Origin of the sequence: Pseudomonas sp. B20 (assembly GCF_020515755.1) — a bacterium.
Classification (GTDB): domain Bacteria; phylum Pseudomonadota; class Gammaproteobacteria; order Pseudomonadales; family Pseudomonadaceae; genus Aquipseudomonas; species Aquipseudomonas syringae.
Map to the genome: position 1 here is coordinate 230686 of NZ_JAHPJG010000003.1, position 56454 is coordinate 287139.

At 59.2% G+C, this 56454-nt stretch carries 57 protein-coding genes (2 of these 57 cut by a window edge); 30 read left to right on the top strand and 27 right to left on the bottom strand.

The features are described 5' to 3' along the window. The 3 genes from LIX91_RS04805 to LIX91_RS04815 form a co-directional block, all read left to right on the top strand. Window positions 1-218: the final stretch of an AAA family ATPase gene (locus tag LIX91_RS04805; protein ID WP_003415349.1), read on the top strand. 268 nt of this gene lie to the left of the window's left edge; only the last 218 of its 486 coding nucleotides appear in the window; its start codon lies off the left edge, out of view; the stop codon is at window positions 216-218. A 204-nt stretch (window positions 219-422) separates the two neighbouring features. Further along, on the top strand, window positions 423-2168 hold the full coding sequence (locus LIX91_RS04810; RefSeq protein WP_226488041.1) for an OPT family oligopeptide transporter: 1746 nt from the start codon (window positions 423-425) through the stop codon (window positions 2166-2168). Window positions 2169-2231: 63 nt separating this feature from the next. Beyond that, the gene (locus LIX91_RS04815; RefSeq protein WP_080052484.1) at window positions 2232-2393 is read left to right on the top strand and encodes a DUF2986 domain-containing protein; all 162 of its coding nucleotides are present in this window, start codon (window positions 2232-2234) and stop codon (window positions 2391-2393) included. A 96-nt stretch (window positions 2394-2489) separates the two neighbouring features. On the opposite strand, the gene LIX91_RS04820 is transcribed toward LIX91_RS04815, so the two are convergent. Both LIX91_RS04820 and LIX91_RS04825 read right to left on the bottom strand, forming a co-directional pair. Continuing rightward, on the bottom strand, window positions 2490-3116 hold the full coding sequence (locus LIX91_RS04820) for a glutathione S-transferase family protein (RefSeq protein ID WP_003339874.1): 627 nt from the start codon (window positions 3114-3116) through the stop codon (window positions 2490-2492). A 96-nt stretch (window positions 3117-3212) separates the two neighbouring features. Beyond that, window positions 3213-3629, bottom strand: coding sequence for an ester cyclase (locus tag LIX91_RS04825; protein WP_103695973.1), 417 nt, complete (start codon window positions 3627-3629; stop codon window positions 3213-3215). A 377-nt stretch (window positions 3630-4006) separates the two neighbouring features. Between LIX91_RS04825 and LIX91_RS04830 the strand changes: the two genes are divergently transcribed. Further along, on the top strand, window positions 4007-5428 hold the full coding sequence (locus LIX91_RS04830; RefSeq protein ID WP_032702650.1) for a sugar porter family MFS transporter: 1422 nt from the start codon (window positions 4007-4009) through the stop codon (window positions 5426-5428). Between the two features lie 48 nt (window positions 5429-5476). On the opposite strand, the gene LIX91_RS04835 is transcribed toward LIX91_RS04830, so the two are convergent. Beyond that, complete coding sequence (locus LIX91_RS04835; protein ID WP_003409025.1) at window positions 5477-6097, bottom strand: LysE family translocator; 621 nt, start codon at window positions 6095-6097, stop codon at window positions 5477-5479. Window positions 6098-6269: 172 nt separating this feature from the next. Here LIX91_RS04835 and LIX91_RS04840 point away from each other — a divergent pair, with 172 nt between their 5' ends. The 12 genes from LIX91_RS04840 (at window position 6270) to LIX91_RS04895 (ending at window position 17398) form a co-directional block, all read left to right on the top strand. Continuing rightward, window positions 6270-6749 (top strand): Lrp/AsnC family transcriptional regulator, encoded by a 480-nt coding sequence (locus tag LIX91_RS04840; protein ID WP_003339885.1) that lies wholly within the window; start codon window positions 6270-6272, stop codon window positions 6747-6749. 61 nt (window positions 6750-6810) lie between these two features. Next, window positions 6811-7191, top strand: a complete 381-nt coding sequence (locus LIX91_RS04845) for a glyoxalase superfamily protein (protein ID WP_226488042.1) — start codon at window positions 6811-6813, stop codon at window positions 7189-7191. A 221-nt stretch (window positions 7192-7412) separates the two neighbouring features. After that, a complete protein-coding gene (atzF, locus tag LIX91_RS04850; RefSeq protein WP_226488043.1) occupies window positions 7413-9218 on the top strand; it encodes an allophanate hydrolase in 1806 nt (601 codons plus the stop codon). Between the two features lie 15 nt (window positions 9219-9233). Next, window positions 9234-10343, top strand: a complete 1110-nt coding sequence (locus LIX91_RS04855; RefSeq protein WP_003409022.1) for a BMP family ABC transporter substrate-binding protein — start codon at window positions 9234-9236, stop codon at window positions 10341-10343. Between the two features lie 9 nt (window positions 10344-10352). Continuing rightward, the gene (locus tag LIX91_RS04860; RefSeq protein WP_003341921.1) at window positions 10353-11462 is read left to right on the top strand and encodes an ABC transporter permease; all 1110 of its coding nucleotides are present in this window, start codon (window positions 10353-10355) and stop codon (window positions 11460-11462) included. Continuing rightward, complete coding sequence (locus LIX91_RS04865) at window positions 11455-12375, top strand: ABC transporter permease (RefSeq protein WP_024639183.1); 921 nt, start codon at window positions 11455-11457, stop codon at window positions 12373-12375. The genes LIX91_RS04860 and LIX91_RS04865 overlap by 8 nt, the downstream gene beginning before the upstream one ends. Before the next feature lie 25 nt (window positions 12376-12400). Beyond that, entirely contained in the window at window positions 12401-13417 is a 1017-nt protein-coding gene (locus tag LIX91_RS04870) for a formamidase (protein ID WP_103695970.1), read from the top strand. 4 nt (window positions 13418-13421) lie between these two features. Beyond that, window positions 13422-14108 (top strand): cysteine hydrolase family protein, encoded by a 687-nt coding sequence (locus LIX91_RS04875; protein WP_003365215.1) that lies wholly within the window; start codon window positions 13422-13424, stop codon window positions 14106-14108. Further along, window positions 14105-15646, top strand: a complete 1542-nt coding sequence (locus tag LIX91_RS04880; protein WP_003415324.1) for an ABC transporter ATP-binding protein — start codon at window positions 14105-14107, stop codon at window positions 15644-15646. Before LIX91_RS04875 ends, LIX91_RS04880 begins: the two co-directional genes overlap by 4 nt. Continuing rightward, entirely contained in the window at window positions 15643-16320 is a 678-nt protein-coding gene (locus tag LIX91_RS04885; protein ID WP_226488044.1) for a cysteine hydrolase family protein, read from the top strand. Before LIX91_RS04880 ends, LIX91_RS04885 begins: the two co-directional genes overlap by 4 nt. Then, window positions 16320-16715, top strand: coding sequence for an oxalurate catabolism protein HpxZ (gene hpxZ / locus LIX91_RS04890; protein ID WP_003314099.1), 396 nt, complete (start codon window positions 16320-16322; stop codon window positions 16713-16715). The genes LIX91_RS04885 and hpxZ overlap by 1 nt, the downstream gene beginning before the upstream one ends. Further along, the gene (locus tag LIX91_RS04895; protein WP_003341908.1) at window positions 16712-17398 is read left to right on the top strand and encodes a GntR family transcriptional regulator; all 687 of its coding nucleotides are present in this window, start codon (window positions 16712-16714) and stop codon (window positions 17396-17398) included. Before hpxZ ends, LIX91_RS04895 begins: the two co-directional genes overlap by 4 nt. Window positions 17399-17455: 57 nt before the next feature. On the opposite strand, the gene LIX91_RS04900 is transcribed toward LIX91_RS04895, so the two are convergent. Both LIX91_RS04900 and LIX91_RS04905 read right to left on the bottom strand, forming a co-directional pair. Continuing rightward, on the bottom strand, window positions 17456-18202 hold the full coding sequence (locus LIX91_RS04900) for a zeta toxin family protein (RefSeq protein ID WP_003341906.1): 747 nt from the start codon (window positions 18200-18202) through the stop codon (window positions 17456-17458). Beyond that, window positions 18189-18458 carry a hypothetical protein gene (locus tag LIX91_RS04905; RefSeq protein ID WP_003341904.1) on the bottom strand — a complete coding sequence of 90 codons (270 nt, stop codon included), beginning with the start codon at window positions 18456-18458 and terminating at the stop codon, window positions 18189-18191. Before LIX91_RS04905 ends, LIX91_RS04900 begins: the two co-directional genes overlap by 14 nt. A gap of 552 nt (window positions 18459-19010) precedes the next feature. On the opposite strand from LIX91_RS04905, the gene LIX91_RS04910 reads away from it, so the two are divergent. From LIX91_RS04910 to LIX91_RS04920, 3 genes are all read left to right on the top strand, one after another. Next, window positions 19011-21254: a putative bifunctional diguanylate cyclase/phosphodiesterase gene (locus LIX91_RS04910; RefSeq protein ID WP_003409015.1), complete on the top strand. Its 2244-nt coding sequence runs from the start codon at window positions 19011-19013 to the stop codon at window positions 21252-21254. Window positions 21255-21572: 318 nt separating this feature from the next. Further along, complete coding sequence (locus LIX91_RS04915; RefSeq protein ID WP_226488045.1) at window positions 21573-22829, top strand: sensor domain-containing diguanylate cyclase; 1257 nt, start codon at window positions 21573-21575, stop codon at window positions 22827-22829. Between the two features lie 259 nt (window positions 22830-23088). Further along, window positions 23089-24051, top strand: a complete 963-nt coding sequence (locus tag LIX91_RS04920) for a DUF6508 domain-containing protein (protein WP_103695966.1) — start codon at window positions 23089-23091, stop codon at window positions 24049-24051. Between the two features lie 55 nt (window positions 24052-24106). Here the strand turns inward: LIX91_RS04920 and LIX91_RS04925 are convergent, their stop codons facing one another. Then, window positions 24107-24544, bottom strand: coding sequence for a GNAT family N-acetyltransferase (locus LIX91_RS04925; RefSeq protein ID WP_100072241.1), 438 nt, complete (start codon window positions 24542-24544; stop codon window positions 24107-24109). A 152-nt stretch (window positions 24545-24696) separates the two neighbouring features. Between LIX91_RS04925 and LIX91_RS04930 the strand changes: the two genes are divergently transcribed. After that, entirely contained in the window at window positions 24697-24906 is a 210-nt protein-coding gene (locus LIX91_RS04930) for a DUF2945 domain-containing protein (RefSeq protein ID WP_003320186.1), read from the top strand. A 109-nt stretch (window positions 24907-25015) separates the two neighbouring features. On the opposite strand, the gene sodC is transcribed toward LIX91_RS04930, so the two are convergent. From sodC to LIX91_RS04945, 3 genes are all read right to left on the bottom strand, one after another. Beyond that, window positions 25016-25534 (bottom strand): superoxide dismutase family protein, encoded by a 519-nt coding sequence (sodC, locus tag LIX91_RS04935; protein WP_100072242.1) that lies wholly within the window; start codon window positions 25532-25534, stop codon window positions 25016-25018. A 243-nt stretch (window positions 25535-25777) separates the two neighbouring features. Beyond that, a complete protein-coding gene (locus tag LIX91_RS04940) occupies window positions 25778-26788 on the bottom strand; it encodes a zinc-dependent alcohol dehydrogenase family protein (protein WP_003365244.1) in 1011 nt (336 codons plus the stop codon). A gap of 63 nt (window positions 26789-26851) precedes the next feature. Further along, window positions 26852-27160 carry an ArsR/SmtB family transcription factor gene (locus LIX91_RS04945; RefSeq protein ID WP_017277782.1) on the bottom strand — a complete coding sequence of 103 codons (309 nt, stop codon included), beginning with the start codon at window positions 27158-27160 and terminating at the stop codon, window positions 26852-26854. A gap of 146 nt (window positions 27161-27306) precedes the next feature. On the opposite strand from LIX91_RS04945, the gene LIX91_RS04950 reads away from it, so the two are divergent. Then, on the top strand, window positions 27307-28095 hold the full coding sequence (locus LIX91_RS04950; protein WP_003409012.1) for a transporter substrate-binding domain-containing protein: 789 nt from the start codon (window positions 27307-27309) through the stop codon (window positions 28093-28095). A gap of 117 nt (window positions 28096-28212) precedes the next feature. Continuing rightward, the gene (locus LIX91_RS04955; RefSeq protein WP_003415307.1) at window positions 28213-29211 is read left to right on the top strand and encodes a hypothetical protein; all 999 of its coding nucleotides are present in this window, start codon (window positions 28213-28215) and stop codon (window positions 29209-29211) included. Between the two features lie 56 nt (window positions 29212-29267). On the opposite strand, the gene LIX91_RS04960 is transcribed toward LIX91_RS04955, so the two are convergent. The 10 genes from LIX91_RS04960 to LIX91_RS05005 all read right to left on the bottom strand — a co-directional run bounded on the left by LIX91_RS04960 (window position 29268) and on the right by LIX91_RS05005 (window position 38055). Continuing rightward, window positions 29268-30287: a branched-chain amino acid aminotransferase gene (locus tag LIX91_RS04960; protein ID WP_003314085.1), complete on the bottom strand. Its 1020-nt coding sequence runs from the start codon at window positions 30285-30287 to the stop codon at window positions 29268-29270. Window positions 30288-30436: 149 nt separating this feature from the next. After that, complete coding sequence (locus LIX91_RS04965; RefSeq protein ID WP_004402969.1) at window positions 30437-31078, bottom strand: CatB-related O-acetyltransferase; 642 nt, start codon at window positions 31076-31078, stop codon at window positions 30437-30439. A 39-nt stretch (window positions 31079-31117) separates the two neighbouring features. Further along, window positions 31118-32002: a glycosyltransferase family 2 protein gene (locus LIX91_RS04970; protein WP_032702646.1), complete on the bottom strand. Its 885-nt coding sequence runs from the start codon at window positions 32000-32002 to the stop codon at window positions 31118-31120. Window positions 32003-32258: 256 nt separating this feature from the next. Next, on the bottom strand, window positions 32259-33146 hold the full coding sequence (gene cyoE / locus LIX91_RS04975) for a heme o synthase (protein WP_003314082.1): 888 nt from the start codon (window positions 33144-33146) through the stop codon (window positions 32259-32261). Window positions 33147-33156: 10 nt separating this feature from the next. Then, the gene (gene cyoD / locus LIX91_RS04980) at window positions 33157-33489 is read right to left on the bottom strand and encodes a cytochrome o ubiquinol oxidase subunit IV (RefSeq protein WP_003409003.1); all 333 of its coding nucleotides are present in this window, start codon (window positions 33487-33489) and stop codon (window positions 33157-33159) included. Then, window positions 33489-34121, bottom strand: coding sequence for a cytochrome o ubiquinol oxidase subunit III (locus LIX91_RS04985; protein ID WP_003409001.1), 633 nt, complete (start codon window positions 34119-34121; stop codon window positions 33489-33491). Before LIX91_RS04985 ends, cyoD begins: the two co-directional genes overlap by 1 nt. 3 nt (window positions 34122-34124) lie before the next feature. Next, on the bottom strand, window positions 34125-36137 hold the full coding sequence (gene cyoB / locus LIX91_RS04990; protein ID WP_003408998.1) for a cytochrome o ubiquinol oxidase subunit I: 2013 nt from the start codon (window positions 36135-36137) through the stop codon (window positions 34125-34127). Between the two features lie 3 nt (window positions 36138-36140). Then, window positions 36141-37082, bottom strand: a complete 942-nt coding sequence (gene cyoA / locus LIX91_RS04995; RefSeq protein ID WP_025990861.1) for a ubiquinol oxidase subunit II — start codon at window positions 37080-37082, stop codon at window positions 36141-36143. 10 nt (window positions 37083-37092) lie between these two features. Further along, a complete protein-coding gene (locus tag LIX91_RS05000) occupies window positions 37093-37293 on the bottom strand; it encodes a hypothetical protein (RefSeq protein WP_003314077.1) in 201 nt (66 codons plus the stop codon). A 252-nt stretch (window positions 37294-37545) separates the two neighbouring features. Then, entirely contained in the window at window positions 37546-38055 is a 510-nt protein-coding gene (locus LIX91_RS05005; protein ID WP_003415299.1) for a disulfide bond formation protein B, read from the bottom strand. A gap of 612 nt (window positions 38056-38667) precedes the next feature. Between LIX91_RS05005 and LIX91_RS05010 the strand changes: the two genes are divergently transcribed. The 3 genes from LIX91_RS05010 (at window position 38668) to LIX91_RS05020 (ending at window position 40964) form a co-directional block, all read left to right on the top strand. Beyond that, window positions 38668-39564, top strand: a complete 897-nt coding sequence (locus LIX91_RS05010) for a chemotaxis protein (RefSeq protein ID WP_003408993.1) — start codon at window positions 38668-38670, stop codon at window positions 39562-39564. A 65-nt stretch (window positions 39565-39629) separates the two neighbouring features. Continuing rightward, a complete protein-coding gene (locus LIX91_RS05015) occupies window positions 39630-40091 on the top strand; it encodes a GNAT family N-acetyltransferase (RefSeq protein ID WP_032702658.1) in 462 nt (153 codons plus the stop codon). 117 nt (window positions 40092-40208) lie between these two features. Continuing rightward, on the top strand, window positions 40209-40964 hold the full coding sequence (locus LIX91_RS05020) for a YkgJ family cysteine cluster protein (RefSeq protein ID WP_003415294.1): 756 nt from the start codon (window positions 40209-40211) through the stop codon (window positions 40962-40964). Window positions 40965-40982: 18 nt separating this feature from the next. Here LIX91_RS05020 and LIX91_RS05025 read toward each other — a convergent pair whose 3' ends face one another. From LIX91_RS05025 to LIX91_RS05055, 7 genes are all read right to left on the bottom strand, one after another. Beyond that, window positions 40983-41207, bottom strand: a complete 225-nt coding sequence (locus LIX91_RS05025; protein WP_003415292.1) for a hypothetical protein — start codon at window positions 41205-41207, stop codon at window positions 40983-40985. A 93-nt stretch (window positions 41208-41300) separates the two neighbouring features. Further along, a complete protein-coding gene (locus tag LIX91_RS05030; RefSeq protein WP_003415291.1) occupies window positions 41301-42299 on the bottom strand; it encodes a fimbrial protein in 999 nt (332 codons plus the stop codon). Window position 42300: 1 nt separating this feature from the next. After that, window positions 42301-43086 (bottom strand): molecular chaperone, encoded by a 786-nt coding sequence (locus LIX91_RS05035; protein ID WP_226488046.1) that lies wholly within the window; start codon window positions 43084-43086, stop codon window positions 42301-42303. Beyond that, on the bottom strand, window positions 43083-45545 hold the full coding sequence (locus LIX91_RS05040; RefSeq protein ID WP_226488062.1) for a fimbria/pilus outer membrane usher protein: 2463 nt from the start codon (window positions 45543-45545) through the stop codon (window positions 43083-43085). Before LIX91_RS05040 ends, LIX91_RS05035 begins: the two co-directional genes overlap by 4 nt. A gap of 203 nt (window positions 45546-45748) precedes the next feature. After that, window positions 45749-46501: a molecular chaperone gene (locus LIX91_RS05045; protein ID WP_180301214.1), complete on the bottom strand. Its 753-nt coding sequence runs from the start codon at window positions 46499-46501 to the stop codon at window positions 45749-45751. A gap of 63 nt (window positions 46502-46564) precedes the next feature. Continuing rightward, window positions 46565-47149, bottom strand: coding sequence for a fimbrial protein (locus tag LIX91_RS05050; RefSeq protein ID WP_003314067.1), 585 nt, complete (start codon window positions 47147-47149; stop codon window positions 46565-46567). A 330-nt stretch (window positions 47150-47479) separates the two neighbouring features. Beyond that, window positions 47480-47872: a hypothetical protein gene (locus LIX91_RS05055; protein WP_226488047.1), complete on the bottom strand. Its 393-nt coding sequence runs from the start codon at window positions 47870-47872 to the stop codon at window positions 47480-47482. A 280-nt stretch (window positions 47873-48152) separates the two neighbouring features. On the opposite strand from LIX91_RS05055, the gene LIX91_RS05060 reads away from it, so the two are divergent. The 5 genes from LIX91_RS05060 to LIX91_RS05080 all read left to right on the top strand — a co-directional run bounded on the left by LIX91_RS05060 (window position 48153) and on the right by LIX91_RS05080 (window position 56197). Then, the gene (locus tag LIX91_RS05060) at window positions 48153-49319 is read left to right on the top strand and encodes an efflux RND transporter periplasmic adaptor subunit (RefSeq protein ID WP_226488048.1); all 1167 of its coding nucleotides are present in this window, start codon (window positions 48153-48155) and stop codon (window positions 49317-49319) included. Further along, entirely contained in the window at window positions 49316-52420 is a 3105-nt protein-coding gene (locus LIX91_RS05065; RefSeq protein ID WP_226488049.1) for a multidrug efflux RND transporter permease subunit, read from the top strand. Before LIX91_RS05060 ends, LIX91_RS05065 begins: the two co-directional genes overlap by 4 nt. Before the next feature lie 10 nt (window positions 52421-52430). Further along, on the top strand, window positions 52431-53108 hold the full coding sequence (locus LIX91_RS05070) for a heavy metal response regulator transcription factor (protein ID WP_003314062.1): 678 nt from the start codon (window positions 52431-52433) through the stop codon (window positions 53106-53108). After that, window positions 53098-54462: a heavy metal sensor histidine kinase gene (locus LIX91_RS05075; protein WP_226488050.1), complete on the top strand. Its 1365-nt coding sequence runs from the start codon at window positions 53098-53100 to the stop codon at window positions 54460-54462. Before LIX91_RS05070 ends, LIX91_RS05075 begins: the two co-directional genes overlap by 11 nt. 205 nt (window positions 54463-54667) lie before the next feature. After that, on the top strand, window positions 54668-56197 hold the full coding sequence (locus LIX91_RS05080) for a sensor domain-containing diguanylate cyclase (RefSeq protein WP_063313482.1): 1530 nt from the start codon (window positions 54668-54670) through the stop codon (window positions 56195-56197). Between the two features lie 70 nt (window positions 56198-56267). On the opposite strand, the gene LIX91_RS05085 is transcribed toward LIX91_RS05080, so the two are convergent. After that, window positions 56268-56454, bottom strand: partial view of a PA2169 family four-helix-bundle protein gene (locus LIX91_RS05085; protein ID WP_226488051.1) — the final stretch only. It continues 284 nt past the right edge of the window; 187 of the gene's 471 nt are visible here — the last part of the coding sequence; its start codon lies beyond the right edge, outside the window — the gene reads right to left on this strand; it ends in the stop codon at window positions 56268-56270.

The following is a 56454-nucleotide window of genomic DNA, read 5'->3' on the forward strand; positions in this document are numbered from 1 at the left end:
GCCAGTGGCTTCGCAGCCTGGCTGAAGACGCGCAGGTTAAGCATCGACTGCACTATCTCGATGTGGAAGATGATATTTGCCTTGCCAGACTGCATGCCCGCAACGAAAGAGCCGAGCATGACTTTGCGGCCACAGATGCGGAGTTCAGGCTCATCACCCGCTACTTCCAGACTCCCCACACTGATGAGGGGCTGGATATTCTTGTTCACCGCCTGTGATTCATCAGAGGGCGCGTGACGACGTCCTTTCAACAGCCTGATTTCTGATGTTCCTGCAACAGGCACCCTGCGTAACCGGTCGGCGAAAACCGGAGCAAACGGATGCCTTAACGCCACTACACAACGATGCCTGCCATATGAACCTTCGGCCGATATGGCGCTCACTTTATAGGTTGCCTTGTCTCATTGCCGAAAGGAATTCGCATGCTTTCGACCTCACCATCGCCCCCTCTTGCCAGCCCTGTCGAGCGTGAGCTCAGTCTACGCGCGGTGATTACCGGGGTTGTGCTCGGTATCCTGTTGACGCCTTCCAATGTGTACGCCGGGTTGAAGATCGGCTGGTCGTTCAACATGTCGATCATTGCGCTATTGATCGGTTATGCGATCTGGCAAGGGCTTTCGAAGCGTTCCTCAGGGCAGCTGCCGTGGACGCTGCATGAGAGCAACATCAATCAGACGGTCGCCTCGGCCGCTGCGTCGATCATTTCCGGCGGGCTGGTCGCGCCGATTCCGGCTTATACCTTGCTGACGGGCCAGCAACTGGATGCCATCCCGATGATCGCGTGGGTCTTTTCGGTGAGCTTTCTGGGGATCTGGATCGCCTGGTATTTGCGGCCGTCGCTGCTCAATGACGCATCGCTGAAGTTTCCCGAAGGCATGGCCACTCTGGAAACCCTCCTGCACATCTACAATCATGGCCGTGAAGCCGCGACGCGTCTCAAGGTGCTGCTCAGTACCGCGTTGCTGTCGGCACTGGCCAAGTGGGTCGACACGTTCGTATGGGCGTTCCCGCGCTGGTCGCCAAGCGCTCAGTTGGAGCGCCTGACCTTTACCGCGGACCCTTCGCTGCTGCTGGTGGGGTTCGGGGCGATTATCGGTATTCGCGTCGGCTTGACCCTGCTGATCGGTGCCTTGCTGGCCTGGGGTGGCCTGGCGCCGTGGCTGCTGGAACAGGGGCTGGTGACGCTACCGGCCGACAGCAGCGGCCCGCAGTTCGCCGCGTTGGTGGAATGGTTGCTATGGCCGGGCGTGAGCCTGATGGTCTGTTCGACGCTGGCCTCACTGGCCATCCGCCTGTGGACACTGCACGCGTCTACCAAAGCCAGCGGCGCAACCCCCTGGTCAATGCCCAAGCCCGGGCCGGCTGCCGGTTTTGCGCTGGCGATCCTGCTGGTCGTCAGCCTGCAGGCGATGTTATTCGGTATCAACCTGTGGATGGCCTTGCTGACCATTCCTCTGGCGATCTGCCTGGCGGCCGTCGCGGCGCGCGTGGTCGGTGCCACGGGTATTCCGCCCATCGGCGCAATCGGGCAGTTATCGCAACTGAGCTTCGGCATCGTCGCGCCCGGTCAGGTGCCGATCAACCTGATGAGCGCCAACACGGCCGGCGGTTCAGCCGGGCAATGCACCGATTTGATGAACGACTTCAAGGTAGGCCGGGCGATTGGCGCCACGCCGCGCAAACAATTGATTGCCCAGACCCTGGGCATTTTCGTCGGCAGTATCGTCGGGGTCCTGGCCTATATGGCGCTGATCCCGGACCCGCAATCGATGCTGCTCACCGAAGAGTGGCCAGCCCCGGCAGTGGCGACCTGGAAGGCTGTGGCGCAGACGCTGACGCACGGTCTGGACTCGCTGTCGGCGAGCATCCGCTGGGCGATTTTCATCGGCGGGCTGGCTGGCTTGCTGCTGGGCATCCTCGACAGCACACTGCCCGCGCACCGCGCCCGGTACCTGCCCAGCGCCGCAGCACTGGGCCTGGCCTTCGTGCTGCCCGCCTCGGTGTCGTTGATGATGGCGCTCGGTGCAGTGCTCACCTGGCTGGTGAACTGTCGCTGGCCGTCACTTACCGAACGCTTCGCCATCACCGCAGCGGCTGGCCTGATTGCCGGCGAGAGCATTACCGGCGTCGGTGCGTCGTTGTGGCAGATGGTTCAGAACGGTGGGTAGCCGCATGCATGGCGGGACAGGCAAACTGCTATGATTCGCACCTGTGCAAGCGAGTTAAAGAACATGAATCGTCGCAAGAAAATCCAGCAGTTGCTGAAAGCCCATGCCAAAAAGGCCAGCGCCAAACTGGCCCCGCAGAGCAAGGAAAAATACATCAGCAAGGCCGACCGCGTGAAGCTGGCGGCCGAAGCAGACCAGGACTCGACCAGCCCGTCCGAAGGCTGAACCGCCACGTAAGCGCCATCGTGCGACGCAGAGCGTCGGGAACTGCATTCCCACAGGAGCGTGCGGAACGATCAGCCCGAATATCAGGCACGGCGGTTACTTGGCGAAAGAATATTCCCCGCCCTGCTCCAAAGCCTTGCGGTACGCAGGCCTGCCCTGCAGTCTTTCAACCCACGCGGTCACGTTCGGGTACGGCTGCAGCATTCCCTGAGCCTTGGCAAACTCGCCGATAAAGCTCATCTGGATGTCCGCCCCACTCAGTTCGTCGCCAAGCAGATACGGCGTCAGCCCCAGGGCTTCGTTCAGATAGCCCAGGTAGTTGGCCAGTTCCGACTGGATACGCGGATGCAGCGGCGCACCCGCGTCACCCAGGCGTCCGACGTACAGGTTGAGCATCAGCGGCAGAATCGCCGAGCCTTCAGCGAAGTGCAGCCATTGCACGTATTCGTCGTAGGTAGCGCTGGCAGGGTCCGGCTGCAGACGACCGTCGCCATGGCGGCGAATCAGGTAGTCGACAATGGCACCGGACTCGATGACCACATGCGGGCCATCTTCGATGACAGGTGATTTGCCCAGCGGATGCACCGCCTTGAGCTCGGGTGGCGCAAGGTTGGTTTTCGGGTCGCGCTGATAACGTTTGATTTCGTAGGGCAGGTCGAGCTCTTCGAGCAGCCACAGAATACGCTGCGAACGTGAGTTGTTCAGGTGATGGACAGTGATCATGTCGGGCTCCGCCGGGTGAGAGTGTCTAAAAAAGACTGCACTACCTCCCCGGAGTGCCGTGAAATGATTTTACTTCGATGAACGTACTGGAATCGTTCAGGTAGCTCTGTCACTCGAAACGCTCGCCACTTCGCCACGAAGCTCGCGTTCCACTGCCGCTTTATCGATGACCGACCAGACGCCGATGATCTTGCCGTCGCCAAAGGTGTAGAACACGTTTTCGCTGAAGGCAATGCGCTTGCCAAGCGCCTCCAGCCCGAGAAAACGGCCTTGCGGAGAGCAGTTGAAGAGCAGACGGGCGGCAACCTGTGGTGCTTCGACCACCAGCAGGTCGATATTGAAAAGCAGGTCGGGGATGATCCTCACGTCGTTTTCCAGCATCGCCCGGTAACCGGCCAGACTGATCCGCTCGCCGTTGTAGCGCACGCCGTCGTCGACGAAATCGCCCAGGTCCTGCCAGCGACGGTCGTTGAGGCAGGCGATGTAGGCACGGTACTGATCGGCCAGGTTCATATGGCGCCCTCCTTTTCAAACGATACAGACGCAGCCTCGTTGAAAGGCTGCACACAATTGCGGCTTTACTGTAGCGCTTATGAGTGGCGCAGAGAGTGAGTAATGACAGCGACGTATGTGCCAGATAAAAACTGCTTTTAAATCAATGAAAAGCATCTTTTACCAGTCAAAAAACTGAATTTCATTGGCAGCAAAAGGGGAAAACAGGGGCGTTATGACAAGCAGAAGTTAATCGTTTCAGCAGTCTCACGCTCAAGGCTTTCGCCAGGAAAACAATCCTGAGCGGGTTTGTAGGGAACTAGCACGGCCGACACCGCCCTAAGCGTGACATCCATGTACTGGCGCAACGCTGGTTTCAAGCCAAGGACTTCAGATTCATGTCTTCAAGTAGCACCTCAGCAGCGGCGGGTCAGCAAGGCCGGCAACGCGCTGCATCGAATCGACTCATCTTTATCTCCGTGCTTGTGGCGACCATGGGCGCGCTGGCGTTCGGGTATGACACTGGCATCATCGCCGGCGCCCTGCCGTTCATGACCCTGCCCGCCGATCAGGGCGGCCTGGGTCTGGATGCGTACAGCGAAGGCATGGTCACCGCGTCACTGATTGTCGGCGCCGCGTTCGGCTCGCTTGCCAGCGGCTATATCTCCGACCGTTACGGACGCCGCCTCACCTTACGCCTGCTGTCAGTGCTGTTTATCGCCGGCGCACTGGGCACCGCCATTGCGCCGTCGATTCCGTTCATGATCGCAGCACGCTTCGTGCTGGGTATCGCGGTGGGCGGCGGCTCTGCCACAGTGCCGGTGTTCATCGCCGAGATCGCAGGCCCGTCGCGACGTGCGCGGCTGGTCAGCCGTAACGAATTGATGATCGTCAGCGGCCAGTTGCTCGCCTATGTGCTGAGCGCGGTCATGGCGGCCTTGCTGCATACACCGGGGATCTGGCGTTACATGCTGGCCGTCGCCATGGTGCCAGGCGTGTTGCTGCTGGTCGGTACGTTCTTCGTACCTGCGTCGCCGCGCTGGCTGGCCTCCAAAGGCCGTTTCGACGAAGCGCAGGATGTGCTGGAGCAACTGCGCCCCAGCACACAGGACGCGCAGCGTGAAATCGACGAGATGAAAGCGCAGGACGAAGAAGCTCGCCATCGTCCCAAAGCAAGAGAATTGCTGCGTCAGCGCTGGGTCATCAAGTTGCTGCTGATCGGCGTAGGTCTGGGCTTTACCGCGCAGTTCACCGGGGTGAACGCGTTCATGTACTACACGCCGATCATTCTCAAGAACACCGGGATGGGCACCAACGCTGCGCTGACCGCGACGATCGGCAACGGCGTGGTGTCAGTCATCGCAACCTTGCTGGGCATCTGGGCCATAGGCCGCTACGGGCGTCGGCATTTGCTGATGACCGGTCTGGTCATCGTCATTCTGATGCAGGCAGCGCTTGGTTGCGTGTTGCAGTTCATGCCGCAGAACATGACCCAGAGCTACACCGCCCTCGCCTGCATTCTGGTGTTTCTGCTGTTCATGCAGATGTGCATCTCGCCGGTCTACTGGCTGCTGATGTCAGAACTGTTCCCCATGCAGGTGCGCGGCTTGCTGACCGGCACAGCGGTATCGATGCAGTGGTTGTTCAACGCATCGGTAGCGTTCACATTCCCGATTGCAGTCGATACCATCGGCAACCCGACGTTCTTCATCTTCGCCGCCATCAACATTGGCTCGTTGATTTTCGTGTTCCTGTGCCTGCCGGAAACCAAGGGCAAGTCGCTGGAGCAGATCGAAAAGCATTTGAAGAAGGAGCTGTAACGACGACCGGATGAGGTCGTCAACGGCCTCATCCACCCTCCAGGCAGATCAGCGCACCAACATCGAAGCTGCCGCCGCGACCATGATTGCCGCCGCACCGCGAAACAGTTTCCTTTGCGCACTCTCACTCGACAACAAATGTCGAATGCGCAAGGCGGCAAATATGAACACTGCCCCTACCCCCAGCAGCACCAGTACCGTCAGCGGCACCAGCACCAGCCCCCACGTCTGCAAAGAGACCGTTTCAAGATTGATGACCAACGGCAAAAGCGCCAGATAAAAGGCAATGGTCTTGGGGTTGCCCAAGGTGATGGTCAGTCCGGACGCGGCCGCGGACAGCAACTCTTTTTTCTTCGCTGATTTTCCGATTTCTATGGCTTGATGATCTGCGAACCAGAACTGCCAGGCCAGATAGCACAGATAAATCGCCGCCCCCCATCGCACTACCTGAAACAACGCATTGAAGTGTTCGGCAATCATGGCAAGGCCAAATACTGCAAATGAAAGATAGGTCAGGTCACCGAGGATCAGCCCGGACAGCAGGCAGAAGCCTGACACCGCCCCGCCGCTGACACTCCGTGCGACCAGCGCTGCCATACCGGGGCCGGGGATGGCGGCGGCGATGCCCAGCGCTGCCGAATAGGTAAGAACCTGAGTCAGATCAAGCATGTTGCACTCCTTGAGACTTGACGCTGATTGAAGAGCTTGCCTGAGATCCAGCAGGCAAACCCCTGTGTCGAAAAATATTACGTGTTTCAACGCGGAAAGAATTATCTGTTCTTACTGGCTGGACGGCTAAAACCGGTATAAATTTCCTACAACATGAGGAGTAACGGTATTTATGACCCATCCGACATTAAGCCCGATAGATGTAAGGATCCTCACGGCTCTGCAGCAGGACGGCCGTATCACCAATCAGACCTTGGCCGACCAGATCGGCATGTCTGCCTCGCCCTGCTGGCGACGGGTCAGGCAGCTTGAAGAACATCGCTATATCCAGGGTTACAGAGCCGTTCTGGACCGCCGCAAGATCGGGCTGGGCGTCATGGTGTTCATTCGTATCAGCATCGACAGTCATAGTGAGGCCGAGGCCAGAAAATTCGAGAAGGAAGTCATGCAGCTGGAAGATGTCGTTGCGTGCTACAGCATCGGCGGCGATGCGGACTTTCTGCTTCAGGTCGTAGCGCCCGATCTGGATTCCTTTGCTGACTTCGCCATGACCGTGGTCAGACGATTACCCGGCATCAAGGAAATGCAGAGCATGTTCGTGCTCAAGGAAATAAAACCGTTCGTCTCGTTCCCGGTAAAGCAGCCCGCATAGCGTAAATGCGTGCATCGGTATCAATGACTGCACGCCCATCATCTCAAATAAAGGAATAGCAATGTCTGCACAGGAGCCAGCCACCGTGACCTTCACCAGCGCCATCCCGATCCTGCGGATGTTCGATGAACGCAAAGCGCGTGAGTTTTACATCGACTTTCTCGGTTTCAGCATCGAGTTCGAGCACCGCTTCGAAGCGGATCTGCCGTTGTATCTGGGCCTCAGCCTTAACGGGTTGAACCTGCACCTCTCCGAGCATCACGGTGACGCCTGTCCAGGTGCGGCGGTGTTCATCCCGACGCAGAACATCGAGCAATTGCGCGATGAGCTGATCGGCAAGCAGTACGGCTATGCCCGCCCGGACATCGTTCAGCAAGGCTGGGGAAAGACACTGGAAGTGTGCGACCCGTTCGGTAACCGGCTGAGGTTCTGCGAGAGTTGAGAAACCCGCATTAATGTCAGCCGCAGGGCGATACATTTGCCCTCGGCTGGCACGACCCATCTTTGTGCACACAGACACGTTCAAGCGCAAACATGACGCATGACTGCTGAATAACACCCTGCCAATTGCCGGTAACCTCCCTGTAAATCGCCCTCTGACCAAGCTTGGCCCGTAACGTGCAAACCCGTCAGTTCATCTTGTATACATGAATGAACACCACCATGACTGCACTCGATATCCCTGAACTTCAGTCGGCGCTCCGCTCGGGCGACATCACCCTGACGAAACTGGTGCACACCCTGACCGCATACATTGATGCGGATGACCGGGCAGAGGTCTGGATTCATCGCGTCCCGCTGGTACAGCTTGTCGAGCGGGCACAGGCGCTGGAGAGTCTCGCCGAGCAACTGGGCGATGCGCTGTATGACCGATTGCCGCTGTTCGGCGTGCCCTTTGCGGTCAAGGACAATTTCGACGTGGCGCACATGCCGACCACGGCTGCTTGCCCGGCGTTCGCCTACGTGCCCGAGGACAATGCTCATGTTGTGCAGCTGCTGCTCGACAGCGGCGCAATCCTGATGGGCAAGACCAATCTCGATCAATTCGCTACTGGCCTGGTGGGCGTCCGTTCGCCCTACGGCGCGGTGCGCAATGCGCATGATCCGGCCTACGTCAGCGGCGGCTCGAGTTCCGGCTCGGCAGTGGCGGTAGCGCGTGGCTACGTCAGTTTTGCACTGGGCACGGACACCGCAGGTTCAGGCCGCGTGCCGGCCGGCTTCAACGGCATCGTCGGGCTCAAGCCCAGCCTTGGCCTGTTCAGCAGCCGCGGGGTCGTGCCAGCCTGCCGCACGCTGGACTGCCCATCCATCTTTGCCAAGGATGTCATGCAAGCCTGGCAAGTGGCGCAGGTCATTGCAGCTTACGACCCGCTGGATGCGTCCAGTGTGGCCGTGCAGGCATTGCCGGTGCAGCGCAGGGTTCGGCGTGTCGCCGTGGCGCGGCACTGCGAGTTCTTCGGCGATGAGCAGGCCAAGGCGGCTTACCTCAAAGCCCTTGAAGCCCTGCAGAACGACCCGTTGGTGACGGTCAGCACCATCGAGTTCGACGTGTTCGCCGAGGCGGCTGCCCTGCTGTATCAAGGCCCGTGGGTGGCAGAACGCCGCGCTGCGATCGGCGAATTCTTCGCCAGCAACGCGGCCGATATTCATCCTGTGGTACGCGGCATTGTGCAGAGCGCGGATTCATTCGACGCCGTGGACACCTTCAACGCGCGCTATCGCCTGGCAGAGCTGACCCGCGCTGCGCAGCAGTTGCTGACCGACATCGATGTGCTGGTGGTGCCGACCGCGCCGTGCATGCCGACCATCGAAGCGGTGCTCGGCAACCCGGTCGCGCTCAACTCACAGCTCGGCTATTACACCAACTTCGTCAACCTGATGAACATGTGCGCCATCGCCATCCCGACAGATCGTCGCGCGGACGGATTGCCTGCGGGCATCACGCTGATTGGCCCGGCCGGTGCCGATCAGCGCCTGGCAGAGATCGCCGCAGCCTGGCAGCCGCTGTTCGGCCAGGCTGACCAGCGTGACGCCGTGGCGATGGCCCCCCTGCCCTATAACAGCCCGACCGTGCAGGTTGCGGTGGTCGGTGCCCACCTCGTTGGTCAGCCACTCAACTGGCAATTGCTCGAAGGCGGCGCGCGTCTGCTGCGCAGCACAACCACCAGCGCGGATTACCGCCTGTATGCGCTGGCAGAAACGACGCCGCCGAAGCCGGGACTGGTGCGCGTCGCTGAACAGGGCGCGAGCATCGAGATAGAAGTCTGGGAAATGCCGCTGAGCCAGTTCGGCGCTTTCGTCGCGGCCATTCCAGCGCCACTGGGCATCGGCTCGCTGCAATTGGCCGACGGCCAGTGGGTCAAGGGTTTCATCTGTGAACCTGGCGGCCTTGAAGGCGCGCTGGACATCACTGACTACAAAGGCTGGCGCGCCTACCGCGCCGCGCACACATCTTCCATCGCTCAATGACCCGAGGTAGCACACATGTCGAATGTTGATCGTCGCAGTTTCATCAAGTTGGCGGGCATTATCGGCCTGAGCGCAGCGCTGCCTTTCGGTCGCGCCTATTCAGCCGATGCGCCACTGGTAGTGGGTTTCATCTACGTCGGCGCTCGCGACGACTTTGGTTACAACCAGGCCCACGCCCAGGCAGCGGCCATCATCAAGACGCTGCCCAACGTCAAAGTGATCGAGGAAGAAAACGTTCCGGAAACCGTTGCCGTACAGAAGACCATGGAAGCCATGATCCGTCAGGACGGCGCCACGTTGATTTTCCCGACCTCGTTCGGCTATTTCGAACCGCACGTGGTCAAGGTCGCCAAAAAGTACCCGGACGTCCGTTTCGCGCACTGCGGCGGTCTCTGGCAGAAAGGTCGCGACCCGATGAACGCGGGGAGCTTTTTCGGTTACATCGACGAAGCGCAATACCTCAACGGCGTGATCGCCGGGCACATGAGCAAGAGCAAAAAGCTCGGCTTCGTCGCCGCAAAACCTGTGCCGCAAGTGCTGCGCAACCTGAACGCGTTCGCCATGGGTGCCCGCTCGGTCGACCCGAGCATCGTCACCACAGTGATCTTCACCGGTGACTGGTCGCTGCCGGTCAAGGAAGCAGAAGCTGCCAACGGCCTGATCGATCAGGGTTGTGACGTGCTGACCTGCCATGTCGACGGGCCCAAGGTGATCGTCGAGACGGCTGAAAAACGCGGCGTGATGACCTGTGGCTACCACGCCAGTCAGGCTGCGCTGGCGCCCAAGGGCTACCTGACCGGGGCCGAATGGAACTGGGAGACGCCTTATCGTGCTCACGTCGCGGCAGCCCAGAGCGGCGCGCCGATGATCAACTTCCTGCGCGGCGGGCTCAAGGAAGGCTTCGTCAAAACGTCTGCCTACGGGCCTGCGGTCACGGCCGACGCCAGGCAGAAAGCCGATGCCATCAAGGCGCAGATGCTGGCCGGTCAGTTCGTGATTTTCAAAGGCCCGCTCAAGGACAACAAGGGCAACGTGGTGATTGCCGATGGTGTTGCCCAAGGCCAGACCGACATTGCTCTGGAGAGCATGAATTACCTGGTCGAAGGCGTGCTTGGCCAGCTCTGAGGAACGTTCATGAGTTCATCGACAAGTCTGCGCCGCCTGGCCAGCGCGTTGTTGCCGGGGCTGCCTACGGTGCTGGCGGTGTTTTCCTCGTGCGTGCTGTTCGGGCTGTTTCTGGCGGTTCAGGGCAAGCCTGCCTGGCAGGCGCTGCAACTGGTCGGCGAAGGCGCGTTCGGCTCGTGGTTCGCGCTGGAAAACACCTTGCAACGCGCCGCGCCGCTGATGCTGACCGCGCTGTGCGTCGCCCTGCCCGCGCGGGCCGGGCTGATCATCATCGGCGGTGAAGGCGCGCTGGTACTGGGCGGGCTGGCTGCCGCAGTAACACCCTTGTGGCTCAGCCATCTGCCAGCCGCTTTGATGCTCGCCTGCATGGCCGTCGCGGCAATGACCGTGGGCGCCCTGTGGATCGGCCTGAGCGGCTGGATGCGCCAGCGGCGCGGGGTTAATGAAACGATCAGCAGCCTGCTGCTTTCGTACATCGCCCTGGCACTGTTCCGGCAGTTGGTGGAAGGCCCCCTGCGCGACCCGGCAAGCCTGAACAAGCCTTCGACGCCGCCGCTGGACGATGCCTATATGATCGGCACGATCAGCGACAGTTTCGAGGTGCACTGGGGCCTGGTGGCGGGCGTCGTCGCCTGTCTGCTGGCGTATGTGCTGGTGCGCCACAGCGTCAAGGGTTTTGCCCTCGCCGTGGTCGGCGGCAACGTGCGTACTGCGCTGATGATCGGCTTGCCCGTGGACCGGCTGATCATGCTCAGTTGCCTGTTGGGCGGTGCGGCGGCGGGTCTGGCCGGCATGTTCGAGGTCACCGCGGTGCAAGGCAGCGCCAACGCCGCGCTGATCGCAGGCTATGGCACCAGCGGCATCCTCGTGGCCTTCGCCGCTCGCCATCATCCGCTGGCAATTATCGTCTGCGCCATCCTGCTCGGCGGGCTGGAAGCCAGTGGCGGACTGCTGCAACGACGGCTCGGTCTACCGGACGCCACCACGCTGATTCTTGAAGGTCTGCTGTTCACCAATCTGCTGCTCTGGGAAGCCCTGGGTGGGCGTATCGCTGCCTGGAAGATCAGGCTGACGGCGGCGCCTGCGCCGGTGGACAAGGGAGCATTGCAACATGGCTGATATCGACCTGACTACCTTTCTGCTCGCTCTGCTGGCCGGAGCTATCCGCGTCGGCACACCTTTTCTGTTCGTCAGCCTGGGCGAATGCCTGACCGAGAAAAGCGGCCGGATCAACCTGGGGCTGGAGGGCATTCTGGTGGCGGGCGCGATGTCCGGATATGCCGTCGCATGCCTCAGCGGCTCGGCGTGGCTGGGCGTCGGTGCGGCTGCAGGAGTCGGCGTTCTGCTGGGCCTGCTGCACGGGCTGGCATGCTCGTTGCCACGGGTCAACGACATTGCGTTCGGCATCGCGCTGATCCTGCTCGGCACCGGCCTGGCGTTCTTTCTCGGCAAAGCCTTTATCCAGCCACAGGCGCCCATGCTGCCTTCACTGGCGCTGGGTGCCTGGAGCAGCGAAGAACGCGTGCGCTCGGCGTTGAACATCAATGTGCTGTTTTTCGTCGGCGCAGCACTGGCGTTCGTGCTGCACTGGGGACTGCGCACCACGCGCTGGGGGCTGATGCTGCGTCTGGTCGGCGACCATGCCGAAACCGCTCAGGCGCTGGGCTATCGACCGCTCAAGGTACGCATTGTGGCCACTGCGGTGGGCGGTGGGCTGGCCGGTATCGGCGGCGCCTACCTGTCGCTCTACTACCCCGGCAGCTGGAACGAAGGGCTGTCCAGCGGTCAGGGACTGATGGCCGTGGCGCTGGTGATCTTTGCCCGTTGGCGCCCGTTGGCGTGTCTGTGGGCGTCGTTGCTGTTCGGCGCTGCCGGTGCCATCGGCCCGGCCCTGCAAGCGGTCGGTATCAGCACCGGCTATTACCTGTTTGCCGCAGCACCTTATGCGCTGACGCTGGTGGTGATGTACGCCACCTGTCGCCGTGGTCGCACTCTGAATGGCGCGCCGGGCGAACTCAGCCTGACGCGATGAACTGATCTTTTCGAGGAGACATTGCATGGCCAGTGGTCTTGGTGGTTTGAACAAGTCGCCCAATGGCGTGGTAATCGGCCTGGCGCAGCTGGCGTTGCCCGATCCGCATACGCGCGAGGCGTTGTGGGCGCAGACGCAGAAAGTGGTCGGCATGGTTGCCAAGGCACGACGCAGTAATCCGGGCATGGACCTGATCGTATTTCCCGAATACTCGTTGCACGGCCTGTCGATGAGTACCGCACCGGAGATCATGTGCAGCCTCGACGGCCCGGAAGTCATGGCACTGCGCGAGGCGTGCAAGGCGCACCGGATATGGGGCTGCTTCTCGATCATGGAAGCCAACCCGCACGGCAACCCGTTCAACAGTGGCCTGATCGTCGATGACCTTGGAGAGATTCGCCTGTACTACCGCAAGCTGCACCCGTGGGTGCCGGTCGAACCGTGGGAGCCGGGCGATCTGGGTATTCCGGTCTGCGACGGGCCGCGCGGCAGCAAGCTGGCGCTGATCATCTGCCATGACGGCATGTTCCCGGAAATGGCCCGCGAGTGCGCCTACAAGGGCGCCGACATCATGCTGCGCACCGCGGGTTACACCGCACCGATCCGCCACTCGTGGAAGATCACCAATCAGAGCAACGCCTTCACCAACCTGATGCAGACCGCAAGCGTCTGTATGTGCGGCTCCGACGGCACGTTCGACTCCATGGGCGAGGCGATGTTTGTCGACTTCGACGGTACGATCATGGCTGAAGGGGGTGGCCGGGCCGACGAAATCGTCTGCTGCGAACTGCGCCCCGACCTGGTCCGCGAAGCCCGTCTGCACTGGGGCGTGGAGAACAACATCTATCAATTCGGGCATCGCGGCTATGTGGCGGTCAAGGGCGGCGCACGCGACTGTCCTTACACCTACATGCACGATCTGAGCGCAGGCCAGTACCGCCTGCCGTGGGAAGACGATGTCGTGCATACCGATGGCAGCTCGTGCGGTTTTGCAGCCCCCGAGCGCGACTTCAAACCCACCCCCAGCAGCTGGAAGGAGTAACGCCATGAGCGAACGTCATATTGCATCGGCGCCCTACCCCTGGCCCTGGAACGGGCAATTGCATGCGCACAACACAGCCTTGATCGTGATCGACATGCAGACCGACTTCTGCGGCGTCGGCGGCTACGTGGACAGCATGGGCTACGACCTGGCCCTGACCCGAGCGCCCATCGAGCCGATCAAGGCGCTGCTCGCCGCGATGCGCCCGCTGGGCTTCACCATCATCCACACCCGCGAAGGCCATCGCCCGGACCTCAGTGACTTGCCCGCCAACAAGCGCTGGCGCTCGCAGCGCATCGGCGCGGGAATCGGCGACCCAGGTCCGTGCGGCAAGATTCTGGTACGTGGCGAGCCGGGCTGGGAAATCATCGACGAGCTGGCACCGCTGCCCGGCGAAATCGTGCTCGACAAGCCCGGCAAAGGCTCCTTCTGCGCCACCGATCTGGAACTGATCCTGCGCACCCGCGGCATCGACAACCTGATCCTGACCGGCATCACCACCGACGTCTGCGTGCACACCACCATGCGCGAAGCCAATGACCGTGGCTTCGAGTGCCTGCTGCTGGAAGACTGCTGCGGGGCGACCGACCCTGGCAACCATGCGGCGGCCCTGAGCATGGTCAAAATGCAGGGTGGCGTGTTCGGTGCGGTCGGCCATTCGTCAATGCTTCGCGACCTGTTGGGAGCATGAACATGCGTGCCCCGAGCCTTGAGACGATTGGTGCCAGCAAGCATTTCGGTGCGTTTCGCGCACTCGACGAGGTGTCCTTCAAGGTCCGCGCCGGCACCGTCCACGCCCTGCTTGGCGAGAACGGCGCCGGCAAGAGCACGCTGGTAAAAGGCATCATCGGCTACAGCCCGCTGCAGTCGGGCAGCATTCTGATCAACAACCGCGAACACGAGATTCGCACCCCGCGCGACTCTCATCAGTTGCAGATCGGCATGGTGTATCAGCACTTCACCGTCGCGCCGGGCCTGAGCGTGGCGGAAAACCTGGTGCTGTCGCGCGGCGATCTGCCGTGGCGTATCGACTGGGCCAGCGAGCACCAGCGCCTGGAAGCGTTCATGGCAAAAATGCCTTTTCGGCTGGACATCCATCGGCCGGTCAGCAGCCTGGCGGCCGGCGAAAAGCAGAAACTGGAAATCCTCAAACAGCTGTATCTGGAGCGTCGACTGGTCATTCTCGACGAACCCACTTCGGTGCTCACGCCGCAGGAAGCCGACGAAGTGCTGGGGCTGATGCAGGCGATGGCGCATCGTGGCGAACTGACCGTCCTGATGATCACCCACAAGTTTCGCGAAGTCAGCACCTACGCCGATGACGTCACTGTGTTGCGCAAGGGTCGCTGGGTGGGCAGCGCGGCAGTGGCTGACACCACCACGCAACAGATGGCGGCGTGGATGATGGGCGAGGCACAGGTACGCGGGGTGAGCACCGAGCGCCCGGCGATGGCAGCCCGTCCGCCGCAGTTGCAGGTGGCAGGCCTGGATGTGCCTGGCGACAAAGGCACGCTGGCGGTGAAAAACCTGTCTCTGGCCGTTCACCCGGGTGAGATCGTCGGGGTTGCAGGTATCTCCGGCAACGGTCAGCGCGAACTGACCGAAGCGCTGCTCGGCCAGCGCGCCTTCAGCGCCGGGCAGATAGCGGTCGACGGTCAGCCTTACCACGCGCGGCGTGAACAGATGCAGCGCCTGCGCGTGTTCAGCCTGCCTGAAGAACCCCTGCGCAACGCCTGCATCGGCACATTCAGCGTGGCTGACAACCTCGCCCTGCGCAATTTCGACCAGCCGCCGCTCTGTCGCCAGGGCTGGCGCCTGGATCGTCGAGCAGCAGGTGTCCAGGCACGCAGCCTGATTGAGCAGTTCCAGGTGTCGCCCAACGATCCTGATCGGCCGATCGGCACCTTGTCCGGGGGTAACGTGCAGCGCGCTGTACTGGCCCGTGAACTGACCCACGACGTCGCGGTGCTGATCGTCGCCAACCCGGTATTCGGTCTGGACTTCGCCAGTGTCGCGCTCATTCACCAGCGCCTGATCGACGCTCGCAACAGCGGCACAGCGGTCCTGCTGCTCAGTGAAGACCTCGACGAACTGCTGAGCCTGGCTGACCGTATCGTGGTCATTCACGACGGCGAGCTGGTGTTTGAAACCCGTGCAGCGGACGCCGACCGTACCGAGCTGGGCCGACACATGGCCGGGGCCGAGCATTTCGCGGGGGAACCGGCATGATCAAGGTCAATGCGCGCCCTGACCGCTTCGCCTTCGATACATTCCGTACCGCTGTAGTGATCATCGACATGCAGCGCGATTTCCTCGAACCCGGCGGCTTCGGTGCCGCGCTGGGCAACGATGTCGCACCGTTGCAGGCCATCGTTCCGTCCGTGCAACGCCTGCTGACGCTGGCGCGCGGTGAAGGCATGACGGTGATCCACACCCGTGAATCGCACCGCCCGGACCTTGCCGATTGCCCGCAAGCCAAACGTGACCATGGCTCGCCGGGCCTGCGCATCGGCGATCCCGGTCCGATGGGGCGCATCCTGATTCGCGGCGAACCCGGCAATCAGATTATCGACACCCTAACACCGCTCGCTGGCGAGTGGATCATCGACAAACCCGGCAAAGGCATGTTCTTCGCCACCGACCTGCAGCAGCGGCTGACCGACGCCGGGATCACGCATTTGATCTTTGCCGGCGTCACCACCGAAGTCTGCGTGCAGACCAGCATGCGCGAAGCCAATGACCGGGGTTATCGCTGCCTGCTGATCGAAGACGCGACCGAAAGCTACTTTCCCGCGTTCAAACAGGCCACGCTGGAGATGATCACCGCACAAGGCGGGATTGTCGGCCGGGTTGCCTCACTGACGGACCTGGAGCAGGCGCTGCAGACAAGGAGCACACATTGATGGACATCAACCTCCCCCACGTGGTCGCTGAAGTGACCCACGCCTTTCACGACTACGAACGCGCCCTGTTGGCCAATGAACTGAGCACGCTGGATGCGTATTTCTGGAATTCCGAACAGACCGTCCGCTACGGCGTCGCGGAGAACCTGCAGGGCGCCGACACGATTGCGCGCTATCGACGCCAGTGTCAGCCGGTCGGACCGGGCCGCACGCTGCTGCGCACCGTGGTGAGCACCTTCGGTGAAGACTTCGCCACGGTCAGTACCGAGTTTCATGATGGCGTCACCCAGCGCCTTGGTCGGCAGATGCAAACCTGGGCGCGACTGGAGGGCGGCTGGAAAGTCGTTGCCGCACATGTCAGCATTGACCTGAGCAGCCTGGAGCCACGCCCTTGAATTCCCCGAACACCACCAACGCGCTGGCTGAAGACGTCTATCGGCGGCTCAAGCAGGAGATTTTCGACTTCTACCTGCTGCCCTACGATCGCTTCACCGAAACCCAACTGGCCGACCGTTATCAGGTCTCGCGAACACCAGTGCGTGACGCGCTCTACCGCCTGCAGCGCGAAGGCTATCTGGATGTCGAGTTCCGGCGTGGCTGGTCAGTCAAGCCTCTGGACTTCAACCAGATCGACCAGCTATACGATCTGCGCATCGTCCTGGAGTGCGCAGCGGTCGAGCGCATCTGTGCATCGGCCGAAGTGCATCCGGAACTCACTGTTCTGCGCCAACACTGGTTGATCGATCGCGATAGCTGGCAGATAGACATGCAAGTAGTCGCCGACCTCGATGAACAGTTCCATACCCAACTGGTAGCCGCTTCAGGCAACCTGGAAATGGCCCGTATCCACCAGGAAGTGACCGAGCGCATCCGGATCGTGCGCCGTCTGGACTTCTTCAAAAGCGCGCGTATCGAACACACCTACCTCGAACACGCCGCAATCCTCAATGCCCTTCAGGCGCGCAAACGTGACGAAGCATTATTGCTGCTGCGCTCCCATGTAGAGATCAGCAAACTGGAAGTACGCAAACTGACGATCTCCATGCTCAGTGATGCGCGACGGCGGTATGAGGCGTGAGCGTATGTGCGCTTTGCGATCTGTAGCCAAGCGCTCGTACTCCGATAAAAAGCACTTCTAAGGTTGCGGATCGATAAGCCGTTCAAGCTCTTCAATAGAGACTTTGCACCACTCCGGGACTTCGTCAACTTTGTATTCGACAATCGAAGCGTCTGTGATTTCTGCTTCGAGCTCTGCAGTATCTCCGGAGTTATCAAACAAGTATGCTCGGCTCGTCGCCTGGATGGCCTCCGGCAGTAACGCCAGGCATCTGTGATAACGAGTATGCACTTTCTCCGGTGTGACATTATGCCCGCCCTCGCCAACACGAATCGCGATCCGGTTGATATTGATACTCGGGTTTTCGGTAGCGACAAAATATAAATAGGTCCGGTATCCCATTGCCTTGGCTTTTTTGATGAACTCCACTTTGGAACGATCTGACATGACCGTCTCAAACGTGAAGCTGGCGGACTGATCAAGCAATTGATGCCTGATGAAGTCAGCAACCACCGAGGCGTGGTAGGACGTGAAGGTAATGCCTTCAATCAATAGCGATTGGGCGGTGAGGACGAAATGCTCAGCCTGGCAAGCCAACTGCTCTCTTTCAATGAGGGGGTGGGACGAAAAAAACGTCCGGAAAGCCTGCTGGTCAGCGTCAATCGAAAAGGAAGAAAGATCCAGAAACCCGTTGTCACCCACCTCACGCTCAAGGTCGTCAGCATTGACGTAAATGTAAATCAGGTCAGGATGAAGTATGCGTTTGATGGTGCTTTTGCCTGAACCGTTGGGGCCGGCAAAGACACGTAGCCTAGGTACGGGCACTGGTAGTGGACCCTGGGCCGATCCTGAAAGAGCCGGTCGTTACCTTGCGTCTCGGCTTCGAGGCACACACGACTTTCTCCGTGCCGTCCGCACATTCGGCGACGATAAATCCTCCTTTGGACAACAACACTGTCTGCCCGGACGATTTTGCCTTCTCATAAGCCATTCTGGTTGCGATGGACGCTTTAGCCGGGATCTGGGCTTCCAGCTCCTGAATAGCTTCTTCAGACAGTATGTTTTCTGGAGATCTGGGCATGAATCCTCCTTATCGGCATATTCAATATGAACCTCAACGACCAGATCATAGCCCTAAAAAGGTTTCCTCGACACCTGCCGATGCGCGTCTGTGTTACCAGTCGTGAGGACCGTGAATCTGACAGACCATCGCATGGGTGGACTTGCACGTACGTATAAAAACCGTAAACCAGAACACACTGAAACAAGGCGTATCGATCAGTCTATCCAGGCATCTACCGTCCCATGCAACCTTTTCAAACCAGCCCTGTCCTAGCCATTAGTACGTAATGGCACTTAACTATCATCTCGTATTCGCTGTATTAACACATGAACCCCTACTGCAGATTCGCCGGTGAATGACAGCCTGGCTTGTTAGGCAATGGGTCAGTCGTCGCCTCGACCAAACGTCGTGAGCAACTTCAAGTCTGTACGTAGTCGCAGCTGAAAACTGCTCAATCAACCAGGCCATGTCTCCGCGCAGCTGGAAGAGGTCCACAGGACGGATCCACCGCTTATGCGCTGCCAAACATGATCCGGGCCACACATGCGCGCCACTCAGGAATAGTGATCGATGAACCCACAGGGCTATGAGCACGACCACGTCATACCGACGAATATTGAAGATGTTGCCAAGGTATTGCAGGCCGCTGCTCACTCCGCCTCGTGCACCGCCGGTTTGCTGATGGTATCCAGCGCTACAGGCTGGGAGCAGTTGGTCACCTTTGGTCCAAGCCTGCCCCAAGCGGGTGAGGCATGGTTGAGGATGATCTCGTCGTATGGCGACGTGGTGCTGGTCGGTCAGGACAGCCCGGCGAATGCGATGGAAACCAACACGGGGGCGACGCTGATCTACGTCGCTATCCGTGGCTTCAGGCATGAGTTGCTCGGCGCAATGCTGTTGAGCAACAGCGATGACGCAACGGTGCTGAGCGCAGCGCAACGCTACGCGCTGCAGGCCCAGGCGGTTCATATTCGCACTTACCTGCAACCGGGGCGTGATCCCGAGGCCAACAACCCGCTGGTGACTTCGTTCGAACGCCTGCGCTTGCTTGAATCGGTTGTCATCAACGCCAATGACGCGATTCTTATCACCGAAGCGGAACCCATCGATCTGCCCGGCCCGCGTATCGTCTATTGCAACCCTGCGTTCCTGGCGATCACCGGCTTCACTGAAGAGGAAGTCATAGGCCGCACGCCCCGGATCCTGCAGTGTGAGGACACCAGTCGGGCAACGCTGGACGTTATTCGCGAGGCGCTCAGTCACTGGCGACCGGTCGAGGTCGAACTGCTCAACACCCGCAAGGATGGCAGTCAGTTCTGGGTCGAGCTGAGCATTGTGCCGGTGGCCAACGAAAAAGGCTGGTTCACCCACTGGGTGTCCGTGCAGCGCGATATCACCGAGCGCAAGGAGTCTCAGCAACTGGCTCAGCGAGCTCGGCTGGAGTGGGAGGAAAAGCTTGCGCTACAGAGCCGGCTGGAGGAACGCGAACGCATTTCCGAAGAGCTGACCTATATCGCTTTCCACGATGAGCTGACCTCGCTGTTCAACCGCGCTTACCTGATGAACGAGTTGACCACGACATTTGCAACCCGTGATTCTCGTTACGAACGGGCAACGGTACTGTTTCTGGACCTGGACGGCTTCAAGGTGGTCAACGACAGCATGGGGCACCTGGCCGGTGACAAGTTGCTCAAGGCGGTCGCGAACCGATTGCAGACCTGCGTCCGCTCGAATGACGTGTTGGCACGAATCGGCGGCGACGAATTTGCGATCCTGCTGATGGGTAAGGATCAGCCTGAGACTGCCGTAAAAATGGCTGAACGTATCGTCAGTCAATTGCACACGGCAATACAGATCGAAGGCCAGGACATTTTCATCTCGTGCAGCATCGGCATTGTCACCGCAGGTGAAAGCCATACCAAGCCCGAAGAGTTGCTGCGTGATGCCGATGTGGCCATGTACTCCGCGAAAAAACAGGGCAGAGGGCGCTGGAGCATCTTCAACACCTCGATGCGCGAGGCGGCGATCGATACGCTGGTGATTCAGAACGCGCTGCGCCAGGCACTGGAAGACAAGGACTTCCTGGTCTTTTATCAGCCGATCTACAGCGGTAACTGTGAACACCTGGTCGGGGTCGAAGCCCTGGTCAGATGGAACCATGCCACCATGGGCATCATTTCTCCCGATGCGTTCATCCCGATTGCCGAAGACCTCGGGATCATTCATGAGCTGGGGGCCTGGGTCATGCATCAGGCGTGTAGCGAAGTGCAGGCCTGGCGCAAGGAGTTCTCTCACCTGGACCTGAGGCTCAACGTCAATGTGTCCGGGAAAGAGTTGAGCCACCCTGGATTCGTCGATCAGGTGACTCGGATCATCGCCGCCACCGGCCTGCCTGCGGGCCAGCTTCAGATCGAGGTCACCGAATCGGTGTTTCTCTATCAGCCTGACGCGATCGCGGAGATTCTCCGACAGATCAGGCAGCTTGGCGTGCGAGTGGCGCTGGATGACTTCGGCACGGGTTACAGCTCGCTCGGCTACATCGACCGCTACCCGATCGATGCGGTGAAGATCGATCGGTCCTTCGTGTCCCGAATGATGACGTATGAGCGCAGCGAAGCCATTGTCAGCAGCATCCTGTCGCTGGGCCGAGCGCTGAATCTGGATATCACCGCGGAAGGCGTGGAGACAGCGGAACAATACAACCTGCTGCGCAAAATGGGCTGCCCTTACTTTCAGGGCTATCTGCTGAACAGGCCGATGCGCTCAGAGGCACTGCTGCATATCATCAAGTCCGCTGCCGAATGCACTGCCTGATTTACGCCGACGGTGATGGGCCGGAATGACTCCCGGCCATTGCGCAGCCTGAACGTGAGCATGCTGTCTTGTAATGGGTCTCTACCTGTAAAATCTTGCCAATGATCTGGTAACTGATCCAGGAAGCTCTGCGCAGCGTACTGAATACCGTCGTGATGGGCGTCATGCACCCGTTTATTCATGTGGATATAGTGCCAGTGCAACCAGTGCTCAGTGCCTGCGGTCCAACTCACGGCATCCATTGTCCAACCGGCATTGCGTCACACATTATCTGATCAGAGCCGCGATCAATTAACGGATCACTCGACAGGAAATCAGATGACCTCATCCAGCCAGCGTCTTGCCTTGCTTGAAGCAGTTGTTGAACAGTCATTCAATGCCGTATTGATCACCGACGCCAATCTGGCCAATGGCGGTCCCTTCATTGTGTACGTCAATCCGGCCTTCTGCTCCATGACCGGCTACACGGCCGAGGCATTGATCGGTGCCTCGCCACGGATCCTGCAAGGCCCGGACACCGATCCTCAAGTGATCGAGCGGATGCGCGAATGCCTGAGCGAAATTCTTTTTTTCGAAGGGTCGACAGTCAACTACCGCGCGGACGGAAGTCCTTACATCGTCGAGTGGAAAATTTCTCCCGTGCGCGACGATGCAGGTACGGTGTGCAACTTTGTCTCTGTGCAGCAGAACATCAGCCCGCGCATCCGCGCCGAGCGTGAGCAACACCTGCTGGCGCAGGCACTGAACGCTGCGCTTGATCCGATAATCATCACCGACTGCAATTCCACCATCGTGTTTGCCAATGAAGCCTTTCAGCAGATTACTGGCTACAGCAGCAGCGAAATCCTCGGCGAAAACCCGCGGATGCTGAGCTCTGGAAAACACGATGAGGCGTTCTATGCGCAATTCAAGGAAGCGCTGAAGAGTGGCGCCCCGCTTCGCACGACCTTCATTAACAAGCGCAAGGATGGCTCGCTGTTTTATGCGGAACACAGCATTTCGCCGCTGTGTAACCTGGAGGGCGCAATCACCCACTATGTCAGCATCAGCCAGGATGTGACCACGCGCCTGGGCCGTGAACAAAAGTTGCTGGAGATTGCTCACAGCGATCCGCTGACCGGGCTGGATAACCGTCGCTCAGCCGAGCATACGCTTGAGCGACAGATACCTGCGGTGAGTATGTCGGGCAAGCCGTTCAGCCTGATCATCTGCGATATCGATCATTTCAAGGCGGTCAACGACCGGTATGGCCATCCTGCCGGCGATAGCGTAATCACCAGCGTTGCGGCCATCCTCAAACAGCGTATCCGCCTGCTGGACGTCGCCGCTCGATGGGGAGGAGAAGAGTTTCTGATCCTGGTGCCCGACAGCTCGTTGAAACAGGCGGCCGAACTCGCGGAGCGCATTCGCAAGAGCGTTGAAAGCCTGGTGATCCCGGAAACAGGGTCGGTGACCATTTCACTGGGCGTTGCAGAGCTCAGCGCCGGAGAATCGGCTGCCAGCCTCATTCAGCGTGCAGACAAGGCGCTTTATCAGGCCAAGCGTCTGGGCCGCAACCGGGTGGAATGCGCTTAGGCCAAGGCTCGGATTTACCCATTGTCCGCCTCGTTTGCCTGCGCATCGAACCCGGGCCTGTCCTTGCAACAGGCCCGAGCGTCGTGTCAGAGCTTCGGCAGCTGTCCGATACGCCCCATCATCTCGGTGACGATCTGCAGTTCATGGACCGACGTAGCGCCAGCGGACGCGCTAAAGATGTTTTCCATGCCGAGATTTCCACCAGAATAATGATGCGAGAATCCCCTTTTAAATCGAGGCGATGCACTGGAGTGCTCATATGATCAAGCTGCTGATGCGCCTGAAAGCGCGCTTCGACGGAAAGCCCAAGGGGCAGCAGTCTGATCGGTTGCCGCCTGCGCAGCCTGTCGATCAGCAAGAATCCATGTCACGCGTGCAGGAAAATCTGGCTTGGCTGCCAGTCTATAAAGAGCCGGAACCACTGCGTCTGCAGCCACCTGCCTGCCCCCCATTGAGGCAACAGGACGAACCGCTGCGAGCCCGCTACCACGCCTACGTTGCGCAAACGGAACAGGCTGATCCAGCCAGTCAGGACGAGTCATGCCGTGAAACAGGACGGCAGTTGGCCAGAGAGCTGCAGTCAGCGGCAATCGACATCGTTACGTCAAAAGCCGAAAGCTCGCCGAATGTTTATTGGCTGACTCAATCCGCTGCTATTGCTTCGCTGTTTGCCGACGGCGCGCAATCGGACGCGTTTCAACGCTATCAAGAATATGTGCAGCACTACAAAGACCAGCGACTGACGGCCGGGCAAGTATGGGCGTTTGATATTTATGTGGCCGAACATACGCCAAGACAGGTCAGGACATTTCTGCCACATCCCTCAAGCGAAACACGTTTGCCTGATGAACCCTCGCCGGCGGCCGACGATATTGACCAGTTACTCTCCTACCTGCCACTGCTGTACCCAGACGGCGTGGCGATCAAGACTTATATCATCAAGGAAAACACCTATTGGCCAGACTACTTTCCGGCAGTCGAAGCGTTTTATCGCGCGGTGGCCAAAGACTGCTGGTGTGACATTGATTACCTTAATCATGGCGCGGCGGACATGCTCAATGACGACATCTATATCGCCCAGGCAAACCTCGCTGATATGCAAACGCTGCTGACGTACTGCATCAGAGGCGAGCGTTTTTGCGATGGACACCATGGCGCGATGATTGAAAAAGGCTACGTGCTGAAGATCCTGCGCAGGCTGGCGGTGTTGCGCGAAGATTGAAGTTCACGGCAAGCAGGCGGTGTGCCGGGCGATGGCAACGCCCATCGTACTTCTTTCACATGCGCTCCTGTGCACCGAACGACTTCAACAGCGTGTGCCGGCTCCAGGGGCCACAGTAGCGTGGAAGGCATGCGATCGGCACGTAACCGCAACGCGCGTACCATCTGGCGATATCGTCATCCAGCGTTTCGATCAGAGCGTCAGTGCAGCCTCGCTCGATGGCCAATGCCTCAAGCCTGTGCAACGTCTGCGCCCCGAGCCCTTTTCCGCGCGACCCGGCATCGATCCAGAGATAACTCACAAACAGCCGCTGAAACTCGGTTCGGCCTGTGGCGCCGCCAATCAATAGATCGTTCTCCGTGATCATGCAGGCAATAGGATCAGCCATTCCCCCTTTCGCCTCGGACAATGCGCGACCGTGTTGCAAGACGCCGTCAGCAACAGCCCGGGGTTGATCATTGGTAATCTGGGCGCCTGTAAGCCACTTCATCATGTCAGCACTTCCTTGGTAACGGACTGCGGATACATGAGCAAGATAAAGGCCAACCACCCGATCAAATACAGTGAATTCTTCCCCCGCCGAACACTCCGAACAGTACCGAGCGAATGCTGCAGATCAGTCGCTCCCCACTCGAGGACATCTGAATGACCACCGCATTCAAAGTTGGTGACGCCGTACACTGGAACTCCGAGGCAGGCCAGGTGCATGGCAAAGTCACCAAAGTACATGTGCAGGACGTGGAGTTCATGGGCAAACATCGGCCCGCTTCAAAGGACGATCCGCAGTACGAAGTGAAAAGCGACAAGACCGGTCATTCGGCGATGCATCATGGGGATGCGCTCAAACACGCGTGATTGCTCTGCGCCGCGTCGTGGAGAGAACGGTGTAGCGCCCGTCTCACTCACGCGAGAAAGCTGTAACCATTGGCGTGCCTGCACCCGAAACGGATGCAGGCACACGGCATCAGATCACGCCGCAGGCAGCACGATCACCGCCACCGCCCAGAGGTGCGGGGTGGTCGGAATGGTTGTCGCCGCCGGCGTGAACCATCAGCGCGTGGCCTTTGACTTCCGAGAGCTTCTTCAGGCGTGGGGCAAGCACCGGATAACTCGCAGTGCCGTCAGCAGCCACGTACAGCGCAGGCAGATCGCCTAGATGGCCATCGGCGTAAGGCCCCAGATGCTTGCCGGTCTTGGCCGGGTCAAAGTGACCGCCTGCCGCGAGGGCTGCAACCTTCTTGCCGTCTTTGGTACCCGCTTCGCAACTGCCGTTTTCATGCACATGAAAACCGTGGATGCCAGCAGGCAGCTCTTTCAGATTCGGAGTGAACAGCAAGCCGTATTGCGTTTCGCTCACCGTAACGCTGCCAACAGGTTTGGGCGCGCCATCAGCGCTGACCAGATTGATTGGAACGTCCAGCGATGCAGCCTGAACACCGAAAGAGAAAACGCCAAGCAGACCTAGCAAAAGATGAGGTTTCATAATTTCAATGCGTCCCTGATCTGATAATCGAATTGAACGTGGCACCAGGCAGCGCGGAGGCTGCACAGCACGAACGTCTTTCATGCCACAGAGGATGTGACCACAGACCTGCGAACTTGATGCAAGGAAATGAACGGGGATCGCCGGGGAAAGTAATGCAAAACATCACGACTGGCCTGCCGACACCAGGGTCGGCAGGCCAGCGCTGTTCACCGTGCCCAGTTAACAGCACAGTGTTGCGGATCAGATATCCAGGCAGATCTTGCCGAAATGCTGATTGGTTTCCTGATAACGGAACGCTTCGACGATGTCGGTCATCGGGAAGGAACGGTCCATGACCGGACGCATGCCGTTGGCATCAATGGCGCGGATCATGTCCTGTTGCTGGGTGCGACTGCCGACCAGCACGCCCTGCATGCGCAGTTGTTTGACCAGCGCCGGCACGAACTCCAGTTGACCGGCAACACCGCTCAGAATGCCGATGACCGAGATGTGGCCAGCGACCCGTGCCGCATTCATGGAGTGCTGCAGGGTCGATGGACCGCCCACATCGATGATGTGATCCACACCACGGCCGCCGGTCAGCTTGCGGGCAGTCTCGCCCCAGTTGCTGTCCTTGCGGTAGTTGATCAGGTGGTCGGCGCCCATGGCTTGCAGACGCTCCAGTTTTTCATCACTCGACGACGTGGCGATAACGGTCGCACCGACCATCTTGGCGAACTGCAACGCGAAAATCGATACACCGCCAGTGCCCTGCACCAGAACGGTATCGCCGGCTTTCAACGCGTCATCGACCATCAGCGCACGCCACGCGGTCAGGCCAGCGGTGGTCAGCGTGGACGCTTCGGCATGGCTGTAGCCCTTTGGCGCAAGGGTGAACGAGGTGGCACGGGCAGTGACCTGCTCGCGGGCATAACCGTCGACGCCATCACCCGGCACTGTGACAAAACCTTCAACCAGCGGCTCGCCACTGATCCATTCCGGGAAGAACGTGCTGACCACGGAGTCGCCAACCGCGAACTCGCTGACGCCCTCGCCTACTGCGGTGACTACGCCTGCACCATCGGCCATGGGAATGCGTTTTTCCGTCGGTGCCCACATGCCGGTGACGACCGCGAAGTCGTGATAGTTGAGCGAGTTGGCGTGCAGACGCACAGTGATCTCACCGGCTTTCGGTGCAAGCACTTCGCTTTCGCCCACGCTGACCTGATCGTAGCCGCCGCCAGCCTGCACGTAGATGGTTGTGTTGCTCATGGTCAATCTCCTATCAATTCAACATTACGCAAAATGACGAAATGTATAAGTAGCGCTCAAAGCCTAGAGTTCTTTCTTGAGCCTGTCGGCAAACCGATCGATGGCCTGCTCGTCACGGCGAAAATAGGTCCACTTGCCAATCCTCGTTGCCTGAACCAGCCCAGCACGTTGCAGGATGGCCAGATGCGCAGACGCGGTAGAAGCCGACAGGTTGGCCTTGGCCTGAATGTGCGACACACACACGCCTATCGCCGGATCACCGTGGTCCTGGGGAGGGAAATGGGCTTGCGGGTTTTTCAGCCACTCCATGATCAACATGCGAGTGTCATTGCCGACCGCTTTGATTTGCTCAAGAATCATGGGGCACAACATTACGCTTTTTTACGAAATGTTCAACCCCTGATTTACCCTCCCCCGGCCAACGGCATGTTTTGATTACAGCTTCACATCGACCTGACAAATGAAGCAATCTGTCGACTCCAATAAAACCGACTGCACCGCTGAGAGCATCCAGACTCATGATGAATCTTAAATACAGCGCCCTGACCGCCCTGCTGCTGGGTATCACAGGCATGGCTCAGGCTCAGGACTACACCTCGCATCTGGACAAGGTGCTGCAAGCTGGCCAGTTGGCTGTCTGCACCACTGGCGACTACAAGCCCTACACCCTGCTGCGCGAAGACGGTGAGTACGAAGGCATCGATATCACCATGGCCCGTTCACTGGCCAAGAGCCTGGGGGTGAATGTGCAATGGGTACCCACGACGTGGAAAAACCTGATGCCGGACATGGTGGCCGGTAAATGCGACATCGGTATGGGCGGCATCTCGGTGAGTCTGGAACGCCAGAAAAAAGCGTTTTTCAGCAACACGCTGGACGTCGATGGCAAAATCCCGCTGGTCCGCTGCGCCGATCAGGCTCTGTATCAGACTGTCGAGCAGATCAACCAGCCCTCTGTGCGCCTGATTGAACCCGCCGGTGGCACCAATGAAGCCTTCGCTCGCGCTCATCTGCCAAAGGCGTCCCTGGCATTTCACGACAACAAGACCATCTTCCAGGAGCTGCTGGACAAGAAAGCTGACGTGATGATCACCGATGCTTCCGAAGCGCTCTACCAGCAGAAACGCATGCCCGGCCTGTGTGCGGTCAATCCGACCCGGTCCATGCAATACGGCGAAAAGGCCTACCTGTTGCCACGCGACGATGTCACCTGGAAAGGCTACGTGGACCAATGGCTGCACCTGAGCAAGGCCACCGGCGAGTATCAGCAGGCGCTGGGAGAATGGCTGGCAGTGCCCGCCGAGTGAGTGTGAAGCGGTTTTGCCGGGCACTGCCTTCGACGTCTTGCTGTGTAATGGTTGCAAGGCGTGTCCGGGTGAAATAGCGTGTTAAGGCAACTTTCACTGGAAGGCAGCCAAACGAGCATGAAGCCCAGCAAACCCATCACCCGTGCGTACTGTGTGGAACTGCAGCAGGAGCTGTCGATCGCCGCTGCCCGACGCGAATACTTCTCTCAGGAGCCGCCACGCGCACGCTTCGAGTTTCTCTGCTCGACCGAGGCGTGCAGGGCAATAGGCGCGAAGGTTACCGGGGTTCGCTATGACGTGAAGCCACAGGACAACCCGACCTTCGTCGCCGCGCACTTTCGCGCCAACCCGCATTACGACCATCACTCGGGCTGCGAATGGGTGGATGAGCGCGCAGAAGCAGAGGAAGAACCGAACGATCCGGTCGAAGAAACCGATGTCCAGACACGCCTGCGCAAGGCCAAACGCAAGCTGGACGATTACATCGATATCTTCGACCCGGTCATCAAAGCGCCGACCAAAGACGCGTCCGGCCCGGAAAGACCCGATGCTGGCGCTCAGCGCCCTGCTGCAACGCTTCCGGTCACAGAACCTGCCAAGCCGCCGACTGCTCGCTACAGCGAAACACGCACCAATAACCTCGAGCGGCTGGTGGACAGCTATCGGCAGGCCAAGGCAGAGCTGTCACTGGAAGACTTCAAGCTGCTGAAGCTGAAAATTCCGGGCCAGGGAGAAGTGTCGCTGCGCTCGTATTTTCGCCATATCAAATACGCGCAATCAGGCGATAACGGCCGGGTGCTGTTCGGAGGTGGTCTGGTCGAGCAGCGTTACGGGCTGGGTTTCAAGTTCAGGTTCTTCGACCGTCTTGACGGCAAACTGGTGACGCTCTACGTGTCGCCCGCGCAGATGCAGGCCTATCGCTCCAGCCGCTACATCAGTGAGCTGCTGAGCCATGCGGAGGACGTGAAGTTTTTCACGGTGTATGCGTTGGGAACGGTCACACAGAGCCCGTCAGGCAAAAGCTATGGCCTGGAGGTCGACGACTTGCGGCATCTGGCGATCGTGCTGGGGCCGGCGAAGGAGCCGCTTGAGGAAGGGAAAACACCTGAAGCCTGAGCATTGGGTCGAGGATCGTTCCAGCGTTCGACGCTGGAACGATCCGGGTCAGCTCATCAGACCTTGACGATCCAGCCGGCTGGCGCCTCGATGTCACCGGACTGAACGCCGGTCAGCTCCTTGTACAGACGCTGAGTCACAGGACCGACTTCGGTCTGGCTGTAGAACACGTGCAGGTTGTCCTTGTAGGAAATCCCGCCGATCGGAGTAATGACCGCAGCCGTACCGCATGCGCCCGCTTCCTTGAACTCGCCGAGCTGGTCGATGAATACATCCCCCTCTTCGACCGTAAGGCCCAGGCGGGATTTCGCCAGTTCGATCAACGACAGGCGGGTGATCCCCGGCAGCACCGATGGTGACTTGGGCGTCAGGAACACATCGTCCTTGGTGATGGCAAAGAAGTTGGCCGAACCCACTTCCTCGATCTTGGAGTGGGTCTGCGGATCGAGATAGATGCAATCTGCAAAGCTGTGCTTCTTGGCTTCAGAACCAGGCATCAGGCTGGCAGCATAGTTACCGCCGACCTTGGCCGCGCCTGTACCGTTGGGCGCAGCGCGGTCGTAGCCGGAGATGACGAAATTGTTCGGCTTCAGGCCACCCTTGAAATAAGCGCCCACCGGAATGCAGAAAATCGAGAAGATGAACTCAGGCGCCGTGCGCACACCGATGTTGTCACCCACACCGATGACGAACGGGCGCAGGTACAGCGCACCGCCGGAACCGTAAGGCGGGATGAAGCGTTCGTTGGCCTTGACCACTTGCTTGCAGGCTTCAATGAACACATCGGTCGGGACATGGGGCATCAACAGGCGGGAGCAGCTGCGCTGCATGCGCTGGGCGTTCTGATCGGGACGGAACAGATTGATCGAGCCATCCTTGCAGCGGTAGGCCTTGAGCCCCTCGAAGCACTGCTGACCATAATGCAGCGCGGTCGACCCTTCGCTGATATGCAGCGTGTTGTCCTCGGTCAGTGAGCCCTGATCCCAGGCACCGTCGCGCCAATGAGAAAGGTAGCGCTTGTCGGTCTTGATGTAATCAAAACCCAGAGTGTCCCAGTTGATGCTTTCTTGACTCATAACGCCCTCTATCATTTTAGCGACTGCCTGGTCGAGTCAGGCCAATGCCTTATTCTGCCAGATCATTCGGGCCATGAGGCTCGAAATAAATGCAAACCGACATGGCATTTCTGAAGCAGGTCCGAACGCACAGGCGCTTTTGCGGCCAGTCAGTTGCCCAATGGCCGTGATGTGGCCTGGCGCTGGAGAACGTATGAGAGGAAGGCGTCCATGTCCGAGCTGCACAAGGTCCGTGCCACGGATTTGACTTCCTCCATGGGCCAGTCCCACCAGGCCGTCTGCAGCAGCAGTTGACGAACATCCTCTTCAAAGCGCCAACGGATGAATTTGCACGGATTACCACCGACAACCGAATAGGGGGCGACATCGCGTACAACCATCGCACCAGCACCGACGATTGCACCGTGACCGATCGTGACGCCTGACACGATGAGCGCGTTGGCGCAGATCCAGCAGTCACTGCCAATGGTGACATCACCCTTGCTGGGGGAGTAATCCTTGATATCTGCCAATTGCTCGACCATTGCGGGAAATGGATAGGTCGTGATCCAGTCTGTGCGGTGCTCACCACCCAGCAGAATCCTCACCCCTTCAGCAATCGAAGTGTAGGACCCTACGCGCAGCACGGAGTCATCACCAAACTCGACGATATCCGGCGCGCCGTACGTGCCTACACCCACTTCGGCTCGCGGGTATTGCAGTCTGATCTTCTGCGCAAGCCTCTCCAGTTTGTCGAGTTTGCGCAGCTGCTTGCGTATTTTTCTGTTTTTTAACAGCTCGATGAATTTCATATCTTCAATCACATGTTTTTTTGCACAGTCAGGCCGCGCTCACCGATAGCTCAGGAGCAAACGCTTGCAGCGCCGCAAGGTCGTTCTGTTGATCTGCCTCCACGGGATGGAAAACAACAGACTCCAGGCATATCGCTTGTCCGCGACCGCAGCGTATTTCAAGGCCTTGTTGATGGCCTGAGTGCGACCGCTCTGGTATTCGCGATGATCCCGATAAGGCTCGATGCTCTTCAGGTCAGCCTCAAGCAACACCTTGTACTTGCGCGAAAGGTTGTTCGGGTGCCGCCGATAGCGTGTGACGATCTCGGGGAGCACATGAATTTCATAGCCCAGATGAGCGATTTTCAGTGTTGCCTGAAAATCCTGAACCTTTATCTGCGGGTCATAGCCGTTCGCATCCTTGATGGCCTTCATGCGGTACAGAGCGACCGGCGCGCCGACGACCACCGCGTCGCGCAATATGTCATCGAACGTCAGCCGCTCGATGTGATCGCGAGACTGACGTTTGATTTCCTTGCCGTCGCCATCCATGTAGCTGACCAATGCGCCGACACAGCCTACTGCAGGGTGATTGTCCAGATACTCGGCACGAATCCGCACCGAGGAGGGAAGCATGATGTCATCCAGGTCCGGCGTGGAGAGGTAAACGCCTTTGGCGTAACGCAGACCATGGTTGAGGGCAGCACTGACGCCCTGATTGGCCTGGCGATAAAGCTGGAAAGGATAGCGTTGCTGCAGGGACTCAAGCATCGCGATGCTGTTGTCGGTCGAGCCATCGTCAACGATGATGACCTCGAAGTTCTCGTAGTCCTGAGCAAAGATGCTCTGAATCGCGACCTCGAGAAATCGCTCGGCGTTGTAGCAAGGGGCAATGATGGAAACCAAAGGGCTGGGCGTGGGGTTCTGACTTTCTGAAGACATCATGGGTAGCAGCCATAATCATGATCAGCCCTGGCGGGCTCGGAAACCGGATATCCGTAACAGGTCGCTTGAAAACGGCACATCATGCGGCAAGCGCTCCTGATTTTCCATGAAAGGTCAAAAACGCCCTGCAAACAGGCGTTTACAGCCGCCGAAAAACTGTCGGCATACCCTGCCTTTCATCCAGTGTAGATCGACACCCAAAAAAAACCCCGTTCTTCGCAGGACGGGGTTTTTTCATATCGCGTATCAAGTGAAATCAGAAGGCGTAAGTCACCAGCAATTCTTTCGTCACCTGAAAGTCGACCGACATCATCACGCTCAAGGCAGTAATGGTGAAGATCGAAAACACGAACAGCTTGCGAGCCCAGACAGTATCGTCAACGGCCTTGTAGCCCTTCCAGGCCATGTACAGCCAGTACATGCCCATACCCGCTGCGACAGCCAGGTAGTTGAGGCCCGCGTAGCCACCGACGGTCAACATCAGGGTCGCTACGAGGAACGCCAGGATGTAGAGCATGATGTGGCGCTTGGTAACCAGAATGCCGCGCTTGACCGGCAGAACCGGAATCTTCGCAGCACGGTAATCATTGAAGCGGAAGATGGCGATCGCATACGAATGCGGCATCTGCCACAGGCTGAACATCACCAGTAGCGTCAGGGCCGCAAAGTCGAAGCTGTTGCTCACTGCGCAGTAGCCAATCACCGGCGGCATGGCCCCCGAAAGACTGCCCACCAGCGTGCCGTGAACGGATCTGCGTTTCAGGTACAGGCTGTAAAGGCCGACGTAGATCACGAACCCGATCACTGCAAACAGTGCGGCCAACGGATTGGCCTCGGTGTACAGCAGGCCAACGCCTGCGATACCGAGCAGGGTTGCGTAGAGCAGCGCCAGTTTCAGTGAAACCAGGCCCTGCACCAGAACCCGGTTACGGGTTCTTTCCATTCGCTGATCGATATCGCGATCGATGCAGTTATTGAACACACAACCGGACGCAACGACCAGGGAAGTACCGATGACCGCCGCAAGGAAAACGCCGAAATCGATATTTCCCTTGGAAGCCAGAAAAAAGCCACCTGCCACCGAAAGCACGTTACCGAAAATGATCCCCGGCTTGGTGATTTGGATAAAGTGCTTCAGTGACATCTGGTATTCCTCAATGCGCCATCATTTCGCGGTGGACGCTGAAAATGATCCACAGCGACAAGCCGACCAGCAGGACGATAACCATCGTGGTAAAGGCGAAGGCCATCACGTTGTTACGTTGCACGCTCGTGAAGTCCAGATGCAGGAAGTAATGCAGGTGCACCAGAATCTGGATGATCGCGAAGACTAGAACGATTGCGATCGTCATGTCCTTCGGCAGTGAAGGTGACATCACCAGGGCAAACGGAATGGCGGTCAGGATGATCGACAGTACGAAACCGATGACGTACGACTTCACTGAGCCGTGACTATTGTCTTCAGCGGAGTGATGCGAATTTGACATTACAAAGCTCCCATCAGATAGACAACGGTGAACACGCCGATCCAGACAACGTCCAGGAAGTGCCAGAACAGGCTCAGGCAGCTCAGGCGCGTCTTGTTGGTGTTGGTCAGGCCCTTTTTCTGGACCTGGAACATCATGATCGCCATCCAGATCAGACCGCTGGTCACGTGGGCGCCGTGCAGGCCTACCAGCGCGAAGAACGCTGACAGGAAGCCGCTGCGGCTAGGACCGAAGCCCTCTTCGATCAGGTGATGGAACTCATAGATTTCCATGCCGATAAAGGCAGCACCGCACAGAAAGGTCAGTGCCAGCCAACCCAGTACCTGGCTTTTATTGCCCTTGTACAGTGCCAGCATGGCGAAGCCATAAGTGATACTACTGACCAACAGGAACGCGGTTTCCACTGCCACGAATGGCAGCAGGAAGATGTCCTGGCCCGAAGGACCGCCCGCGACACTGTTGACCATCACGGCGTACACCGCGAAGAACGAGGCGAACAACACGCAGTCGGTCATCAGGTACAGCCAGAAGCCGTAGACCGTCATGCCACCGCTGTCGTGGTGATCGTCATGCCCATGATCATGGTCGTGACCGTGATCGTGGGCTCCGGAGTTGATTGCAATATTTGACATTGTTTAAACCTGTTCCAGCGAGGACTTGACAGGAGTGTATGCACCGTTGGCCGCCAGGACCTTGTGATGCTCACCTTCAATACGCGCTACATCTTCAGCAGGCACCATGTAGCCCTGGTCGTCACGCATGGCGTGAGCAACGAAGACAGCAATGGTCGCAACCAGGCTTGCGCCTACCAGCCACCAGATGTGCCAGATGAATGCGAAGCCGAAGACCGTCAGCAACATACCCATGTACAGGCCGGTAGCCGTGTTGTTAGGCATGTGGATCGCCGAGTAGCGGGCAGGAACCTTGTAAGCGGTACCGGCACGTTTTGCATCGGTGAACGGGTCGATGTCGTCAGCTTTTGGCAGCTCGGCAAAGTTGTAGAACGGTGGAGGCGAAGAAGTGGACCATTCCAGGGTATGGCCATTCCATGGGTCACCGGTCAGATCGCGGTTGTTGTCGCGGTCACGGATACTCACGAACAGCTGGATCAGCTGCGAAGCGATACCCATGGCGATCAACACGGCACCGAACAGCGCGACGTCCAGGTAGATGTTCCACTCTGGCATGTCAGTAGCGTTCAGACGACGGGTCATGCCCAGGAAGCCCAGCGCGTACAGCGGCATGAATGCGACGAAGAAGCCGACGATCCAGAACCAGAACGCTGCCTTGCCCCACTTCTCGTTCAGGGTGAAACCGAACGCTTTAGGGAACCAGAACGCGAAGCCGGCGATGTAACCGAATACCGCACCGCCGATGATGACGTTGTGGAAGTGAGCGATTACGAACAGGCTGTTGTGCAGCACGAAGTCGGCACCCGGGATCGCCAACAGAACGCCGGTCATGCCGCCGATCGAGAAGGTGACCATGAAGCCCAGGGTCCAGAGCACCGGCGCAGTGAAGCGCAGACGGCCCTGATACATGGTGAACAGCCAGTTGAACAGCTTCACCCCCGTCGGGATCGCAATCAGCATCGTCGCCAGACCGAAGAAGGCGTTGACGTTGGCACCCGCACCCATGGTGAAGAAGTGGTGCAGCCAGACCATGAAGCCCAGGATACAGATCGCACCAGAGGCGAAGATCATCGACTTGTGGCCGAACAAACGCTTGCCGGAGAACGTGGAGATGACTTCCGAGAACACGCCGAAGGCCGGCAGGATCAGGATGTACACCTCAGGGTGACCCCACGCCCAGAACAGGTTCACGTACATCATGGGGTTACCGCCCATTTCGTTCGTGAAAATGTGGAAGTCCAGGTAGCGGTCAAGGGTCAGGAACGCCAGGGTAGCGGTCAGGATCGGGAACGAAGCCACGATCAGGATGTTTGCCCAGGTGCAGGTCCAGGTGAAGATCGGCATGTCCATCAGCTTCATGCCAGGGGTACGCATTTTCAGAACGGTCACGAGGAAGTTGACCCCCGTCAGCGTCGTACCTAACCCGGATAACTGTAGCGCCCAGATGTAGTAGTCGACCCCTACGCCAGGACTGTATTGCAACCCGGAAAGAGGTGGATACGCGACCCAGCCGGTCTTGGCGAACTCACCGACACCCAGAGAGATGTTGATCAGCAGCATACCTGCGACCAGCAGCCAGAAGCTCAGGGAGTTCAGGAACGGGAACGCCACGTCGCGAGCGCCGATCTGCAGAGGCAGAACGATGTTCATCAGGCCCGTGAAGAACGGCATCGCCATGAAGATGATCATGATCACACCGTGAGCGGTGAAGATCTGGTCATAGTGCTCAGGCGGAAGGAACCCTTCGGAACCGTTCTGGGCCATCGCCAGTTGGGTACGCATCATGATCGCGTCGGCAAAACCGCGCAGCAGCATGACCATGGCAACGACGATGTACATCACACCGATTTTCTTGTGGTCGACAGAGGTCAACCACTCAGACCACAAGTACGTCCACTTGCGGAAATAGGTGATCAACCCGACAACCGCAATGCCGCCGAGCGCGATCATGGCAAGTGTCACCATGACTATGGGCTCGTGGAACGGCACCGCTTCCAGACTTAATTTGCCAAACATCGTTTACTCCTCTGCCCCAGCAGCTGAATTTTTGCCTTTTTCCGCACCAGCCTCACCGGCTACTTCCTTCTCACCAGCAACAACCTTCTTGCCTGGATTCATACCTTCATACTTGTCGATGACGATCTGGAACAGGTTCGGGGTGACCGAGGAAAAGAGTTCGACAGGGTTGCGTTCGCTCGGCTTGATCAACTCGGCGTATTCGGCCGTGCCAAGCTTTTTGGGCGAGCTCTTGACTTCGCTGACCCAGCTGTCGAAATCAGCCTGGCTGGTAGCGATGGCCTTGAACTTCATGCCGGTAAAGCCTGCGCCACTGTAGTTGGCCGAAATACCGTTGAATTCGTGATTCTCGTTGGCAATGAGGTGCAGCTTGGTGTGCATGCCCGCCATCGCGTAGATCTGACCACCCAGACCCGGGATGAAGAACGAGTTCATCACGCTGTCCGAGGTGACCTGGAAGTTGATCGGAGTCTTGGCCGGGAACACGATCTTGTTGACCGTGGCAATGCCGTAGTCCGGGTAGACGAACACCCACTTCCAGTCAACCGAGATCGCCTGGATGGTGATCGGCTTGACGTCCGAATCAAGCGGACGGTAAGGGTCCAGCGAGTGAGTCGAGACGTAAGTGATGTACCCCAGGAAGACCAGCAACAGCATGGGTACGCCCCAGACTGCGATTTCGATCTTGGTGGAGTGAGACCAGTCCGGCGTGTACTTGGCAGCCTTGTTCGACGCGCGATACTTCCAGGCGAAGATCAGGGTCATCAGGATGACCGGGATCACGACAATCAGCATCAGCAACGTTGCGATTATGATCAGGTTCCGCTGCTCGATACCCACCTGCCCTTTTGGATCGAGCAGAGGTACGCCATCGCATCCACTGAGCAAAAGCATACAGAAAAGGGCCAAGAAGCCAAAAAACCTGGGGTACCTTTTTTTACTCATTTCACGACCTCTAAAAGCAGCTTGCGCGGTGCAGTTGGGTTTCGACCGCCAACACTTCGCCCTGCCAGTGCCGGCTAATTTTTTTGAATTGAACAAGGGCCGCCAGTACGCACAGCGGCGTATCGACAAGTCCGGGTTTAGCTATGGATTCTTGTTTTTTGAGTTGCTGGAACTGCCCAAAACTTCGGGCAGACGCTTTCGACGCGGCCATTATACGCCCTCAGAGGCAAGCGTTGCGCTGCCTGTTCAGAGTGCACAGGGGACGCTCCAAGCCTCAAAATGCTGATCGTTCGGCCAAGCTGAACGACAAGTGACGGGGATTGTAGATACGTAAATTTTTAATGACTATGCCTAATTTTGTAACAGTTATTCTCTATACGCGTAACAATCGTCCTGCAAACGCCTCATTTCACCTGAAAAAAGCCCCGTATTCACGGGGCGTTTTTAGCGAAAGCCCCTGTAGTTAGTAAGGTTTGCGGCGATTGCGGACGATGCACGCCGGTACCAGAACTGCAGTCAGGACAAACGCCGTCAGCGCCCATTGCGCGAGTGACAATCCGAGAACCGGCGGATATGGCGTCGTGCAGAAACCGCTGACCTGAAACCCTGTAGGGAACAGTGTAGCCAATGGCAGGCCATCGACAATCGGCTGCAGCACATCGATGCCGCAGCTGTCGGACGGATGGGCGAGGATCCAGACATGCCGGCCGGCAGCAGCAATACCGCCAAGGGCACTGAGGGTGACCAGGGTTTCAAACACCGTGACGCTGCGACGTCCGGGCATGGCGGCACCGATGAACGCAAAAATGGCGATGAACAACAGTGCGTAACGCTGCAGAATGCACAGCGGGCAAGGCGCTTCGCCCAAGGCGATCTGCATGTACAGGGCGCCGCCGATCAGGGCCAGGCAGATAATGCCCAGCAAAACCAGAAAGCGCTTTTCGCGTCTCAGGTACAACGTGTTGTCGCTCATTCACATACCTTACTGAACTGATCAAGGGGTTGGTCAACGCCATGCAGCGTGCGTGAGCAACCTGGACGAGGGTGGACGGCCTGGCTGAGCCGAGGCGTGCGCGATGATCATCTGTCTGATTCGGCAACTCAAGCATTGGCCAGCCATACGGACGCATTTGCCGGCCAGGTGGTCTGCGCGGCAGCAGATGCACGACCGACAGGACGTTTTTTGCAGGGGCCGGATGCAAAGCCCTTCTATATATAGAAGGGTGCGTCAGTTTGTCGCAGCTCTTCTTCTATATATAGCTGCGGTATTTTGTCGCAGGGCGCCTTTCTGGCAAAGCACTATGACGTGCGAACCCGCTACACAGGTTGTGGGAATGCAGAGAGCGACAATCTGCCGCCCTCCCCCGGTTTGACTCAACCGAAGCCAGACTGCCACTATCGGCGCATGGGCAGCCAGTTTCTCGGGCCCGCCACGGTGCAGTGCAACGACGTCCAATGGCAAGCGAACGGCGCGCTCGGCTGTCGGTTAAAAATCCTCAAGCCAGCCCGCCTCGGGTCGATAACCTGTCATAGAAAGTTGTTTGCCGCTACCAGGCGACGAAACACCTACAGCCAGAAGGTTCATATGTCCAAGAACGTCCGAGCAGATTCACTTTCGCTGCTCCTCTTCACGTTGCGCAGCGGCAAGCTGATGGCGATCAACCTGCTCAAGGTCAGCGAGATCATTCCCTGCCCGCCTCTGACCCATCTTCCCGAATCGCACCCACACGTCAAAGGTATCGCGACGTTACGGGGTTCGTCACTGTCGGTTATCGACCTGAGTCGTGCGATCGGCGAGCGACCGCTGGCCGATCCAGACGGTGGCTGCCTGATCGTCACGGATGTCAGCCGCTCGAAGCAGGGCCTGCACGTTCAGGCCGTGAGCAAGATTGTGCATTGCCTGACCACCGATATCCGTCCGCCACCCTACGGGTCGAGCAGCAAGTCGTTCATCACCGGGGTCACGCAGGTCGACGGCGTGCTGGTACAGGTACTGGACATCGAGAAGGTGATCCACGGTATCGCCCCTGCGCAGATCGTCGTGCAGTCCACAGAGCTGGCCAAAGAGGATGCGGAACTGCTGAGCAAGGCGCGTATTCTGGTTGTCGATGACAGTCAGGTTGCCCTGCAGCAGTCGATCATTACCTTGCGCAATCTCGGCCTCGAATGCCACACGGCGCGCAGTGCCAAAGAGGCCATCGACGTTTTGCTCGACCTGCAGGGTACTGCGCGACAGATCAACGTGGTGGTGTCCGATATCGAGATGTCGGAGATGGACGGCTACGCCCTCACCCGCACACTGCGGGATACCCCGGACTTCAGTGACCTTTACATCCTGCTGCACACCTCGCTCGACAGCGCGATGAACAGCGAGAAGTCGCAGATTGCCGGGGCCAATGCCGTGCTGACCAAATTCTCGTCACCCGAGCTGACCAAATGCCTGATCGAGGCCGCACGCACAGTGGTCGCCCAAGGGCTCTGATCCCTGAGCGCACAGCCACACAACGTCCGAACCTGACCGATGCATCCGCCGCGCATTACTGGCTGATGCGTCGGGATCTTGCAGTGCCAGTGCCCATCCCGGCCTGGCCGCCTGGCATCCAGCCATATCCCTTTACGCTTGAGCGAGCCGCAGAGGTTCATCGCCTGCTGACCCTGGGTTATGGCAGCGCGGCAGGCTGCGTGGCGGATTATCCGGACTGGCTGGCTGCATTCGAACACGATCCTGAATGCGATCCATCGCTGTGCTTTCTGGCCATGCGTGACGAAACGGTAGTCGGTGTGATCGTGTGCTGGACCAGCGCATTCATCAGGGACCTGGTTGTGCACCCTGATGTGCGACACAACGGGATCGGCCACGCCCTGCTCAATCATTTGTTCACCCATCTGCATACGCGCAATGAAGCATCGGTCGACCTTCACGTCATGGAAAACAACCTGGCGGCGCGGCGGCTTTATGAAAAATCCGCAATGGCTTATCTCAAGCGTTTCGACACCCCCGCAGCCTGAGCCCGCTGTTGACCGGCCCGACGAGTGGCGCGCAACTTGCTTCCCGAGAAACACCAAGCGAGTGAGTGACCAATTGTTGTCGCTTGCCGCCTACCTGTTGGACGGGTCATCGAGATAATGGACACCAAGTTTTCCTGCGTGGGGTGTGGCGGCTGCTGCACCGACCATCACGTACCGCTGACGCTCGGCGAAGCCGCGCAATGGGCGGCAGATGGCGGCAACGTCATCGTGCTGACCGAAGCATTTTTGAGCAATGGCTATGGGGTTTCCGAGACGCAGCTGACCCATGCCAGCCGTCGCTCGACCGAGGTCAGCACTGGCAGCACGACAGCCTTTGTGGCGATCACCTTCGCGGCCTACAACGTGGGGCGCTGCCGGAATCTTGACGAGAAAAACCTGTGTCGCATCTACGAGCGCCGGCCACTGGTGTGCCGAATCTATCCGATGGAGATCAACCCGCACATCCCGTTACGCCCGGAGAACAAAGGCTGTCCGCCAGAGTCCTGGGAGCAGGGTCCTGACCTTATCGTCAACGACAGGCTGGTCGACAGGCAACTGATAGACCTGATCGAACAGTCGCGTCAGGCCGACCGGGATGAAATAGAGACCAAACAACTGATTTGCCAGAAGCTCGGCATCCGTACCACCGCCCTCAAGGGCAACGGTTTCGTCGCCTACCTGCCGGACATGGGCGCGTTTGCCGCCGCTATCGAAGAGGTCGCAAATCCAGCGCAGGATGAACAAGCCCAAGGCTCGAAGTGGGAATTTCACGTCGCCGGCCAGCACGTTCTGGACACCTTGCAACAGGAAGGTGCCGAGGTGACTGACCGGCAGCCGGTTTCCTACCTGTTCATCCCCTTGCAGGCGGCCTGAGCAGGATCACTCAGGCGATCAGCGCTTGCCCATCGACCTGCGGGTGCCAGCCGGCGCGACGCCCGGGGTCTTGTGGTGGCCGTGCTTGTTGTTTTTCTGATGCCACGCCGGCTCCTTTTTGGCCTGGGCAAACTCCGAAGGCTTGAACGGAAAGCTGAAAGGCGCAATGACAGCCTTGTTTTCAGTGTCTGCGACGGAGTCGGCTGCGGCGTCTTGAACAGGAGGTTGTTCAGGGGTGGTCATGGTGTCACCAGAAAGTCGAATTGGCCGGGCAAATGCCCGCGGCCGCGCAGCATACATCAATCGCCGCACAACCGCCCGAGCCTCCTGTCGCCGTCATTTGTAGAACAGATCGACCATCACCTCGGCATTAAACGGTCCGGGCCGTGGCGTGCTGGTATTCCATAGCAGTTCGGCATTGAAGTCCGCCCTGGCAGTGTTGGTTTCGCCGAGCAATTCCGCCAGATGAAATGGCTCGTTGTAACGTAGCGGCTGACCGTTGACTGCACTGGTAATGCGTATCCCCAATGAATCATTACCGACGGGGACCAGCAGCTCGCCAGACAGAGTGCCTGTCACCGGCCTGAAACGCGCATCGATGCTGAACGGCGAATCACAGCTGCGGCTCGTCAGCAGGGAGAATGTCTGAGTGGCGGTCACTTTGCCAATGGCCACCTGGTGTATCGCAACGTCGCCAAATTCCACGATTTCCGGGAGCACTTGCAGATCGGCGTCGCAGGCCACGAACCTCAGCCCCCGCAGGTTATTGATCACATAACTGAGGCTGCGCCCTGACAGCCGACTCGGGTCTGTCGCGCCGCCCAGCTGAAAAAACCGGTAATCGAGCAGATCACTGGCCACGCCGGAGGACGGTGTAGCGCCGAACTTCTGGATAAATACCGAAAACGCCAGGCTAAAGCGCACTTTCGGGCAGTTTTCGAGCGTGCTCTCACCCTCGCGACACATCGGCATGTAGCTGCCGGTACCGACCCGACCACTGCCTTGCAGGTGATCGATGCCCTGCAACGTCAGTCCGGCGCGAATCCCCTGACCGATCGAACGATTGTCCGGATTCAGGTAGATAAAAACCTCCTCCGCTTCGGGCTGCCAGCCCTCTCTGGCGCACTCGACCTGAACAGTCAGAGGTTGGGAACGCCATACCACTTCCCCGTCAGGCATCGACTCCGGGATTGCCACCGTACTGCTCAGGTCATCGTGAATTTCGGTTTCGCCCGTCCCTTGAGTGGTACAGACCACTGCGAAAGTGGAAGCCGGATGCAGTAACAGCAACACGGCAAGGGATCGCAGCCAGCCTCTGGCAGAGAGATGTTTCATATCAGCATTCGTCCTGAATGGAATTGTTTTTCGGCGGCCTGGCGGTAGTGGCCGTCTGCCCGGTGAGCTGTGCGCAATGGGTTCGTCGGCCGCCGTAGTCGGTCAGCGCCTGGTATGAAAAACGATATGTGGCAGAGGGCTCGACACTCGCCGGTACAACCATCGAAATCTGGGCGCCCGGCGCCAACAGCAGATGATCGCCGAGCTGCACCCCGTCGATATGCAGCGCTTGCAGAGCGGCGTGATAGGGCGTCGGGTTACTGACCGTCAGCAACAAGGCGTGCGACGGGTCATGAGTCAGTGTCCACAGCAGCCGCGCGGGGGTGTCGGCCGGATCACCGTCAAGGCCGGGGGGCCGGTAGAACACGTTGATGCGTTGGCGCACGGCGATGTTCAACTGCCCCGCACCGTCCTGGCGTCGGGGTATCTCAAGCACGTAAAGATGCAGCAGCGACTCGTGTTTCTGCGGCATGCCTGTGCCCTGATACAGCACGCGCAAGGTCTGCCTGCCGCCCACCGGCAGGCGTGAAAGCGGTGGCGTGACCACGAATGGCAGCGCCTTGCGCAGCTCACCCGGGGTGTCGGCATCGTGCGCGGCGTCGCTGAGCCAGGCCTGTACAAGTGCCTCGGACGTGCCGCGATTACGCACCTCGAGCGTGACTTCGCGATACTGCCCGTCGAAAACCAGCCGCGTTCCACTCAGCGAAACAGCGCCCTGCGCCGCCAGGCCGCTCGTCAACAGCACAGCCGTCAACAGCGCCTTGCATGAGCCAGCGAAAGCGCTCATCGGCATATCACCCTGATCCGCTCGTAGGCACGCGACGGGTCTCTGGGCGGTAGCGAGAATGTCGCCTGACATCGTTGATCGGACCAGCGCACCCACAGGCTGCCGGCATCCTGCTCGCTGAGCACCAGCGCCTGGCTGCCGGGATCGACCACTGCCAGCGCCCTGCCCTGCTCATCTTCGACACTGGCACCCAGCGGCACCTTGCTGCCATCGGTGCGGACCAGTTCGAACTGGACCCGGCGGCCCACGTTGGCCTTGAAGCGCACCACCGGTATTGCGCCCCTGCGCGGCACGATCTGGGTGATGGCGTTTTCCAGATCGACATCAGCGCCCAGCTGCCGGGTATCCAGGCTGACCCAGTTGGTGCGGTAGGCCTGCGCATAAGGCAGAACCGCATAGCCGTTGCCGGCGGTCTCGACGTTGCTGAACGACTTCAAGCGGGCGCCACCGACATCCGGCACCTGAACCAGCGCAAAGGTTTCTCCCAAGGCCTGCCCCAGGTTCACGCCACCGGCATGCGCCACCAGCGAACCCGCAGCGGACAGGCTGAATGCATCGTAGTCCTGGCCCTGGCTGTATCCGGCCTCGAAACGGCCGAATGCCGTGCTGGTGCTGACCTTGCCTGCGCCAAAACTGCCGGAGGTGCTGTCACGTCCAGCCTGTACCGAATAGAACGTGTCGCGGTCGCCCAGCACCTGGCCGTTGAGACCGGCCTGCGCGTTGAACTCGCCACGGCTGTCGCGCACCGCGTTGAAAGACAATCGCGACGAGCCGGGGCTGGACCCGAGCGGCAGGGTCACGCTCAGGGCAATACGATCGTCGGTGCTGGCGTCACCGCTTCGCCCGAAATCCTCGTTGCGTTCGACGGACAGGCTGTAATTGAGCGAACGCCAGGCCGCGTTGTAGGACAGGTAAAGTTGCCGGGTCTTGCCGGGCAGGTTCCAGTAGCGCTGCTCGGACGCTGTAAGGCTCAGCGACGCCGACTGGCCAGGCACTATCTGAGTGATACTGAGTTCCAGCCGATCCCGCGCCAGCCCAGAGGACAACACTCGCCGCTGCTCGCCGCTGTCGCTGACGTGCTGGTTCAGGGTCCGGTATTGCTCGGTCGAATATCGATAACCGGCCACTGCCAGCGTGGTGTCGGTCACGTCCAGCGTGTTGGCATAACGCACCCGCAGGCTCTGACCACTGCGCGTCTGCTGATCTATTTTGCTGACCGAGCGGGTGAGGTCCATCGACACCGCGCCCAGCCCGGTGTTGACCCCGGTGCCTATATTAGCGGCCTGATAATCCTCGGCCAGTTGCCCCCCGGCGAACCCGGTAATCCGTTCGGAAAGACCGTAGATCAGAGCTGCACTGGCAAACGCCGGAGAGGCGTGCTGATCGTCGTTGTTGTCGACCTGCCCGCCGGCCAGGCTGTAGCGCAGCGAGCCTGCGGGAACCATGATCGGCAATGACGCATAGGCCTGGGTGAAGGTTCGTACGCGCCCGTCGGCTTCGATGACAGACACCGACAAGTCGCCATTGGAGCCACTGGGATAGATATCGGCAATCTCGAAAGGCCCGGGCGACACACTGCCGCTGTAGAGCAGAAAGCCGTTCTGGCGAACTTCCACGGTTGCATTGGTTTCGGCAATCCCGCGGATGACCGGGGCATAGGCGCGCTCACTGTCCGACAGCATGCCATCGTCAGAGGCCAGGGCCGCGCCCCTGAAGCGGACACTGTCGAAGACCTGCGAATCGGTAAACGTCTCGCCCAGCGTGAGCTGGCTTTTCAGGGCGGTGATATCGCGCTGCGCGAACGTACGATTACTGCGATAACGCCAGGGCCTGTCACTGCCGCCGACCGGAGAGGACTCGTTGCGCAAACGCCAGGCGCCGACGTTCAGGCCGTTTCGCAGCCCTACGTAGTACTGATCGGTTTCCAGGCCCTTGTTACGCCGCCGACTGCCATTGAAGTTGTAATTGATAAAGCCTGCGGTCTCGCCCTGGTCCCAAAGCTCCGGCGCCACATAACCACGAGTACCGCGCGACATCACCGCTTGCGGCACACTGATCGTCAGTCGCAACGCACCGGGCTGATAGTCGACGCGAGCAAATTCGACACGCGCAGGCAGGTCGAAACAGGCCTGGGCAGATACCTCACCTGACGGCAGACGACTCAAGTCCAGACCAAAGCTCTGTAGCATCTCGAGCGACAGGCAGGGCTCGATCAGGCCTGACAGCGGATTTTTCAAAAAGCGCATGTCGCGCCTGCCGCTCAGCTTGCGATTGACGTAGATATCAACCCGGTAAGTACCGGGCAGCACGCTATTGGAGCGCAGAAACTCCTGAAGGTCAGCCGGCTGATCGCTTCCCTGGATAAAAGCCGTATTGAATCTGGCTGCCCCGTCGCCACCCGACGAGGCGGCCGACGCGCTGACCGCAAACATCAACGTCAATCCGAAACCGATACCCAGCGCACAGCGTCGGGGGTGAGGGAGCGCGCACTGGGCAATGACTCCCTCATAAACTTCTTTGCGCCATTCCATAGCGGTCTTCACTCTACTTCGGCTGTCGCGCGCGCCGCGCAATCCTTTTACACAGACGCAGGTCTGCCGGGCTGCCTTGTCACTGAGGCCCGACGGTTTGAATACTGAACGCTGACAGTGGATGCGCCAGCTTATCGGGGCGACGCCTTGCCGGCGTTAACCGGTTGTTTATGGGTAAGGGTTGCCTGATAAGGCACTTGTCCGCCGTAGTCATTGAGACTGACGAAACTGAGCAGCAACGGCGCATTTGCCGGGGTGTGCTGTAACGGAATACGCAGACGCTGATGCGGCGCCAGCATCTGACTGTCCAGAAGGGCAAGTTCAGTATCATGTTGGCGTATGGAAATCCGGAGCATGGAGACATGATAGGGGCCGGGATTTTCGACCTGCACGCCCGTATCGTCGATTAATTGCCAGCTCAGTTTTTCCGGTGCCTGCTGTGGATCACCCTGCAAACCATCAGGCCGGAAGAAGACCTTGATGCGCTGACGTACCGCGATCTGCAGCGTGTTTTCTGCTGCGGTCTGGGGTATTTCCTGAACATTGAGCCACAATACCGATTCACGATCGGTGGGCATGTCGGTCCCGGAATGAATGATCCGCAACAGTTGCCTGCCACCCCCGGCCATACGCGCAAGTGCGGGGGTGACAATGAACGGCAGGTTCGGCAGACTTTCGTGAGTGCCGGCCGCCGCCACAGGCGATTCAAGCCAGGACTGCAGGAGAATCTCTCCCCCGCCACTGTTGTGAACACCCAGACTGACCTCTTTATCAGTGCCCTGGTAAATGACTCGCGTCGTATTCAATACAATGCCCGCCTGAACGGTGGATGCGCAGAACAACAACGCAACAAGCATCGTGTAGCGGAAAAAATCGGGAAACATGCTGACGTTCGCCTTGAATTCGGTAAAGGACAGAGCGAGCACTGCCCGCCCTGTCCGACACGATTACTCGTAATCCATCACGAACGGCAGGAAGCCGTCGGCATTACCAGGATTGGTGGGCGTGCCGTTAAGCACATACACCGCGCCAAAATTGATTTCGGCGGTGGCACCGTTGGCGCCATCCTTGATCAGCGTGGTGTCGACGGTTTCGTCACCACTCAGATCCATCAGCACACTGGACGCATTGAGCAGGCCGATACCGACGCCATCTGCCGCACCGGTGGTGCGCAGGAGTTTCGCGTCGTTGTTGTCCAGGCCACTGCCGTTACGGGCAATAAGGCGCATCTTCACCATGTTGTACTGGTCTGCACCCGCACTGCAGTTGACCAGCAACTGGATGGGGGCAGCCGTCTCGAATCGGCTTTCGCTCGATACACCGATATCGGAGAAGGACACGTTGCCCAGGTCGATATTGATTTCGCCAGGGTTGGTCCCGGCACTGACACCCGTGCCCGGCCCCACATCGCAGGAGATATTGGTCAGTGTTCCGTTAAAGACCATTGTGCCGTTGTTCGCCGCACTGGCGGTACCTGCCATGCCAACGCCCATTACGCCCAGAACTGCCAATGTAAGAGAAAGCTTTTTCATGCTAACGACCTTCCTTGTGTTATTTCGTGTGTGCCCGCTATCGGACGGTGAGCACTATAGAGCCAGGTCTATTTCAGTGCTGTCAGCTCGGTAACTTTCACCCCGCAGACAACACAACACGACACGCAGGACAGGTCTGTAGGAATAATTATAAGGTGTGCCGGGCACACTGATAAAAACCCTTTTCCACACAGAAGCGCGCCGTTACTCAGGTACAGACTACCGACGCTTTCACTGTGGCCGAGATTATTTATCGTTGACACTTTGCGGGCACTGGACTGCCACTTGAGAACGTGACAGTCCGGACAAGAAAACACGACAGACCGGTATTTACTGATAGCTCAACGTAACAACGGCAGCGCGCGCCTGCAGGGCTCCTCCGTCGATGACCACGGCGGCAGGCAACACCTGATACTGCGTCACGAAAGGCATTGCCTGCCCACCACAGACATTGCGTTCGGTGCTCACATGAATAGTGACCCCGGGTGCAACTTCCAGCGTTCTCGACTGAACACCGGGCGCCGTCATTTCTGTACTGGAAACCCTGCAACTGCTGTTGACGATACTGCCACGCAACGTTATTGCACTGTCCTTTGCCCATGACACAGCGGGAGCAGTCAGCCACACCGTCGACAGGATTGCGACCCACAAGCGTTTATCAAGGGGCCGCAACTTCCACATCACTTTTCCGTTCGTTTTCTGACTGCTCATGGCGTACTCCATTCATTGACTCATACGATAATTTAAGTTGATGAGAGAATGACCTGCCAGAAACCTACTTAGGAAAATGTAGGAAAACTCCTAGGACTTAATAAACATCTGGACAACTATCTCTTCAACATAGGTATCGTCCAATTCCGACTTTTCTTGACTGCACGCCACACCCGCTGGAGGCTTTCTGACAAACCTGACAGCTGAAAGTCATTCTGTTGACCGGGTTTGCAGGCTATAAGGAAGCTGTAAAAAACATCTCTCCCGTACTGACATTTGGCGTTTTCTTCATATGCGCAGAAAGACCCTGACCGTCACCGCCGTCGTCCTGGTGATCGCCTGTGTGGCGATTGCCGGCTGGAAACTGACACGCCCGGCCACACTCCCCAAACATGCCGCTGCCGCCGTGCCCGTCAAAGTGATCACGGTCAGCCTTGAGGACGTGCCGCGTTTCGTCACAGGGATCGGATCGGTGCTGTCGCTGCAAAGCGTCGTGATCCGCCCCCAGGTGGATGGAGTGCTGACGCGCGTGCTGGTCAAGGAAGGTCAGCAGATCAAGGCCGGGGACCTGCTGGCAACGCTGGATGACCGCTCTATCCGGGCTGCGCTGGAACAGGCGCGTGCCCAGTTGGCGCAGAGCAAGGCGCAGCTGGACGTCGCGCAACTGGACCTCAAGCGCTATCGCCAGCTCACCCAGGAAAATGGCATCTCGCGACAGACGTTCGATCAGCAACAGGCACTGGTCAGGCAGCTCGAAGCCACGGCGAAAGGCAACGAAGCGAGCATCAACGCCTCACAGGTGCAGTTGTCCTACACTCAGATTCGCTCGCCGGTGACGGGACGGGTCGGTATTCGCAATGTCGATGAAGGCAACTTCCTGCGCGTCAGCGATACTGCCGGGCTGTTTTCAGTGACCCAGATCGACCCGATTGCCGTGGAGTTTTCCCTGCCACAGCAGATGTTGCCCACCCTGCAGGGGCTGATTGCCGAGCGCGACGCGGCGACTGTCAAGGCGTATCAGGGCGACGGCGCGGCCAACGGCCTGCTGCTGGGTGAAGGCACGCTTTCATTGATCGACAATCAGGTGTCGGCAAGCACCGGTACGATCCGCGCCAAGGCTCAATTCAAAAACCCCGGCGAGCAACTCTGGCCAGGGCAACTGGTGACCGTGAAGATCCAGACCGGTATCGAACTCAACTCGCTGAAAGTGCCGCCACAAGTGGTGCAGCGCGGCGTTGACCTGCACTTCGTCTATCGGCTCACTGCCGATAACAAGGTAGAAGTCGTCCCCGTCAAAGTGCTCTATCAGGACAGCGAACAGACGCTGATCAGCGGGCCACGTGCTGGCGATGTACTGGTCAGCGACGGCCAGTCGCGGCTACGCCCGGGAGCAACGGTCGAAGTGATCACCGCGCCTGCTGCGGATGTCGCCAGCGCGCAAGTGGAGCCCGCACGATGAACGGCCGGGGCTCGGTGTCGGCGTGGTGCATCGACCACCCGGTGGCCACCTTATTGTTGACCTTCGCACTGGTCCTGCTGGGGGTCATAGCGTTTCCGCGGCTGCCGATCGCGCCGTTGCCGGAAGCGGAATTCCCGACCATTCAGGTCACCGCACAGCTCCCCGGCGCCAGCCCCGAGACCATGGCGTCTTCGGTTGCCACGCCACTGGAAGTGCAGTTCAGCGCGATACCGGGCATGACCCAGATGACCTCCAGCAGCGCACTGGGCTCCACCAACCTGACGCTGCAGTTCACGCTCAACAAAAGCATCGACACTGCGGCCCAGGAAGTCCAGGCCGCCATCAATACCGCAGCCGGACGCCTGCCGGCCGACCTGCCCAACCTGCCGACGTGGCGCAAGGTCAACCCGGCCGACAGCCCGGTGCTGATTCTCAGCGTGAGTTCCAGCCTGATCCCGGGCACCGAGCTGAGCGACGTCACCGAAACCATTCTGGCGCGCCAGCTCAGCCAGATCGAAGGGGTGGGCCAGGTATACATCACCGGTCAGCAGCGTCCGGCGATTCGTGTCCAGGCCGCCCCCGAGAAACTCGCCGCGCTGGGGCTGACCCTGGCGGACATTCGCCAGGCGGTGCAGCAGACCAGCCTGAACCTGGCCAAGGGCGCCCTGTACGGCAAGGACAGTATTTCGACCCTGTCCTCCAACGACCAGTTGTTCAAGCCGCAGGACTACGCGCAACTGATTGTTTCCTACAAGAACGGTGCGCCCGTCCAGCTCAAGGATGTGGCTCGGGTGGTCGCGGGCTCGGAAAACGCCTACGTCAAGGCGTGGTCCGGCGATCAGCAAGGCGTCAACATCGCCATCTTCCGCCAGCCGGGCGCCAACATTGTCGACACCGTGGACCGTATCCAGCGTGAACTGCCACGCCTGCAGGAAATGCTCCCGGCCAGTGTCGATGTGTCGGTACTCAATGACCGCACCCGTACCATCCGTGCCTCGCTGCATGAAGTGGAACTGACCCTGATGATCGCGGTGCTGCTGGTGGTGGCGGTCATGGCGCTGTTCCTGCGCCAACTGTCAGCCACCCTGATCGTCAGTGCGGTACTCGGGGTCTCGCTGATTGCCAGCTTTGCGATGATGTACATGTTCGGCTTCAGCCTGAACAACCTGACACTGGTGGCCATCGTGGTCGCGGTCGGTTTCGTGGTGGATGACGCCATCGTGGTAGTCGAGAACATCCACCGTCATCTCGAAGCCGGCCAGGGCATGCGCGAAGCCGCGATAAAGGGCTCCGGGGAAATCGGCTTTACCGTGGTGTCGATCAGCTTCTCGTTAGTGGCGGCGTTCATTCCACTGTTGTTCATGGGCGGCGTGGTCGGGCGACTGTTCAAGGAATTCGCACTGACCGCAACCGCGACCATTCTTATTTCGGTGGTCGTCTCCCTGACCCTCGCGCCGACCCTGGCCGCCCTGTTCATGCGCGCGCCTACCCATCACCCGCATCAGAAACCGGGGTTCGGTGAACGCCTGCTCGCCTCCTACGAGCGTGGCTTGCGCAAGGCCCTGGCCCATCAGCGGCTGATGCTTGGCGTGTTCGGCCTGACCCTGGCGCTGGCGGTGGTCGGTTACATCCTCATACCCAAAGGCTTCTTTCCGGTTCAGGACACCGCTTTTGCACTCGGGACCACCGAGGCGGCCGCCGATATCTCCTACCCGGACATGGTGGAAAAACACCTGGAGCTGGCAAAGATCGTCGGCGCGGACCCTGCGGTGCTGGCGTTCTCGCATTCGGTCGGTGTTTCGGGCAGCAACCAGACCATCGCCAACGGCCGCTTCTGGATCTCGCTCAAGCCACGCGCCGAACGCGATGTGTCGGTCAGTGAGTTCATCGACCGCCTGCGCCCCAAACTGGCCAAAGTCCCGGGCATCGTTCTGTATCTGCGCGCCGGGCAGGACATCAACCTCAGTTCCGGGCCGAGCCGCAGTCAGTACCAGTACGTGCTCAAGAGCAACGACGGCGAATTGCTCAACACCTGGACGCAACGGCTGACTGAAAAACTGCGCAGCAACCCGGCGTTTCGTGACATGTCCAACGACTTGCAACTGGGCGGCAGCGTCACGCACATCGACATCGACCGCAGTGCTGCCGCACGATTCGGCCTGACCACCGCCGATGTCGACCAGGCGCTGTACGACGCGTTCGGCCAGCGGCAGATCAGCGAGTATCAGACGGAAGTCAACCAGTACAAGGTGATCCTTGAACTGGACGCCCAGCAGCGCGGCAAGGCCGAAAGCCTGGCGTACTTCTACCTGCGCTCACCGCTGACCAGCGAAATGGTGCCGCTGTCGGCGCTGGCCAAAGTCAGTGCGCCGCGCATGGGGCCGTTATCGATCAGCCATGACGGGATGTTCCCGGCGGCGAACCTGTCATTCAACCTGGCTCCCGGGGTCGCGTTGGGTGATGCTGTGCGCATGCTCGATCAGGCCAAGAACGAAATCGGCATGCCCGCCTCGATCATCGGCAGCTTCCAGGGCGCAGCACAGGCGTTCCAGAGTTCGCTGGCCAACCAGCCCTGGCTGATCCTTGCGGCGCTGGTGGCGGTGTACATCATTCTGGGTGTGCTCTATGAAAGCTTCGTGCACCCGCTGACCATCATCTCCACCCTGCCCTCGGCAGGTATCGGCGCACTGTTGCTGCTGTGGATGATGGGCCAGGACTTCTCGATCATGGCTTTGATCGGTGTGGTGCTGCTGATCGGTATCGTCAAAAAGAACGGTATTCTGCTGGTGGACTTTGCCCTGCAGGCACAGCGCGAGCAGGGCCTCACGCCCCAGGAAGCCATTTATGAGGCCTGCATCACCCGCTTCCGACCGATTATCATGACCACCCTCGCCGCGCTGCTCGGCGCGCTGCCGCTGATGCTCGGTTTCGGCGTCGGTTCCGAGTTGCGTCAGCCGCTGGGCATTGCCGTGGTCGGCGGCCTGCTGGTGAGCCAGATGCTCACGTTGTTCACCACGCCGGTCATTTATCTGCAACTGGAGCGGCTGTTTCATCGACGTCACCCGGCGCCCGACGCACCGGCGCTGGCCCTGCACAAGTGAGAGTCGCCCGATGCGCGTGCTGATTATCGAAGACGAAGAAAAAACCGCCGATTACCTGCGTCGCGGCCTGACCGAACAGGGCTATGCCGTGGACGTGGCGCGCGACGGGATCGAGGGCCTGCACCTGGCGCTGGAGAATGACCATGCGATCGTGATTCTCGACGTGATGCTGCCGGGCCTGGATGGTTTTGGTGTGTTGCGCGCGCTGCGTGCGCGCAAACAGACGCCCGTGATCATGCTGACCGCGCGCGAGCAGGTCGACGACCGCATTCGCGGCCTGCGCGAAGGCGCGGATGATTACCTGGGCAAACCTTTTTCCTTTCTGGAACTGGTCGCCCGCCTGCAGGCCCTGACCCGGCGCAGCGGTGGCCACGAACCGGTGCAGATCACCATCGCCGACCTGTGGATAGACCTGATCAGCCGCAAGGCGACCCGCGCCGGCCTGCGCCTGGACCTGACCGCCAAGGAGTTTTCGCTGCTCAGCGTGCTGGCCCGGCGTCAGGGCGACATTCTCTCCAAGACGTCCATCGCCGAGATGGTCTGGGACATCAACTTCGACAGCGATACCAATGTGGTCGAAGTCGCGATCAAGCGCTTGCGGGCCAAGCTCGATGGCCCTCACGAACACAAGCTGCTACACACCATTCGCGGCATGGGCTATGTGCTGGAGAACCGCAGTGCGGGTTGATTCGATTGCCCTGCGCCTGAGCGGGCTGTTCGCGCTGGTGGCACTGGTGGTCTTCCTGCTGATCGGCTGGGCCTTGTACCTGCAGGTCGACAAGAGCCTCGACCTGCTGCCCCGCGCGGAAGTGGACGCGCGCTACAGCGTGCTGGAATCGGCAGTCAATCGTTTCGGCAACCCGGAGCACTGGGGCAAGATCAAGAACAAGCTCACCTTGCTCAGTGAAGAGGACAAGCGCCTGCGCTTCTGGGTGGTGAGTGACAATCCGCTCTACGAGTTCGGCAACCCTGGCGCTGACATTCGTCGTTTTGCGCAGGGGCCGCTGGGCATGCACGACCTGAAACTGGCGGATCACCCGTTTTCGTTTAAAGTGCTGGTCAGCGAGTTTCCCGCCAAGGAACAGCGTCCGGCACTGCGCTTTCTGACCGCCATCGACACCGAGACGTTCTGGCACACGCAGCACTCGCTGCTGGTCGCCTTGATCAGCCTCGCCACGCTGGGCATTCTGCTCGCATCGGCGCTGGGCTACTGGGTCGCGCGAATTGGCTTGCGACCGCTGACCAGCCTCTCGCAGGAAGTCCAGAAGCTCGCCCCGCCGCGGCTGTCCGGACGCTTGCAGCTGTCGCCGCTGCCGCCGGAACTCGAACAATTCGTCGCCTCGTTCAACTCCACGCTGGAACGCGTGGAGCAAGCCTACTCAAGGCTGGAGTCGTTCAATGCCGACGTGGCACACGAGCTTCGTTCACCGCTGACCAACCTGATCGGTCAGACCCAGGTGGCGCTGACCCGCGGCCGCTCTGCCGAGCATTATTTCGAGGTGTTGCAGTCGAACCTCGAAGAGCTGGAGCGCCTGCGCTCGATCATCAACGACATGCTGTTTCTGGCCAGCGCCGATCAGGGCACCAAGGTCAAGGCGCAGACCTGCACCTCACTGGCTGAAGAAGTCGCTACGACGCTGGATTACCTGGACTTCATTCTGGAAGACGCGCACGTGCAAGTCCGTGTCAACGGCGACGCCAGCGCGCCGATTGAAAAGCCCCACCTGCGCCGCGCGCTGATCAATCTGCTGCATAACGCCGTTCAGCACACTCGCGCTGGCGAAGTCATTGAAGTCAACATCGAATCCCGCGATGCCCATGTCACTGTCAGCGTGACCAATCCGGGCGTACAAATCGCTCAGGAACATTTACCCAGACTGTTCGAGCGCTTTTATCGGGTGGATGCCTCACGCAGTAACAGCGGCGCCAATCACGGCCTGGGGCTGGCCATCGTCAAGGCGATTGCCTTGATGCACGGCGGCACCGTGTTCGTGAACAGCGCCAAGGGCGCCAATACCTTCGGCATCCAGTTGCCCCGCTGACACCGAAAATACTGACTACACTGACCATTTTCACGGCCCTCAGTGTGCGTCTGTTCGCAGCGTTTTAAATACACTTGCTTTATTCACATTCCATTCATATGAGGCTATAAGGAGCGTGTTATACACGCGCCAATAAGTTCCCCAAATAAATGATAATTTTATTAACCGATTATCAAGAATCATTCGTCTGCAGGTAGAACAACCGATGATGGTGTTTGCGTTTTCTCGGCGAGCCCGGCTCAGATGGACCCGTCCGGAGCTGATATTGATTTTTGGCAGCTCGGTTTCAATGCTCGCCATTCTGGCGATCGTGGCGTCTCTACTGGCCCAGGAGCGCGACGACGCAGCACAGACAGCAGCACGCGCAGCGTCCAATATCGTGCGTTTGATCGATGCCGACGTCATGCGTAACGCAGAACTTTACGACTCTTCACTGCAAGGCATGATCAGCGCGTGGCAGCGTCCGGACCTCCAGCAACTGTCACCTGAACTGCGCCAACTTGTTCTGTTCGATCGCGCCACTGCCGCCTCTTACAAGGGCGATCTGGTATTGCTCGATAACCGCGGCGAACTATTGGCTGATTCTTTGTCTGTCACCCCTCGACACGACAACTTTTCTGACCGTGCCTATTTCAAGGACCATGCCGTAGATCGCTCTTTGACGCTACACGTCAGTGCACCGTACAAGACTCGCTGGGGCTACAAGGACTGGTGTATCAGTTTCAGCCGCCGCCTATCAGGGCCCAACGGCGAGTTCATGGGGATTGTGAGCGCAGAGATGCGTCTGGTGTATTTCAAGCACCTGTTCATGAGCCAGAATCTGGGCATTGACAGCAGCATCAACCTGATCAATACCTCAGGCATTTTGGTCGTTCGCTACCCGGAAATGGAAGGCCAGGAACTGATCGGCAAAGATTACAGCCACAGCCCCAACTTTCAGCGGATTCTTCAGGAAGGCGATGGCAGCTTTGCCGCGATGTCGACGCAGTTGAACGCTCGCCGGCTGTATACCTTCTCCAGAGTCGGCAACCTGCCGCTGATCGTCGTCATCGGGCAGTCAGAGGATGAGGTGTATGCCGTCTGGCGGCGCAACGCCTGGCTGGTCGGCTCGGCCACCAGCGTCTTGTGTCTGGGCATTCTGTGGCTGACCTGGCTGCTGTGTCGCGAACTGAGAAGACGCCACCGTGCCGAAGATGCACTGGCCAGCCTGGCCGCGACAGATGGTCTGACCGGGCTCGATAACCGCCGTCAGCTTGACGAAGCCATGGAAATTGAGTGGGCGCGAGCGCAACGCTCTGGCAAACAGCTGTCATTGCTGATGATCGACGTAGACCATTTCAAGGCATTCAATGAGCGTCATGGCCATCAGGGCGGGGACGAGGCGCTGCGTCTGATTGCGCAGACCATCTCATATTGCATCCGCCGTCCAGGCGACCGGATTGCACGCTATGGCGGCGAAGAGTTCGTGGTGGTACTGCCGGAAACAGACTTGCCGGGCGCCATGCTGATCGCGGAAAAAATCCGCAAGGCCGCAGAGTCACTGCCTCTGTTCAGGAATGCCGAGCATCCCATCACTGTGAGCATCGGGGTCGCTTCGGAGTTCGTTCGCCAAGGCGACAAACTGGAGGCATTTTTCGGGGTGGCCGACAAGGCGCTGTATCAGGCCAAGGACAATGGGCGTAACCGGGTCGAGTACCGCAGTTCGGTTGCCCGAAAGGTGATGGATCAAGTTTGAGGGGCTGCCTTCAGGCATAAAAAAACGCCAGACTGGCTGGCGTTTTTTCAGTTACCGCTGAGGCATCGAATTACGATGCGGCGCGGGCTGCATCACGCAGTGCTTTAACTTTTTCGTGGTTGGCCAGAACGCCAGCCTGCTGCTTTTCAATCAAAGCAATCACGTTAGGGGAAACGTTCTTGGCACGAGCTTTTTCCAGCGCTTCGCGATAAGCCTTCTTGGCAACGTCTTCACCTTTCTCGACTTCTTCCAGTACA

Excerpts from the sequence above, each read along its gene's own strand:
- LIX91_RS04810 (WP_226488041.1), top strand. The coding sequence starts at position 423 with ATGCTTTCGACCTCACCATCGCCCCCTCTTGCCAGCCCTGTCGAGCGT.
- LIX91_RS04815 (WP_080052484.1), top strand. The coding sequence starts at position 2,232 with ATGAATCGTCGCAAGAAAATCCAGCAGTTGCTGAAAGCCCATGCCAAA.
- LIX91_RS04820 (WP_003339874.1), bottom strand. The coding sequence starts at position 3,116 with ATGATCACTGTCCATCACCTGAACAACTCACGTTCGCAGCGTATTCTG.
- LIX91_RS04825 (WP_103695973.1), bottom strand. The coding sequence starts at position 3,629 with ATGAACCTGGCCGATCAGTACCGTGCCTACATCGCCTGCCTCAACGAC.
- LIX91_RS04830 (WP_032702650.1), top strand. The coding sequence starts at position 4,007 with ATGTCTTCAAGTAGCACCTCAGCAGCGGCGGGTCAGCAAGGCCGGCAA.
- LIX91_RS04835 (WP_003409025.1), bottom strand. The coding sequence starts at position 6,097 with ATGCTTGATCTGACTCAGGTTCTTACCTATTCGGCAGCGCTGGGCATC.
- LIX91_RS04840 (WP_003339885.1), top strand. The coding sequence starts at position 6,270 with ATGACCCATCCGACATTAAGCCCGATAGATGTAAGGATCCTCACGGCT.
- LIX91_RS04845 (WP_226488042.1), top strand. The coding sequence starts at position 6,811 with ATGTCTGCACAGGAGCCAGCCACCGTGACCTTCACCAGCGCCATCCCG.
- atzF (WP_226488043.1), top strand. The coding sequence starts at position 7,413 with ATGACTGCACTCGATATCCCTGAACTTCAGTCGGCGCTCCGCTCGGGC.
- LIX91_RS04855 (WP_003409022.1), top strand. The coding sequence starts at position 9,234 with ATGTCGAATGTTGATCGTCGCAGTTTCATCAAGTTGGCGGGCATTATC.
- LIX91_RS04860 (WP_003341921.1), top strand. The coding sequence starts at position 10,353 with ATGAGTTCATCGACAAGTCTGCGCCGCCTGGCCAGCGCGTTGTTGCCG.
- LIX91_RS04865 (WP_024639183.1), top strand. The coding sequence starts at position 11,455 with ATGGCTGATATCGACCTGACTACCTTTCTGCTCGCTCTGCTGGCCGGA.
- LIX91_RS04870 (WP_103695970.1), top strand. The coding sequence starts at position 12,401 with ATGGCCAGTGGTCTTGGTGGTTTGAACAAGTCGCCCAATGGCGTGGTA.
- LIX91_RS04875 (WP_003365215.1), top strand. The coding sequence starts at position 13,422 with ATGAGCGAACGTCATATTGCATCGGCGCCCTACCCCTGGCCCTGGAAC.
- LIX91_RS04880 (WP_003415324.1), top strand. The coding sequence starts at position 14,105 with ATGAACATGCGTGCCCCGAGCCTTGAGACGATTGGTGCCAGCAAGCAT.
- LIX91_RS04885 (WP_226488044.1), top strand. The coding sequence starts at position 15,643 with ATGATCAAGGTCAATGCGCGCCCTGACCGCTTCGCCTTCGATACATTC.
- hpxZ (WP_003314099.1), top strand. The coding sequence starts at position 16,320 with ATGGACATCAACCTCCCCCACGTGGTCGCTGAAGTGACCCACGCCTTT.
- LIX91_RS04905 (WP_003341904.1), bottom strand. The coding sequence starts at position 18,458 with ATGCCCAGATCTCCAGAAAACATACTGTCTGAAGAAGCTATTCAGGAG.
- LIX91_RS04910 (WP_003409015.1), top strand. The coding sequence starts at position 19,011 with ATGAACCCACAGGGCTATGAGCACGACCACGTCATACCGACGAATATT.
- LIX91_RS04915 (WP_226488045.1), top strand. The coding sequence starts at position 21,573 with ATGACCTCATCCAGCCAGCGTCTTGCCTTGCTTGAAGCAGTTGTTGAA.
- LIX91_RS04920 (WP_103695966.1), top strand. The coding sequence starts at position 23,089 with ATGATCAAGCTGCTGATGCGCCTGAAAGCGCGCTTCGACGGAAAGCCC.
- LIX91_RS04925 (WP_100072241.1), bottom strand. The coding sequence starts at position 24,544 with ATGATGAAGTGGCTTACAGGCGCCCAGATTACCAATGATCAACCCCGG.
- LIX91_RS04930 (WP_003320186.1), top strand. The coding sequence starts at position 24,697 with ATGACCACCGCATTCAAAGTTGGTGACGCCGTACACTGGAACTCCGAG.
- sodC (WP_100072242.1), bottom strand. The coding sequence starts at position 25,534 with ATGAAACCTCATCTTTTGCTAGGTCTGCTTGGCGTTTTCTCTTTCGGT.
- LIX91_RS04940 (WP_003365244.1), bottom strand. The coding sequence starts at position 26,788 with ATGAGCAACACAACCATCTACGTGCAGGCTGGCGGCGGCTACGATCAG.
- LIX91_RS04945 (WP_017277782.1), bottom strand. The coding sequence starts at position 27,160 with ATGTTGTGCCCCATGATTCTTGAGCAAATCAAAGCGGTCGGCAATGAC.
- LIX91_RS04950 (WP_003409012.1), top strand. The coding sequence starts at position 27,307 with ATGATGAATCTTAAATACAGCGCCCTGACCGCCCTGCTGCTGGGTATC.
- LIX91_RS04955 (WP_003415307.1), top strand. The coding sequence starts at position 28,213 with ATGAAGCCCAGCAAACCCATCACCCGTGCGTACTGTGTGGAACTGCAG.
- LIX91_RS04960 (WP_003314085.1), bottom strand. The coding sequence starts at position 30,287 with ATGAGTCAAGAAAGCATCAACTGGGACACTCTGGGTTTTGATTACATC.
- LIX91_RS04965 (WP_004402969.1), bottom strand. The coding sequence starts at position 31,078 with ATGAAATTCATCGAGCTGTTAAAAAACAGAAAAATACGCAAGCAGCTG.
- LIX91_RS04970 (WP_032702646.1), bottom strand. The coding sequence starts at position 32,002 with ATGATGTCTTCAGAAAGTCAGAACCCCACGCCCAGCCCTTTGGTTTCC.
- cyoE (WP_003314082.1), bottom strand. The coding sequence starts at position 33,146 with ATGTCACTGAAGCACTTTATCCAAATCACCAAGCCGGGGATCATTTTC.
- cyoD (WP_003409003.1), bottom strand. The coding sequence starts at position 33,489 with ATGTCAAATTCGCATCACTCCGCTGAAGACAATAGTCACGGCTCAGTG.
- LIX91_RS04985 (WP_003409001.1), bottom strand. The coding sequence starts at position 34,121 with ATGTCAAATATTGCAATCAACTCCGGAGCCCACGATCACGGTCACGAC.
- cyoB (WP_003408998.1), bottom strand. The coding sequence starts at position 36,137 with ATGTTTGGCAAATTAAGTCTGGAAGCGGTGCCGTTCCACGAGCCCATA.
- cyoA (WP_025990861.1), bottom strand. The coding sequence starts at position 37,082 with ATGAGTAAAAAAAGGTACCCCAGGTTTTTTGGCTTCTTGGCCCTTTTC.
- LIX91_RS05000 (WP_003314077.1), bottom strand. The coding sequence starts at position 37,293 with ATGGCCGCGTCGAAAGCGTCTGCCCGAAGTTTTGGGCAGTTCCAGCAA.
- LIX91_RS05005 (WP_003415299.1), bottom strand. The coding sequence starts at position 38,055 with ATGAGCGACAACACGTTGTACCTGAGACGCGAAAAGCGCTTTCTGGTT.
- LIX91_RS05010 (WP_003408993.1), top strand. The coding sequence starts at position 38,668 with ATGTCCAAGAACGTCCGAGCAGATTCACTTTCGCTGCTCCTCTTCACG.
- LIX91_RS05015 (WP_032702658.1), top strand. The coding sequence starts at position 39,630 with ATGCGTCGGGATCTTGCAGTGCCAGTGCCCATCCCGGCCTGGCCGCCT.
- LIX91_RS05020 (WP_003415294.1), top strand. The coding sequence starts at position 40,209 with ATGGACACCAAGTTTTCCTGCGTGGGGTGTGGCGGCTGCTGCACCGAC.
- LIX91_RS05025 (WP_003415292.1), bottom strand. The coding sequence starts at position 41,207 with ATGACCACCCCTGAACAACCTCCTGTTCAAGACGCCGCAGCCGACTCC.
- LIX91_RS05030 (WP_003415291.1), bottom strand. The coding sequence starts at position 42,299 with ATGAAACATCTCTCTGCCAGAGGCTGGCTGCGATCCCTTGCCGTGTTG.
- LIX91_RS05035 (WP_226488046.1), bottom strand. The coding sequence starts at position 43,086 with ATGAGCGCTTTCGCTGGCTCATGCAAGGCGCTGTTGACGGCTGTGCTG.
- LIX91_RS05045 (WP_180301214.1), bottom strand. The coding sequence starts at position 46,501 with ATGTTTCCCGATTTTTTCCGCTACACGATGCTTGTTGCGTTGTTGTTC.
- LIX91_RS05050 (WP_003314067.1), bottom strand. The coding sequence starts at position 47,149 with ATGAAAAAGCTTTCTCTTACATTGGCAGTTCTGGGCGTAATGGGCGTT.
- LIX91_RS05055 (WP_226488047.1), bottom strand. The coding sequence starts at position 47,872 with ATGGAGTACGCCATGAGCAGTCAGAAAACGAACGGAAAAGTGATGTGG.
- LIX91_RS05060 (WP_226488048.1), top strand. The coding sequence starts at position 48,153 with ATGCGCAGAAAGACCCTGACCGTCACCGCCGTCGTCCTGGTGATCGCC.
- LIX91_RS05065 (WP_226488049.1), top strand. The coding sequence starts at position 49,316 with ATGAACGGCCGGGGCTCGGTGTCGGCGTGGTGCATCGACCACCCGGTG.
- LIX91_RS05070 (WP_003314062.1), top strand. The coding sequence starts at position 52,431 with ATGCGCGTGCTGATTATCGAAGACGAAGAAAAAACCGCCGATTACCTG.
- LIX91_RS05080 (WP_063313482.1), top strand. The coding sequence starts at position 54,668 with ATGATGGTGTTTGCGTTTTCTCGGCGAGCCCGGCTCAGATGGACCCGT.